This window comes from Paenibacillus aestuarii, assembly GCF_027789125.1.
Taxonomy (GTDB): domain Bacteria; phylum Bacillota; class Bacilli; order Paenibacillales; family NBRC-103111; genus Paenibacillus_E; species Paenibacillus_E aestuarii.
The window spans coordinates 167,373-225,043 of the sequence record NZ_JAQFVF010000092.1; the positions used below are offsets into that span (position 1 = coordinate 167,373).

The following is a 57,671-nucleotide window of genomic DNA, read 5'->3' on the forward strand; positions in this document are numbered from 1 at the left end:
CCTGAATTATCTTCGCCTTCACGCCACGGGTTCCACGCCCGGATGTAACGGCCTTTCAAATTAAAGCGGGCGGCGAGGAAATTAGCCGCTTTGAGCGCCCGGCGCTTCGACTCTTCATTTTGCACAAGCTTATAAGAAGCAATACTGGTCAGCGTCCACATAAAACCTAAATCGTGATCCAGTCTGTAATAGTCGTTCAGCACCTGATCCAGGCGCTCTTCACACTGCTCGGCGATTTGCCGCAGCGACTCCTGCTTGCCGTCTGCATAGATCTGCCATAACTGGCCTGGCCAGAAGCCGGCCGTCCACCAATGCGGCGGCTCCAGCACATAGCTGCCCCCTTGACTTGCATGAGGAAAATTAGCGCCAATACGCTTGCTGGTACGCAACGTTTTTTCTACCGCCTGTGTCCAGGCTTGTTCCACCCATTCCTGCTTCGCTGCCATTCGTCACACTTCTCCTTCTCTTTTATTCGTTAAAATCAAATTGAAACGCCAACCTGATCCGATCAGTCGGTTGTTTGACCGCAAAATCAACGGCGTACCAAGCCGCCGGTCTCCCATCATGATCCATAAAGGTCTTCGGAATAATGACCGGTGATACAGCTTCAGCATCGAAGCTTATCTGTAAGGTACCTCCGTCCCCAGCCTGCAAAACCATGCGATTTCCCTCCATATGCGGCTCGCACTGGGTCACAAAGCGCTCTACGATACTTTGCGGCGTCTGCGTGAAGGTATAGACATCTTCCAATACAAGGGAAGGAACGTCCGTTTTGCGCCATGTCATGGTCCGTACGAGCGCTTCCAAATGCGGCAGCTCATATGCCTTGGCGAGGTCGATTTCGAACACGTCGGTATCCGGCTGGATATCGACGCGTCGTACAGCTGCCGCCCGCCCAGCGCCAGGCTCCTGATAGCAGCCGTCGATAATCGGCACCGAGTGCCCCTGGGAGCCGTTGCAATCGTAGCTGTACCGGCCCGCGCCAAAATAGTCGGCTGTATACTCGCCGCACCCCAGATCGGCCGCATACGCCAGCCCGTTGCGCATCAGGATGAACTGGCCCAAATCGTTATGGTTATGCGGTTCATCGTTATGCCCTGCCTTGGCGGCGAAGCCGTATTCCGCCGCAGCAAGCACCTGCCTGGAGACGAGCCACTGGGCATGCGGCAAATAATAGTCCGCCGACGGCCAGCTGGCGCCTTCACGGCCCGGATCGAACCAAATTAAGTTGCGCAGCGCATGTCCCCATCGGCTGCAATGATCCTCTGTGAAAGGCGCCCGCATCGCCATGGATGGCGCGTCCACCTCAGGATACAGACCCGCCAAGTAATGGCTGAGACCGATTTGCACATTCACATGCTTGCTGGAATCGGAAAAGCTGATCGTCGCGTTGCCGTTCAAATACGACTTTTGCTGGAACAATGCGATCTGCTTCACTTTGGGAAGCTGGAACCAGTCTTCCGCTCCTCTTGTCCGCTTTTTCAATAAATCTGCATAATAAACAAAAAAGCCGAAGCCATAGTTCCAGTACCCCACGCCTTCCAGACATGCGCCATCATCGCCAAAGCCGGATAAATAGCTGTCCATGCATGCGTGGACTTTGGTGATAATCGCCGCCAACTCGCCTTCTTCCTCGCCAGCGAGCAGATGGAGCGCTGCCGAGCCAATCGAGCCTGCGCACACAGCTGCCCAATTGTGAGTGGCCGTCTCCCAATGATACGGGCCGTGCAGCAAGAACGGCTTGAACAACCTGCGCTTGATTTCTTCTGTGATCCGACTGCGCAGCAGTTCCGACAGCGTGTCGCCAAGCAGCGACAAAATCTCGCTTAGCGCGAATCCTGTCTCCGCTGCGAACAGATCAATGTGCGTCCGTTGGGCGAAGCGATTCCATTCCGGAGACGACATGTCGAGAGCGTACTGCCCGTCCGTCTCCAGCGATCCGCGCAAATGCGCCGGCAGGCACCACGAATACTCGCCGCAGACAGACCACACGATGTCGTGCAGCGCATCCTTCCACACCGTCTGCTCAGGTTCTAGCAGTGTCAGCAGCGCCATCGTATTCAGCCTTCGTCTTTTTTCAAAATACACCCGCTCATAAGGCAACCTCGTTCCATCCCGCTCAAATTGCATAAACAAGGAATAGGTCAGCTCCGGAATGGGCTGCTGCATGAGCCTTTCGCCTTCTGCGCGAATCTCGCGCACCCATGGCGCATAAGCCGCAGATTCTCTCACCTTTTTCCAGAAACTTTCATTATGGCCATCCGGGAACAACAAGCGAATATCCGCCGGCGCGAAGCGCTGCGTGCCTGTTGACTGTTCATTCCAATTCATCGAAGTATCCTCCTTGCCGTGGATGTTAAACGTTTTACCTAGCAACGCTAGTATAGCAGAATCTCGTAAGGATTCGTAGAATTTTTTTGCAGCCGCTCGCTTGAAAAATGGGTTTGAAATGATTTTTTGTTTTGACAGCGGTGTTCGACAGTATCTTTAGCAGGAATTCGGTAGCATTATAGCAATCGCTCTATGAATCTAGCAGAAAGCAAATAAAGGAGGTTGTATCGTGGAAAATGTGCTGGAATATGCCGCTGACCAACCGAATCTGCCGCCCATGCACGGATTCGAGGAAGTGCACGAGACACCGAGGAAAAAGCTGTCGCTCAAATATTTGGTCACCTTAATTGACGGGTTGCAGGAGGAGAACCGCCGGCTGCTCGGACGGGTTGCGGAATTGGAAATGCAAATAGCCTCCCTCTGCTCATCCCAGAAGGAGACTGCGACCACGGCTGTGTCCGTGGATAAGGAACAAAGGAAGCAGGATTATATGTCAGGAGCATCGATGATGCCGATGGATATGTCACTTGCGCTGGCAGCCGATCATGCGGATGAAAAATTAAGCCTTGAAAAACTCGCGCAGCTCGTTATTGAACACCACGATCCTATGCAGGAAGAAACCGCGCTCGTCGTCCAAGCCGCTCCGCTCATGCCGCGTTCCAAGCGTCATGCCGTCGTCAAAGAATCGTTCTGGCACAAACTTTTCTCTAGACCGCTGTTTGGGAGACTATAAGCCAAGATTTTTAGCGATAATCGATTTCATAATTTGATTCGTTCCGGCATAGATGGCGGCTACCGGGATATCCCGGTATCTTCGGGCAATCGGATATTCTTCCATGTAACCGTAACCGCCGTGAAGCTGCATGCATTCCGCCGCAACACGCTTCGCCATCTCCGTAATCCACCATTTGGCCATCGATACTTGCGTGGTGACTTGCTGCCCATTCATGTGTTTAATGATCAAGTCATCGACGAATGTCCGGCCAATCTCTACTTCTGTCGCCATCTCGGCTATTTTAAACTGCGTATGCTGAAATTTGCTGATGGCTTGCCCGAAGGCCTTTCGGTTCTTCGTGTAGGCCATCGTCAGCTTCAGCATCTCTTCGGCTGCAGCTTGCGCGCCGATGGCTACGACCAGCCGTTCCTGCTGCAGTTTCTCCATCATGTAGTAGAAGCCTTTGCCCTCTTCGCCCAGCAGGTTGGCCGCCGGTACGCGAGCATCTTCGAAAATGAGCTCTGCTGTGTCCTGCGCATGCAAACCGATCTTGTGCAGCTGCTTCCCTCTGCGGAAGCCGGGTGTTCCGCGCTCAATCGCCAGCAGGCTGATGCCTTTGTAGCCGGGATTCGCCTGCGGATCGGTTTTGCACGCGACAACGACCAAGTCGGCATGAATACCGTTCGTGATGAAGGTTTTTTCCCCATTCACAATATAATCGCTGCCATCCCGCACTGCCGTCGTTCGCAGATTAGCCAGATCGGAGCCTGCTCCCGGCTCGGTCATGGCGATGGCTGTAATGATGTTCCCGCTGATGCACCCAGGCAGCCAGCGTTCCTTCTGCTCGTGCGATCCATATGTCTCCAAATAAGGAACGACAATATCATTGTGCAGTGAGATTCCGATCAAGCTCGTGCCGACGCGTTCAAGTTCTTCGCTTAAAATAACGGCATAGGCAAAATCGGCATTCAACCCGCCGTAGGCTTCATCCACGGAGGGACATAAATAGCCTTCGCGACCCATTTTTTCCCAAAATGATCGTGGAATGATTCGCGCCTGTTCCCAGGCGTCATAATGCGGAACCGCTTCTTTTTCCAAAAATTTGCCCAAAGCTGTGCGAAAAATCCGATGCTCTTCTTGGATATAAGCGCTCGTCATGTCCGCTCACCTCGGCTGCATCCGAATCGCGCCGTCCAGGCGGATCGTGCTGCCATTCAGCATCGGATTCTCAATGATGCTCTGCACAAGCGCAGCATATTCATCCGGCTTGCCCAGCCGCGGCGGAAAAGGCACGATCGCGCCGAGCGCCTGCTTCGCTGGCTCGGGCAGTGAATCGAACATCGGCGTTTCGAAGACGCCGGGGGCAATGGCCATGTTGCGGATGCCGTAGCGCGCAAGCTCCCTGGCAATCGGCAGCGTCATGCCGACGATGCCGCCTTTGGATGCGCTATAGGCAGCCTGGCCGATTTGCCCTTCATAGGCGGCGATCGACGCCGTGCTGATGATCACACCCCGCTCGCCGGACGCATTCGGCATATTGCGGCTCATGTGCGCCGCCGCGAGCCGGATCACGTTGAAGGTGCCGATCAGATTCACCTGCAGCACCTTGGTGAAGGAGAGCAAGTCGTGCTCCTTGTCTTTATTCAGCACTTTTTCGGCGATGACGATGCCTGCACAGTTAATAACCGCATGAATCGCTCCGAACGATTCCACAGTCCGTTGCAAAGCAGTCCGCACATCCGCTTCACTGGTCACATCCGTCTGCATATAAATCGCCTGTTCAGCACCTAGCTCATCCGCCAGACGCTGCCCCTTCTCCCGGCTCCAGTCAAGAATCGCCGCTTTGCCGCCATGCTGAAGAATCCGTCTGACCGTGGCTTCGCCTAACCCGGACCCTCCCCCTGTCACCACCGCTACACATCCCTGAAGATTCATCCGCTTCCCTCCTTCATGCTGGCAGCCGTTCACAACGTTTCGGCCATTCATTGTCCGCTTCACCGTCTAGACGCCTATCGTTAGCCGCTTATCTAGCCAAGTGACTTTCCGATCATGCAAGCGACTATGCGTCCATGCGCTTCTTCATGCAAGGCGCCAAATTGTCCTTGCACTTCTTCATCCAGAAGCCTATCCGTCCAGCCGCTCAATGATTGTCGCATTCGCCATGCCATACCCTTCGCAAATCGCCTGCAAGCCGAACCGCCCGCCCGTTCGCTCCAGCTCATGCATCAGGGTCACCATAATACGCGCGCCGCTGGCTCCTATCGGATGGCCGAGCGCGATCGCGCCGCCGCATACGTTCAGCCTGTCGGGGTCCGCGCCGGTATCTGCCAGCCATGCCAAAGGCACTGGCGCAAATGCCTCATTCACCTCGAACAGATCCATGCGCTCGAGCGGCAAATTCGCCTTCTGCAGCACCTTATACGTAGCGGCAATCGGCCCTGTCAACATCAGCTCCGGGTCTGATCCGACCACGGATCTGGCTACAATGCGACAACGTGGCTGCAAGCCTAGCGCTAGCGCTTTCTCGCGGGACATGATCAGCAGCGCAGCTGCCCCGTCGCTGATTTGACTGGCGTTGCCGGCGTGAATGGTCCCATTCTCCATAAAAGCAGGCTTCAGCGCCGATAACTTTGCCAGCGTCGTATTCGGGCGCGGACCTTCATCGGCCTTCAGCCAGCCTGTCGCCCCGTCCGCCAGCCTCACTTCAATCGGCACGATCTCCCGGTCAAATCGGCCTTCCTGCTGGGCGCGAAGCGCTTTTTGGTGGCTCGCGAGCGCGTACTCGTCTAACTGCCGGCGGCTCAGCCCCCACTTCCAGGCCATCTTCTCCGCAGAGATGCCTTGGTGAAACGGGCCGAAGCGCGCTGTCAGCCGGTCATTCGCTTGCGCCCCCTGAAAGTTCGAGAACATCGGCACGCGCGACATGCTCTCCACGCCAGCTGCGACCACAGCATCCATGTCGCCGCTCAAAATCGCCTGCGCCGCGAAGTGCACGGCCTGCTGGCTTGATCCGCATTGGCGGTCAATCGTCGTGCCCGGCACTTCGATCGGATAGCCGGCCAGCAGCGCCGCCTGGCGCGCGATATCGCCGGCTTGCTCGCCGCTCTGCGACACGCAGCCCATGATGACGTCCTCGATCACATCCGGATGGATGCCTGCCCGGTCGACGAGCGCCCGCAGCACTTCCGCAGCCAAATCATCCGGACGCGTCCCGCTCAAGGCACCGCCCCTTCGTCCCAGAGGTGTACGGACGCCTGCCACGATTACCGCTTCACGTATCATCGCCATCTTCCTCTCTCTTTTGTATGAGTCTATTTGAACCGCTTTCTTATTATGCCTCTGCTTGCCGCTTCCTTTCTATGTGGAAAGACGCATGCTGTGGAGGTATCGGCGAGCTATTGGGTTCTAGTAGTCCAACAAGTTTCATATACTAGAAAGAAGCGTTGATAGGAGGTAACCTGATGTCATCCCGTCACTTTTCTTCAGGTCGTTTCTTGAACCCTTATGCAACTAAAACCGCTAGCAAAAAGAAGATGCATTTCCGCATCTTTGATTTGTTTCACCCGCCAAGCCTTTCTGTTAACGAACACCAAACAACCCTTTGGATTCCAGCGCCAGAGAGCTATTTCGAACGGGCCAAAATCTTCTTTGACGATGTGCGCTACATGAAAGGCAACGACTACGAAAATTTGAAAATCAATTTTCTGCTATTTTTTCTTTTTGATGGCTTGTTGGATCATGTCCGGCGGGGCGTGCATCTCACTTCCTATATCATCCGTTTGATGAACACGTACAGCCATATCCTCGATCCTTCCGATGAACCCGAGCAGACGGCAAAGCCGGAGCGGTTGTGGTCGCTTTTTTCCACTCCGCAAGCTTATGCATCCAATCGCATCTGTAAAATCAAGCTTGAACTGCCTCCGAAAGACGTTCATCGCGTTCAATTTTTTCTGGCGGAGCAAAAGCAGCGGAACAGCTACATCGAGCTCACGGTTGAAGAGCTGATTGCACTGCTTTTTATCGAGTTTATTAGCAATTTGAAAGAGAACGATTCCGCCGAAGAATATCAGCAATTTGTTGATGCGCTCGTGAATAGGCTGGAAGATTACTTATAAGGAATGTTGCATTGGGGCGGCTGGAACGGGATGAATGTGTGCGTGCTGCGTGAATAGCGCCTTTGTCCGATCTGCACCTCGTCGTCATCGTATCCTTCGATGAGCCCGCCGCCCTTCATTTTTCCGTCGTCCATCACCATGATATACTGCCCCATCAGCATCGCATTGTGGAATTCGCAATCGTGTTGAAGCGCTTTCATGAACGCCATCGTTAAACACCCTTCTCTTTGTGATGATAGTATCTATTCTAGCGCTACAAGGGGATTTCTTCCATAGGCTTAACTGATTCTTTAGCAAAATTTTAATGGGCGCAAAACAGATCCAATCAGGGGAAGTGGGGGAAAAAACAACCCTTACATGGAGCAGCCGTTGGCGCTTACAACGCAAACTTTGCGCGGCGCGGGCGGGGCAGCCATCTGGGCGCGCTGTAGTCAGGTTTTGCCCAATTGCATGAAGGGGCGGGCGCGACCGAGTTGCTGTAGCCCGTTTTTACCCAATTGCAGCGGGCTTTTCGGCTTGGGTGAACCGAAAAGCCCGCAGTAGTCCGGCAAACTCGGACTGCAGTAAGAATAACCACGCCGGCAAGCGCTGCAATTGGGTTTTTTCGGATTAGAGCGGGTTTGGGGGAGCTTGCTCTGGTGCATGCGCCAGCGGTTAAGCGCGTTTTGTGACGCTAACTCCGCACGCGCAGTCACCGCGCCTCGTTTAGCGCCGAAAAACATCGCTAAACCCGCGGCGACTGCCATCACAGTCGCATGCGCAAGCGGTTAGCGCGTTTTTCAGCGCTAACTCCGCACGTGCAGCCGCCACGCCTCGTTTAGCGCCGAAATACATCGCTAAACCCGCAAGATCAGCTAGCTCCAGCCCTGCACCCGTACCCCCACCGGTATCCCCATGCATTACAGCTCTGAGCGCGGCCCATATTCCATAGTCCAGATCGGAACCTGATCACCAGGGTTTTTCTCATCGTATACATTGCCCACCCATGGTGAACCGCAGATGTGCAGATAGGCGTATGGCGTGCCATCGAACATCACCCAAGCCCCCGCATCTCTAACAGTATTTGGAAGTCCACACTGCTTGGCGTTGAAAGGCCAAAGTATCATCCAATGCGGGCCAATCGGGATCGCCGGGCTCGTTCTATCGAACGGATCCGTGTTGCTATGCTGCGTGGCACCGCACAGCATATAGATGATGCCCGGTGCTGCATTCGTTGGCCTCGGCTTCTGGGTCAAGTTGTCCATCATCCATTGCAGGCCCATGGGGTCAGCGCACATAGGAGGATTGCCGATCTGATTCTCATCACCAGGAAAGCAGATCCAATGGTTGGTGCCTTGACGCAGAATGGTCAATCTGCCGTCTGCCCCCATTTCTGCAACTGTTGCATCTTTGGTGATGTGTCGTGGGCCAGCCAGCATCGCTCTCGCAATTTTTACGCCGAGAGCTTGTTCGTGCTTTGAAATGGGAACTGACTGCCCAGGCGGCATCATTGCGATCGCGCTGTTGCTGTAGGCGCCAGAGGCCCCTTCACTACGTTTTTCCAAACTTGAAATCTTAGCACCCTCGAGCGCTGCTTTCGCACTAACTTGATCCCGTGGCACAGCTGCCGGTGGATTTTTCCTTACTTTTGACGGAGTTGATTTTCGTTTTGCCATTTGCTTCTTCCTCCTCATTTATTCTGCGTACCGCTTGCATCCAAACGAGTTACTTTCAAGCGTGGAAAAGATCAATTGGTTTACAAATCATGATCGCTATAATGTATGCTGCAAGCCGTCAAAAAACAAACAAAGGCGCCCAAGCCGCTTGAAGCGGTCTGGACGCCTTCATCTTGTTCACCCCTGCTGGGTTTGATCTTCAAAATGTACTTTATTCGTCTCGGCAAAACGCTTCAAAGGCTCAGCGATTGCGGCAACGTCGAACAGGTTCATGCGTTTGGAGTAAACCCAGCGGGTTTTGTTATCCAGCTCAATCGAAATGACACCCGTTTTATAAACAATTTGCTTAATGTTCGCCGCCTCGAGGGTCAGCTCTCTGGAGTATCCTCGCTTAGCGAGCGTAGTTTTGCCGATTTTCAAAAACGGTCTGCGTGCAAAGAACATCAGCAGCGCCACTGCTAAATAAGCGATAATCGTGAACACGTAGGTTCCGCTTTGATCCGCCTGCGTGTATGTAGCCAGCAGAAACACGAAGATAATGATAAACAATAACGGCAGCAGCAGACTGCGGCCTTTAAACACAAGCGGCTTGTCCCCTTCCGAGATCAGGGTTTTGCCCTGCTTCGTTCTGAGCGTGTTCGCTTTTTTCGTATTTTTACTGACCATTCGTTCCCACTTGCGTGACATCTTTCTCCTCCTGATTGCCTGCACCTTGTAAAGTTGTACATAGCCTAACCTTTATTTCACTGTAAAGCTTCCTATTTGTCAAGAAGCATATGAAGAGCGGCCTAGCCAGAGCAAAAAGCAGCCAGCAAGCGGGCACATCGGCCGTTATTTTTTCAACAATAAATACATGAAATATGGCGCCCCGATCAAAGCAACCATGATGCCGGCCGCAATGCCGTCAGGATCCACCATGTTGCGGCCGATCGTGTCCGCGAGCAGCAGCAGCCATCCCCCCAGCAAAGTCGCCAACGGCAAAAAGAGCTGATTGCGCGGGCCTACCAGCGCTTTGGCTATATGCGGCGCCATCAAGCCGATGAAAGCGATGCCTCCGGTCACTGACACCGCCGAGGCGGCCAGCGCGACCGCCGTGATCAGGAACGTCCTGCGCTCTCGCTCCAGCGAAACGCCGACGCCGATTGCCGCTGAATCGCTCAGGCCGAGCAAGTTCAGGAGCCGTGCTTTATACAGCACGAATGGGATCAGCACGATCAGCCACGGCAGCATCGCATAAATAAACGGCCAGTCCGTCCCCCAGATGTTGCCGGCGAGCCATTTGGCGATGAAATCGACCTTGCTCCGTTCCGCCGAAGAGATGACAACGATCATGATGCCAGATAAAGCCATCGAAAAGCCGACGCCGATCAGCACAAGTCTCACAGGCTGCAACCCTGTTTTACGGCTGTAGGCCAGCACATAAATCAGAAAGGCGGTCACAATTGCCCCGGCGAACCCGACGAGCGGAATGACTAAGGCAAACGATGACACTTCAATCGGAACGTACAGGAAAAAAACAGCAATGGCCAGACCGGCCCCGGAATTAATTCCGATAATGCCTGGATCAGCCAAATCGTTGCGTGTTACCCCCTGCAGAATCGAGCCGGACAAAGCCAGCGCCATCCCTGCCAGCAGCGTGATCATAATGCGGGGCAGCCTCACGGTAAACAGCACAAAATGCTCCTTGAACGTGCCCTGACCGAACAACGTCGGCAGAAGGCGGTTATAGGACAGCGAAGCATAACCAAGCCCCATCCCGATAATAATTGTGATCAAAATGAGTGTAAACAGAAGCGCAAGCAGCATGCGCTGCCTGCGGATAATGGCCGGTTGAATCATGTGAATGCGCTCCTTCCCTTGCGTTCAATGAAAAGAAAGAACGGCAATCCCAGCATCGCGACAATCGCAATGACCGGCGTCTCATAAGGCGCATTGAGCGTTCGAGCCAGCAAATCTGCTAAAAGCATGAACACAGCGCCAAGAACCGCCGACATCGGCAAAATAAAGCGGTAATCGATGCCGACAACCGCACGAACGATATGCGGAATCAGCAGTCCGATGAAAGCCATGTTGCCGACTAGCGCGACGGATGCTCCTGCGAGCAGAATCGTCACGATGAACAGTACAACTTTGACGAACATCGTACGCTGGCCTAAGCTGGTTGCGACTTCCTCGCTAAGACTCAAGACGGTGAGCGGCTTGGAAAACAACAGCGCGACCACGATTGCGGCCGCAATGACGGGACCGATCGCAAGGACTTGCCCCCAGGTCGTACCGATCATCCCGCCTGCCGTCCACATGGTCACGTCTTTGGAAATTTTAAAATACAAGCCAACGCCTTCGGAGACCGCGTATAAAAAAGCCGATACAGCCGACCCGGCCAGCACGATGCGCAGCGGCGAGAAGCCGCCTTTGCGCATTGCGCCCATGCCAAACACCAGTGCGGCCCCAAGCGCAGCGCCAATGAAGCAGGCGACCATGATGCCAAAATAATTCGTCCTCGGCATGAATGCGATCGTGCAAGCAAGCGCGGCATTGGCCCCGGCGGTCAATCCGAGTAATCCGGGATCAGCTAGCGGATTTCGCGTCATCCCCTGCATGATGGCTCCGGATACGGCCAGAGCCGCCCCGACGAAAATGCCTGCAACCTCGCGCGGCATCCGGATCTCGCGGATCATCGTGATCGTATTGCCGCTTGCCGAGCGCGATGTCAACGCCATCCACACATCGTGAACCGATGTGCTTGCGGCACCCAAGATCATAGAAACGGCCACTACCCCGATGAACAGAATACAACCGGCTATGCATGTATACACGAATGGTATTTTTCTTCCCGTCTTTGATGCCTCCATGTTATTTACCCAGGAAATCTTTCTCAAATGTTTGCAACTGATAATCCAACGTCAACGGATCGTTAAAATAAAACTCTTTAGCATTGACTTCAAAGAGATGGTTATTTTTCACCGCTGGCATATTTTTGTACGTATCGCTTTGCTGGAAAGAATTGTCGGCATCCGGGTTTTTGCTGAAAATGAGGTAGTCACCGGCAAACTTCGGAAGCACCTCCAACGATAGAGCGTAATAGCCGTCCTTGAGCGCCATTTCCTTCACCTTTTCCGGCATCGGCAGTTTCATTTCCTGATACAAAATCTCCGTTCCCCGTCCCCAGTTATTGCCGTATACATAGAGCTGCTTATCAAAGCTTTCGATGACCGAAACGGTTTTATCCGCTCCGATTTTCGCTTTGATATCTTCGCCGGCTTTCTGCGCACGTTTTTTGAAGTCGTCGACCCACGCCTTGGCCTCTTTCTCTTTATTGAGCGCCTTACCGATTTCGATAAACTGCGTCAAATAATCGACTTTATTGTACGTGTAGGTAATGGTCGGAGCGATTTGCTTGAGCTTGTCGATATTTTTAAGGTCAGCAAGCCCGATGATCAGGTCCGGCTTCAGCTCGATTATTTTTTCCAAGCTTTCATCCGAAACTTCCTGCACGTTTTTCAAGGCAGACTCGAATCGCGGATTCATTTTTGACCAGGAATCGACGCCTACAAGCTTTACATTCAAGGCCATCACGCTTCCGGCGTACGCTGAAAGCACGATGACACGCTGCGGGTTGGCAGGCACTTGAATCGGCCCATTTTCAGATAGATAAGTGACCGTTCCGGATTTCGCCTCGGTTTGATCCGAACTTTCAGGCTTGGGTGAATCCGCTGTCAGCGCCGTTTGGCTGCTGCAAGCGGTAGTCGCCAGCATCAGTCCCAGCAGGATGGGTAGCCATTTTCTTTTCATAGTCGATTGCTCCTTTGCCTATGTAATTTATTGATAATGATTATCATTTGCGGTCAGTGTTAACAATAATGCAGCAAATTAACGTTTGTCAAATGATTTTTTGATTGTCAAACAGGAGAATGTTCGGTATATTTTATTAATAATGATTCTCAATCTCAGTTAAATGTAAGGGGTGAAGATCGCTTGGAACATACGGAACTGTTTGATGTGACTGTAATTGGTGGCGGACCTGCCGGCCTTTATTCGGCTTTTTATAGTGGACTTCGGGAAATGAAAACGAAAATTATTGAATATCAGCCGCAGCTAGGCGGAAAAATTCACGTCTACCCGGAAAAGATGATCTGGGACGTCGGCGGCCATACACCGATTCCCGGGGCTAAGCTGATCCCGCAGCTTGTTGAGCAAGGGCTCACGTTTAATCCTGAAGTTGTATTGAATGAAAAAGTGGAGGCGATCAGCCGCAATGAAGATGGCCTTTTTGTCCTTCGCACCGCCTCCGGCGTGCACCACTATTCCAAAACGGTAATCGTTGCCGTCGGCTCCGGCATTCTCAATCCGAAGAAGCTGCAGATTGAGGGCGCTGAGCGGTACGAAGTGTCCAATTTGAATTACACGGTCAAGTCGCTGGAGCGCTTCAAAGGAAAAACGGTCATCATCTCTGGCGGCGGCAATTCTGCCATCGACTGGGCGAATGAATTGGAGCCTGTGGCTAAGCGTGTGTACCTCACCTACCGCAAAGACCAGCTTACAGGGCATGAGGCGCAGGCGAAACAGCTGATGAATAGCTCGGTGGTTACATGTTTTAACACTTCGATTACCAAGCTCATTGCCGGGGGCGATTCCAGTTCTATCGAGCGCGTCGAGTTGACGAACCATGAGACCGGGGAAGTATCCCACCTCGCCATCGACGACGTGATCATTAACCACGGCTACGAGCAGGACACGTCGCTGCTTCATAATAGCGATCTCACCATTGAGATTGCCAAAAATTATTACATCGCCGGGAACGCGCGCAGCGAGTCCTCCGTCGAGGGCTTGTACGCCGCCGGCGACATCCTTTTTTACGAAGGCAAAGTGAACCTTATTGCCGGCGCTTTTCAGGACGCAGCCAACGCGGTGAATAAAGCGAAGCAATATATCCAGCCTACTGCGGAGGGATACGGCATGGTGTCCTCGCACAATGCCGTGTTCAAAGAGCGGAATCGCGAGCTCGTGAAGAAAATGTTTCAAGCTTAGGGGAGCGCAACGGCATAATAAGCACTCGACACAGAAGTGCAGAAGTGCTGAAGTGCTGAAGTGCAGCAGTATAACAGCAGAGCAGTAGACTGGCATAACAGCAAAGCAATGCTGTTGTACAGCAAGCCATGAAACATATGAGCGATAAAGGCCGCATTATCAACTTCTCCACTTCCGTAGCCGGATTGATGCTGCCAGCCTATAGTGTATATGCAGGCACCAAAGGCGCTGTAGAGCAGATCAGCCGGCAATTAGCCAAAGAGTTCAGCCCGCGAGGCATCACCATTAATACAATTGCACCGGGACCGGTAAATACGGAACTGTTTACCGTTGGCAAAACGCCTGAGCAGATTCAGGGTATGGCGAATATGAACGCTTTCGGGCGCTTGGGTGAGCCTGATGACATTTCCAAAGTCGTCCTGTTCTTGGCAGGCCAGGAATCGCAGTGGATCACCGGACAGACCCTCCGTGTCAACGGCGGCATGGTTTTATAGACATACCAAAAAAGAGAGCATCCTGCGTCATTGGCGCAAGGAAGGCTCTCTTTTGTTAAACATGAAGCTGGACCAGGTTGCGCCCTCCCCGCTTGGCGCGATACAGGGCCGTATCCGCATCGCGCAGCAGCGACTCCAAAGTATCTTCGATATCCCTGAATTCGGAGGCTCCGAAGCTTGCAGTAATGACAATGGAGCCATGACCGATATCCATCGGCTCAGCCTCCAGCGCCGTGCGAATCGCTTCCGCCAGCTCGCCTGCCAGCTCCAGCGTATACGCCGGCAGCGCGAGGACAAACTCCTCCCCGCCGTACCTGGCGAAGCGCACATCCGGCTCGATCAGCTTGCGGACGATCGATACGACGTGCACGATGGCGCGATCGCCCACGTCATGCCCATAAGTGTCATTGATGCGTTTGAAATAATCAATATCAAATAAAACAAAAGCAATGGCCGTCTGACCGTAACGCGCCTCTTCCAATAAAACTTTGCTGCGGTGAATGAAGGCGGTGCGGTTGAGCAGCTTGGTCATGCCGTCGTAGAACGCCAACTGGGTCAGCTGATTCTGCAGCCGCCTTGGCTCCGTCACATCGATCAGCATAAGCAAGCTGCCGACGGTTTCCGGAAAGCCGCTGCCGGTTAACTGCCGCCATGCCTCATCCAGCGTCAGTCCGATCATTCCTGCCGTTAAGCCAGGAATCATGCGTGCAACCGCATCGTTAAGATCAATCAGCCGTTCGGCGGAATCGAGGACAATCGCCCCCTCCCTCATGCTCTCGAAAATTCTTTCCTTAGCAATCGGAACAATCGTCAGCATCCGAGTCGATACCATAGCCCAGATATACATCGCAGATGTCACACACAGCACGATCGGAACCGGATCAATGCCATACGGAGTCAAGCCCATCAAATAAATGAAAGCGCCAGCCATCGGCAAAAACTGCCCAACAATAAGCGTCGTCAACTGCGGCCGGTAGTTCCTCTTCGTTTGTTCCCATTTGCGGATTAGCAGAACCATGGCGGCCAGCATGCAGCCAAACGTAAAAGACCCTTGAACGATATACCACTGCCCGATGACGATCCGGGTCAAGGGCACATCCTCGCGAAAAGTCATTGATTTATAAAATAAATGATGATAATCATTCGTTGTCAGCAAGATCATCGTGATGCACGGAATCGTAAATAAAGCGGCAATCACTTTGTGTGAAACGTTCTTTCCCAAATACTGCATAACCAAGACCAAGCCGAGGGCAGGCGCTGTCGAGATGCCCAAATATTCAATAATTGTCCAATATTTGATCTGCGCAAGCGAGCTGCTCGCCATTTCAAAAGCAACGGCAAAAATATAAACCGCCTGAGCGGCTGTATATAAAATAAACGTGCGCGCTCCGGGCACCTCGGATCTTTTCAAAAAAGCATAGACGCATAAAAAAGTAGTAAACACGCCTGAAGTGGCCATAAGCGTGATGAACATTGTGATGGATGATCCCATAATTAGCACTCCAAACGGTTAGTTAAGCACACGATGCCTATATAAAATAGGATAACATACCCAAAACACCCCGGCAAACATTATTCATAAATAAAGTGTTGCATTTTTCAACACCACTAGGTATATATTACCAGTATAATTCGGGGACTCGACTACCGATATAGAAAAGGTACTTTTTACAACAATATATAGAGGTGGAGACAAAAATGAAGCCGCAACTTCAAAAATGGCTGCGGGCTTGCCCGTTATTATTGGCACTTATGATGCTGGTCAGCGGATGCACGCCACATGCTGCAACCGAGCAAAAAAGCCAAACAAAGATTGGCATCATGCTGTCGGATGTCGGACTTGGCGACCAATCCTTCAGTGATGCCGCTTTTCATGGGCTGATAAAATCCCGAGATGAACTCGGCGTTATTTTCGATTATAAGGAGCTTGCGCAAACGAAAACGTATGACGTCGGATTTGAGCAATTGCTGCAAGAAGACTGCGATCTGATTGTCGGCTTGGGCTTTATGGTCAAGGACAGCTTGGAAAAAGCGGCGAAACAGCATCCTGACAAGCAGTTCGTCATTATCGACGAGCAATCGGATTTGCCGAATGTCGCTTCGATTACTTTTAAAGAAGAAGAAGGCAGTTTCCTGGCAGGTGTCGTTGCAGGTCTTACGACCCAAAGCAATCATCTTGGCTTTCTTGGTGGCGTCGATGCGCCGATTATCCATAAATTCCAGAACGGATTCGAACAAGGCGTTAAAGCTGCTAATCCGCAAGCGACCATCAAGGCCGTCTATGCCGGCGATTTCGGCAAAGCGGATCTGGGCACACAATTGGCCGACTCGATGATGGACCAAGATAAGGTCGACGTTATCTACGCAGCAGCCGGGTTTACCGGAGTCGGGGCGCTGCAGGAGGCGGCTAAGCACGGCAAGTATGCGATCGGCGTCGACACGGATCAATTTTTCATTGCCGAAAAGGCGGTCATTACGTCGATGATGAAAAATGTCGATGTCGCGCTCAACTCCGCAGTGAAAACTTTTGTGGATAATAAAAACCATTTTCCTCAGCAGCACATGGTGTTCGGCCTGAAGGAGCAGGGCGTCGGCATAGCCCCAGTCCGTGTCGTCTCGTTGACGCCGGAGCAGCAGAAAATTTTTGACGAACAGAAGCAGAAGCTCGCATCCGGCTCCATTACGATTGCAACCCCATAAATGCAGCCAAGGAGGAATATGTAGATGAAATTGCAAGGCAAATTAGTGCTCAACGCGATGATTTCATTGGTGGCGTGCCTGATTTTGGTCGCCTACATCATTACGCAATTATTGAGCATGAATGCGCAGAATCAAGATTTGGTCCCTGTTTTAACAAACATTCAGGAGCTTAAAGGCAGCGTGATTCAAACGAGCCAATCTTTGAATAATTATTCATTTTCCATGACGGAAAGCAATAAAGCGGAAGTGCTCACCGATCTCCAAGATATTGAGAAGCTGCTGGCTGTTTTATCAGCCGCTAATTTGACCGATGGTCAAAAGAAGCTAATCACGAGCATCGGGGACAAATACAAGGAGCTGGCGGCAGCGACGACGGAAGCTGTCAATAAACAAAACAGCCCTGAGGCCAAGCGTCAATCCATTCGTACACTTGGGATTCAGAATGATATTTACATGTTCAACCAATTGTCCAAGGAACGTTATGACGCCTATACGCAAGCGTTGAGCCAAAAGATTCGCTTCACTTGGCAGTTGGCGCTGGCCGGCGGCATTTTGCTGTTCGTTGCTGTAGGTACGTTCAATACACTGGCAGCTCGCAGTCTGGTGAAACGGATTCGCCTGTTGAGCACAGCAGCCGGACAGATTGCGGAAGGCGACTTGACCATTGAACTTGCGAGCTCGAAGGGACGCGATGAGCTGAACGAGCTGAACGGCTCATTTCAGCTGATGATCGGCAACCTGCGCAGTATCGTCCGTGACGTTAACCAGGCTGGCTGGCGTGTAGACGATATGGCCAAAGATATCGACCGGAACAATGACACGATGCAGGAGATTGTCCTCCAAGTCGCCAGAGCCACGGAAGAAATGTCGATCGGCAGCCAAAAAATTGCCGAAGACGCAAGCACGACCGTCACCTTGGTCGATACGATGTACGAAAAGTTCGAGATGAACTTGGTCAAGACCGCCCTATCGTCCGAGTATGGCGAAGAGGCCAAGAAGGCCATTGAACTTGGCGGACAAGCGATGGTCGAACAGCTGCGCGTTGTCGCCGACAACCGCAAGGCGATGTCCATCGTCGAACAGACGGTGCAGGAACTGGAAGCGAATGCGGCGCAAATTACACTAATGACAAAAATGGTGGCAGAAATCGCCAATCAGACGAATTTGTTATCCTTGAATGCCTCCATCGAGGCAGCCCGAGCAGGTGAAGCCGGCAAAGGTTTTGCCGTTGTTGCCGGTGAAGTGAAGAAGCTCGCTGAGCAATCCGTGACGGCCGTCAAGCAAATTCACACAGCGGTAGGCGGCATTACAACAGCGATGGACAAAGTGAAAGCTTCCGTAGGCCAGAGCATGCGGCTGTTTCAGGATCAGGAGACTGCGGCTGCATCGTCTGGCCAATCGTTTGAAGATATCAACTTCAAAGTCCAACAAATTGCCAGCCAACTGACCTCCCTCACGTCGGAAATGCAAGAAGCCCAAGACCTGTGCATCCATGTACAGCAGGCGATCACAAGCATTAGCGCGATTACGCAGCAATCTGCGGCCGGCAGCGAGGAGATTACGGCTTCGACGGTAGAGCAAAAACGCTCCTTCGACGACGCCAGTGACAAAGTCAAAGTGCTAAGGGAAATTGCCGAGGACATGCAGCAGAAGCTGCAGCGATTCCGAATCGAATAACGAACAAGCGGTCCGGCGAAGGTGTCACCTACCTTCGTCGGACCGCTTGTTCGTTCTACAGCTTCGTGCCGATGACAACCGTCGCGTCCAGCTCCTCAGCGCTGACCACTTGAGCGCCCAGCCCTTCGCGCATGAAGATCGCTGCGGTCTGCGCCGCCTGCCCCTCGCTGACCTCAACCAGCAGGCGCCCGCCCAGGACCAGCCACCCCGGCGCTGCCGCCGCCACTCGGCGATGGATGTCTAGGCCGTCCGCTCCGCCGTCGAGCGCCACCCGAGCCTCATGCATGCGTGCCTCCTGCGGCAGCCGGGCGATGCCGCCCGTCGGCACGTAAGGCGCGTTGGCGATGAGCACGTCGACCTGCCCTTGCAGGGACACCGGCAGCGGCTCGTACAGGTCGCCTTCATAGACGCGACCGCTTGTTGCGATATTGCGCCGGGCACAGCGCACGGCGGCTGGATCGACATCAGCGGCGTGCAGCTGAATGCCCGCTACAGCCGCAGCCATGGCAGCGCCGATCGCGCCGGACCCGCAGCAGAGGTCGAGCACGACAGGGCTTGCGGATTGGCGGGCCAGCCCAATGGCCAGGCTGGCGAGGAATTCCGTGCGGCGTCGAGGGATGAAGACGCCCCGCTCCACAACCATGCGCCGGCCGCAAAACTCCGCCCAGCCGAGCACATATTCGAGGGGCATCCCCGCCGCCCGCTCGGCCACCATGTTCGCCAGCTCAGTCGGCGAACCGGCTGCAGGGAGGAGCAGTTGTGCCTCCTCTTCGGCAAAGACGCAACCGGCAGCGCGCAGCGTGCCGGTCACCTCGGCATACAATGAATCTGCGGTACTGTTCCAAGCTTTTTCCATCCAGCGTCCCTCCCATCAACGAACATGTTCGTGTTCGCTTTTAACCTTATTATCATAAGTCCAATTGGCAAATACTTCAAATCGTGAAAGCAAAAAGCCGCCCTTTAGCGTGGACGGCTTGTTTGTGGTAGAGCGATTGCTGAAAGACTCCGCAAGTTCCATTTTATGACAGCCACTCGATTAGATGCTTCTTTATAAACGCGTCATCATGCAAATGCGGATAGTTCTGATAGATGCGATGGATCTCTTCCATTTGACCACGTGACAAGTCCTCCTCAGGGTTCAAGCACCATCGGCCTTCCAGAAGCCCTTGTCTTCGCAGCACTTCATGAATCCCTGCTATGCAGCCTGCGAAACCGTTCGCCGCATCAAAAAACGCCGCATTCGTGTCGGTAACTTCGATATTGCGGGACAGCCATTCAGCATCCACACGCTGCTCATTGCGCACAAGCTTGATTGCCTCCAAAAGCTCAACCGCTTTATGCGTCCATACCGCCCAATGCCCCAGCAAACCGCCAACGATCTTCTTCTCGACCCGTGTACCTTCAACATCGAAGCGGTACGTCGTCAGCAAATCATTGACAATGTTATCGTCATTGCCTGTATACAAGGCGATGTCATCACGCCGTGCGGAATGGCAGACAGCCCGGACGACATCGATGGTTTGATAGCGATTGAATGGTGCCATCTTGATTGCCGTCACGCCGGGAATGTCCGCAAAAGCTTTCCAGAAATCGTAGGACAATACTCGGCCGCCGACGGATGGCTGCAAATAAAACCCGAAGACAGGCATAATGTCGGCGATGCGCTCGACCCGCTGGAGCAGTTCACGCTCCGTCCAGCTCTGAAGCCCGCCCAAGCTGACCAACCCAAGATCATAGCCGAGCTCTACCGCCGTTTGCGCTTCGTAGACGGCCTGGTCCGTCGGCCCGCATATGCCGGCAACTTGCAGGAAGGGACGCGTTAGCTGCGCGTTGTTCACCTCTTCAGACGCCAGTTGCAACACTTTTTCGAATAAACGATGCTTCGGTTCTCTGATCTCAAACTGGGTCGTATGCACGCCGACTGCAATGCCGCCAGCCCCTGCCGCCATGTAGTAACGTGTTAACGCCCTTTGACGCCGCTCATCCAACTGCCGCTCCGCATTCAATGCGAGCGGATGAGCGGGAATCACCAGCCCGTCGTGCAGGGCTTGGCGTTTGGCTGAACTTAAAGGTCTGATTGCGCTCATTCGCTTAATATTTCCCCTCTCGTTCCTGAAAATGGGTCGGTTTATTCCACGTCTGCCCGTCCGCCAAGCACCATTCCGCCGTCCAATCGATCATTTGCTTTAGCGAAGTCCGAGGGTATCCAAAGAGTTGGAACGATTTGGAAGCGTTGCTGAGCAATGCATTCGTCGATTCTTCGCCTTTAAAAGTAGGCTCGACACCGAATTTCTGGGCAAATACCCCCGCTACCCAACGCAGCGAAATCGTTTCCGGCCCTGTGATATTGACCACTGTCGGCGGATTGCTGCAGACGTTCAGCGAACGTATCGCCATTTCGTTGGCGTCGCCTTGCCAAATGCAGTTAAAATTGCCCATGGTGAGGTCGACCGGACGGCCTTCTTTAACGGATTTCGCTACCTCCAGCAGCACACCGTAACGCAAGTCAATCGCATAGTTCAACCGGTATATGGTCATTGGCGTTTTATTTTTATGGGCAAAATGCTCAAAGATCCGTTCGCGTCCAAGGCAGGATTGACCGTATTCGCCAATCGGTGAAGGCGGTATTTGCTCCGTGGCGCCACCAAGCGTGACTGGTGTAAACGGATACACGTTACCTGTGGAGAAAACGACGATGTTTGAATGTTTAAACTTTTCGGCAACGCGGCCCGGCAGGTAGGCATTCATCGCCCATGTAAAATGTTCATTGCCCACCGTTCCAAATTTATTGCCCGCCATGTAAAGTACGTTCTTCACTTCCGGCAATTGTTGAAGCTGCTCGTCATTAAGCAAATCGACGGAAATGGTCTCGACGCCATCAGCCTCAAGCTCCTCCCGCAAGCCTGGCGTTGAAAAGCGCGAAGCGCCAATCACACGCTTGTTGACACCTGCTGCGCGAATTGCATGTTTGGCTAATCTGGCTAAGCTCGGTCCCATTTTGCCGCCGATGCCCAGCAGCAGAATATCCCCTTCCAAAGCAGCGATATCCTGAATTAATGCAGGTGATGGCTGAGCCAATTGTTCTTCCAAAGCTTGAGTGTTTTTCATGCCGTTCTCCTCTCCATTCCCTTGGGATACTTTCATTGTAGAGAGAAGGTTATTTAAAGACAAGTCTTTAAAGTGTCTTTAAATAGGCGGGAAGTCGTGCGGGCTGGGAAGGATGCGCGGGAGATCTCGCAAAGCAAAAAACTCGCTTTGCTAGCCCCGCTTTCGCGCCCCATCGGCGCTACCCCTCCAAAAACGGAAACCGATACCGTTGTCGTGGCCGTCCCTTTGGCATTTTTTCCATCGTACTCGCTTCGGCTAGTCCCGCATCCGACCATTCCAGCAGCAAACGATGCGTGCTGCGTACGGTAATGTTCAGCAGCGAAGCCAGCTCCTGCACGTTGAATTCGTTCCTGCCGGTTCGCGCATAGGCGACAAGCAGTTTACTCAAGTAAGACGAAGTCATATTGGCGCCCTCCGCCTGCTGAATCACGTCCGGATTGACGAGCGCCCAATCTTGCACTAGCGCATCAGTCATCTCTAAAGGCCCGATAATCCCGCCGTCTTCCCTGACAATAAAGCAGGAGTTGCCTTGTGCTTCTTTGGCCCTGCGCAGTGCCGCTCTGGCATGCGTCCCCGCTTCATTCGCGGTTCGCCCGAATCCGATACCGATGCTCAGTGTGAGCTGATACGATTTATGCAGCTCCGCAGCCAGGGGCAATCTTTTGTAACCACCCGTTTCCTGCTCGAAAATCCCTCTGGTCGTAAAAAACAAATATTCATCCCCGCCAAGATGGGTCAAATGGCCTCTGAATGCATCTACATGATCCAGCAGCATGCGGTGAATATCAAGCTTAAGCTTCTGAATGTCATGCTCTGAGCTCTGACGATCAACAATTTTCCCGAAACCGTCCACCTGGATGAGCCCCACAACAATCTGCGACTCCTTACTCTTTCGCGCATTCGTCGACAGCAAAGCCCGCTCCAGAGCAACGACGATGTCTTGATCCGTCGGCGTGATCCATTCGTTTGGGATGCCCCGCTCCTCCAGTTCGACAGATATCGAACGGATGCCTGTCAGCGCGCCCGCCGTCATCCCCTGCATGAAGCAGTCTTGATGAAAAGCCAGCAGTTGCTCTCTTGTCGGGTTGCTAGCGCCCTCATAGCACAACACTTGCAGAGCTTGATCATCCAACTCCTCCAGAAAACGCTTCACCATAACCGATGTGATCGTATCTACACTAATGGCGTTTCTATACCCATTCCCCAACTTTTTCTGAATATTGTAAAAAGCCTTATATAAACCGGTTTCGTTATAATGAACATAATGGACGGGGACCGCAGACTCCACTCGCTCCAGCACTTTACGGTATGGTACAGGACCGCACAGCAGCAAAACCTCCACTTCATGTTTAAGGGCGTCCGCCAAAGCCGGCGTTTCTGTTTCGTGTTTGGATATCCTGGTGATCGGCTCGAGCGTCGGAAATCGCTTCATGTTTTTTACAATTCTGGTGACCATTTCACCAGGACCGACAACGCCAATCTTGATGCCTGCTTCCGGATTGCTATAATTTCCCACAGAAAAATCCTCGCTTCTTTTCTCAATTTCCCAGTATTTCTTCTATATTAGCAAAACTTAAGAGACTGTAACAGAAATCTATTTGGTTCCGCACGCCCCCATTCATTACCCAGGAAATAAAAAAACAGCCGCTTGGAAGCAAGCTGCTGTTTCATACATACGACTATTTGGACATTAGGATCGCCCTTAGTAAATCTCGAATGGATGTATCTGCCTCGTACAATAATCCCCCATGTCTGCGAACGATCGAATGAAGATCCACCCCAATGGGGCTATTAAAGTTTTCAGGCTCTTTCACGGGTAGAAAGAAAAGATGACTGCCATTTGTGATAGCGTCCAGCTCCTGGTTGTTGTCGATATCCGGAAAATTAACTTCGAACTTTCTTGTTTTGCTCTCCTCCTTGGACCTGGACGAGACTTGCATCGTAATCATATTGCTCCTAGGCGAGGTGACAAGGCGAACATTGATTTCTGCTTCAGCATGTGGGTTCATACCTGCCGTCTCCTTCACACCCCAAACAATAACAACGGGATGATTTACTCCATCATCGATCAAACTGATTTTTCGCATAGTGATAGAGTCACACCTTTCTATGAAGTTGGAATTCTACCGATGTAATATTAAACTTACAACAAGAGAAGACGTTTTGCAAGCATGATCCTGGTCTTTTGATAGAAAACAAGAAGATCAGCCGGTGTGCCCGTCTGACCTCTTGAGCTTGCTAGGCTTCTACACCTAACTGCAACGACCACACTCAATCCCTCACAGCAACTTACCCTGCCAAATAGGCCTCCTTTACCCGATCATTGACTAATAAGTTCTGCGCATCATCCTCCATGGTGACCTCTCCGGTTTGCATGACATAACCGCGATCGGCAATTTGCAGCGCTTGATATGCGTTTTGTTCGACGAGCAGAATCGTCATCCCTTGGCGGTTCAACGCTTGAATGATTTCAAAGATCTGATCGACGATCACCGGCGCCAATCCCATGGACGGCTCATCGAGCAGCAAAATTCGCGGCTGCATCATCAGCGCCCGGGCGATAGCCAGCATTTGTTGCTCCCCCCCGCTCATCGTGCCCCCCGCCTGATGAAGACGCTCTTTCAAGCGAGGAAAATAAACAAAGGACTGCTCCATTCGCTCTTGAATAATTTTTTTGCTTTTTACCGAAAAAGCGCCCATTTCCAGGTTCTCCTTCACCGTTAGCTTTGGAAATATTCGCCGCCCTTCGGGAACATGGGCAACACCATCCAACGCCGTTTGATGCGGAAGCCGATTCGCAATGCTGCATCCATCCAGCAAAATCGAGCCGGTTGTTTTCACTTGACCGCAGATGGATTTCAGCGTCGTAGATTTACCGGCTCCGTTACTGCCAATCAGTGTGACGATCTCCCCATCGGCAACGTGCAGGGACACACCTTTTAATGCTTGAATGCCGCCATAATAGGCATGAACGTCTTGCATTTGCAGCATATTCATAAAGCCACCTCTTGTCTTCGTGCGCCTTTGCCCAAATAAGCTTCAATCACGCGAGGGTTGCTGCGGATCATCGCCGGCGTACCTTCAGCAATCTTCTCCCCATGGTCCAATACAAGGATATGATCGGAAATTTCCATCACCAGCTTCATATCGTGCTCAATCAAAATGATAGTCATATCCAGTTCCTGTCGGATGCGGCGAATAATCCCGGTGAGTTCAAGCGTTTCACGGGGATTCATCCCACAAGCCGGTTCATCCAGCAGAAGGATTTTCGGCTTGACCGCCAGTGCTCGGGCGATTTCCAAACGTCTTTGTGCTCCGTACGACAGATTGTTCGCATTTTCATTTAGATGAGCTTCCAGGCCCAGATCATGCAGCAGTTGGTAGGCATCTTCCATAGCTGTTTGCTCCTCGCGACGAACGCCAGCAAGCCCGAGAAGCGAGCTCAATAATCCACCTTGCAGATGAGTATGCATACCGACCATTACGTTCTCTAGTACCGTCATATTGCCGAACAGCCTAATATTTTGAAAAGTACGAGCGACGCCTTTGCCTGCAATCCTGTCCGGCTTCACATTGACGATCGATTGGTCTTCCAATTCGATTTCTCCCTCATCAGGGGTATAAATACCCGTAATCATATTGAAAAAAGTGGTCTTGCCGGCTCCGTTCGGACCGATCACAGCACTTATTTTTCCCTTTTGAAACTCATGATGAACGCCATTCACCGCCACCAAGCCACCAAACCGCTTCACCAAGTTCCTTACACGCAGAACAGCCATCGCAAATCCCCTCCAACTTTACAGTTTAACTTGCTCCCTCGCAGCCGTTGCCATACGGTTTCTTAGACTTTCTTCACTCACTTTGCGGTTCTTAACTGCAATTAAACCGTTCGGTTTAAAGACGGCAATAAGGATAAGAATGGCTCCGAAAATGAACCGCTGCATTTTTGAAGGAGATAGCGTAAGCGGAAAGTGGATAACGCCTTGTAAAGTCAACTGATTTAACCAGTTCGTAAATTCGGTAAGCACCTGAAGATTAAGGATGGTAATGAGTGCAGCGCCAAGGATGACGCCAGGCACGCTCCCCATTCCGCCTAGAACGACCATGACTAAAATCGTAATCGATTCCAGCAGTGTAAAGCTCGATGGGTCAATGAAAGTCATTTTAGCGGCGAAGACCACGCCCATAATGCCCGAGAAAGATGCCCCAACGGCAAAAGCGGTCAGCTTCGTGCGCATCAAGGGAACCCCCATCGCCTGCGCAGCAATTTCATTTTCCCGCACAGCTTTCCACGAACGACCTATCCGGGAATGTTCAAACTTTCTCACGCTATAGATAATGAGGATCAAAATGCCGATTACGATATAATAAAATTGATGCGGATGCGTAAAAGCATAGCCGAACAAATCTGGCGGCTTGATTGAAGAGATGCCCTTGGCACCGTTCGTAATGTTCACCGGTTTCTCCAGGTTGTTGAAAACGATCCGAATTACTTCACCGAAACCCAGTGTGACAATTGCCAGATAATCCCCCTTCACCCTTAGAACCGGCAGGCCCAGGAGGACGCCAAACAATGCTGCCATAAAGCCGCCTGCCAAGATAAAGAACCAGAACGCAGAACCAGAAAAAGGGATAAAATCGCCCGATAGGAAGTGCTTCGCCTGAGTCGTCGAAAATATCCCGTACGTATAAGCGCCAATTGCAAAAAAAGCGACGAACCCCAGATCCAACAAGCCTGCAAATCCAACGACAATATTAAGTCCGAGGGCCATTGCAATATAGATACCGCTTTGTGTGGCCACTTCCATGTACGATTCATAAGCAGGTCCACCGGACGAGGCTAACGGAATGATGATCAGCAAGAGAATACTGCCGAGCGTCCATTTCATTTTATTGGAAAAAGAAGTGTAATAGAGTAACAGCAAGGAGGCCAGCAACAATAAAAAGGCCGCTACCGATTTGGCCATCATATATACACTAAGCGCAGTCACCGTGACAAGCAGCAGCAGAACTAAACCCTGACTTTTCCAGCTGCCCGCCAGACTCCATTTCATTTTATCCAGCATGAGTCACCTACACTTTCTCTTTGACGGCTCTGCCAAACAGACCCTCGGGCTTAAAGATCAATACAACAATGAGAATCATAAAAGCAAACACATCTTTGTACTCGGAACCGAAGCTACCATTTGTCAACATTCCAAGATTGGAAGATGCAAACATTTCAAGCATCCCGATTAACAGTCCGCCGAACATCGCGCCCCGTATATTGCCGATGCCGCCAAGCACAGCTGCCGTGAACGCTTTCAACCCTAAAAGGTAACCGATATATGGATCGATTGTGCCGTACTGCTGCGCAAACAACACCCCAGTAGCGCCGCCTAATGCCGAACCGACAAAAAAGGTCACAATGATCACTTTATTCACATTGATGGACATTAATGAGGCCGTGTCCCGGTCCTGTGCGACCGCACGCATAGCGACTCCCCATTTTGTGCGATGAACAAAATAATCCAAGCCGATCATGAGTAGAACAGCCACGATAATAATGATGAGTGTATTCGTCTTTAAAGAGGCATCCCCCAGCCATGAACTAAGGGAGGAAGTGCTGAGCTGCATGTTTTTATCAAATAACGTCGTGCCGCTAATGATATAATTGCCCGTCTTCAATTCGGAAATAAAACGTACGAGATCTTGGAGCACGAAAGAAACGCCGATTGCGGAAATGAGTGAAATCAACTTCGGCGCTTTGCGGAGCGGTCTGTATGCGATTCGTTCAATCCCCACGCCGAGAAGTCCCGTACACAGCATGGCAATTGCTAAAATCAGCGCATACGCCAGCCATCCCGGCATTTCGCCGAGCCAGCCAGTTGATTGAAAAACAAACAGGACAGCTGTGCCGATGAACGCCCCCGTCATAAAAATTTCACCATGCGCAAAATTGATCAATTCCAGAATCCCGTATACCATCGTGTAGCCCAAAGCAACAACCGCATAAATCGCTCCTAAAGCAAGACCGTCAATAAAAACTTGCGGGAATGAGTGCAGGATGTTCAGCATCATGAAGCTGCTCCTTTCGCAGTGGATACAAGGGATAGAGGTAAGTCTTCAGCTGACCCTACCTCTTCCCTGCATAAGTAAATACGATGAAGCTTACTTCCCTACTTCAGAAATCATCGCACCCGGATATTTCGGGCCTTCAAATTTGTATATAAACACTTTCGCGTATGTATTATCCCCTTTGCCATCAAAGGACACTTTCGTAGCGACGCCTTGAAAATCTTTCGTAGCACGGACCGCATCACGAACCTGTTCGCGAGTCGGCGCCTTGCCGCCGTTAGCGCTGCTGGCCGTTTTGATGGCGTTCAGGATGATCGTCATGCAGTCATAAGCGTAAGCCGAATAGCCGTCTGGTGCCTTGCCGAACTTAGTTTTATACTGATCGGCCCATTTCTGGCCATCCGGCGTTTTAGTAATATCCGTAGAAATCGACGCATACAGGGCATCTTTCACTTTATCCCCGGCAACATCCACTAACCCTTGCGAGTCCCAACCATCCGCTCCCATAAAAGGAACTATAATCCCCTTATCGCGAGCTTGCTTAATGAGAAGTCCGCCTTCAGCGTATAAGCCGCCAAAGAATACGAAATCTGGTTTCTTGCTAAGGGCAATGTTGAGCACGCCATTGAAATCTTTCTCGCCGACAGTAATGCCTTCGTAGCCGACAATATTGGCACCCTGTTTGGCTGCAGCCTCTTTAAATGCATCGGCAAGCCCTTGGCCGTAAGCTGTTTTATCTTGGATGACAAAAATATTTTTGGCCTTCACTGTATGTACGGCATAATCAGCAGCCGCAGGACCCTGGAAGTCGTCCCTGGCCACAATGCGGTTCACGGCCTTTAGATTCCGGTCTGTTACCTCTGTAGCGGTATTGGAAGGGGAAACCATAACGATATTATTTTTCTCATAGACGACGGAAGAAGGAATTGCAACTCCGGAGTTCATATGGCCGACAATGCCAAGAATTGCAGGATCCGCACTAATAATTTCGGCGTTCGCTACGCCCTTCTTAGGATCCGCTTGGTCGTCATAGGGGACAAGCTGCAGGTCGAATCCCAGCTTTTCAAATTCCACCTTGCGGTCATCCAACGACATCTGTGCACCGAGCTTGATCGCTTCTCCTTGAACAGCACTGCCGCCTGACAGCGGGGACTGAGTGGCAATCTTGATGACAGTCTTGGCGCTTGCACTCGGCTTAGCCGACTCTGGAGCTGAACTTGCAGTTGTACTTATGCTCGTGCTTGTACTTGTACTCGTTCCGTTTCCGCAGCCCGCCAACATACTTAAGGCAAGCACAGATGCTGAGATACATAGAGCTGTCTTCTTCAAAATCATAGAACAACCTCCCCAGTTCATTTGGTACGCAAAAATACCGACTTCGCAGCATTCAGAACTTCGGTGTCAAAGCGAAATTCATGCAAAACTACTCCATCGGTATCTCAGATGACATGTACCTTACACATTTATCTTAAATAACTCAGTAAACCATGTCAATATATATAACATAATTTTTGTTTTTATTGATCGACCTTTGTTTTGAGTTATATAATATTACATAAACATAACTCAAGTTGCTGGCTGAGCACATAACTTTTGAAGTGCCAGCACGAGGTGTGCTCAGACAGCACATTTCCGCGCGCGGCACGTGCACGCAGCGAAAAAAGCCAGCTCCGCCAAGCTGGCTTTTACAATGTGTCTGACGCCTAAGCCCAGTTCCCTTTGCGGAACAGCGGCTCCACGTCACCATTGGCTAAGATGCCGTCTATGTCCATGTCAGCCGATCCCATCATAAAATCTACATGAGTCAAGCTGTCATTCAGCCCGCTAGCCTGCAATTCTTCCTGGCTCATGGCATTTCCGCCCTGCAAGCAAAAAGGAAATGCACGGCCTATGGCAAAGTGACAAGACGCATTTTCATCAAACAATGTATTGTAGAAAATTAGATTCGTATCGGAAATCGGCGAACGATGAGGCACGAGCGCAACTTCCCCAAAATAGTGCGAGCCTTCATCCATCTCAACAAGACTTTTCAGCACCTCGTACCCTTTTTCCGCCGTATAGTCGACGATTTTTCCATCTTTCAACGTAAGCTTGAAGTTCTCAATCAAGTTGCCGTTGTAGCTAAGCGGCTTCGTGCTGGTGACGGTGCCGTTCACCCCTGTTTTTAACGGGGATGTGAACACTTCCTCGGTCGGCAAATTCGCGATAAACGAGGCGCCTTGCGCATTTTGCATGCTGGCGGCAACCCACACATGTTCCGGCGGAAGCTGGACCGTAATATCCGTGCCGGCCGATCGGTAATGAAGCGCGCTGTATTTGCGCTCGTTCAAATGCTTTGCCTTCGCCTCCAGCGTGCTGGAATGCTCTTTCCAGGCCTGCACCGGATCCTCTTGTTCGACGCGTGTTGCCTGGAAGATCGCGTTCCATAAAGCTTGAACCCGCTCCGCTTCCGGCAGCGTGGGGAACACTTTATCCGCCCATGCTGGAGACGGAACAGTGACGATGGACCAGCTTACTTGATTTTTTAAGCGAGCACTGGTCAAATTCCGCAAAGCGGCGTTGTTGGTTTTGCTCGATTGCTGGATGCGGCTCGGTTCAATTCCGTTTAGCAAATCGGGGTTATTCGCCACCACATATAAAAAAGCTGCATGTTCCTTGGCCAGCTCCTCGTAACCTTTGGCCCGCCACATCGGATATTCCAGAAAGGTCTCAAACGGCGCCAGTTCAAACTTCAAGCGTGTGACTTCATCGTCGGACCACTCGACGTAAACTTCTTTCGCGCCGATTTCATAGGCCCGCTTGACCACGCAGCGCACGAATTGCGCCGCAATCAGCGGGGCAAAAATGACCAGCTTTTGCCCAGCCTGCACGTTCACGCCGATTTCTACAGCAAGTGCAGCATATCGCTTTAATTGTTCTTGAAACGTGTTCACGTTCTTCCCCCCATACATCATGATCATTGTTGCTAATCTTATCCATCATTACTATGCCCCGCCTCGTTCCGCATATGCCGCAGGGTGGATTAAATATCCGGGGCTTTTGAATGTCTTAAGCGGCGTAGCGAACGCTACGATTACACCGCTGATGACCATCAGCAAGCCGCCTGCGGCGATGAGGGCTCCGATCGAAAACAACCCTGTCAACAAGCTGATGAACATTGTCGCTACCGGCACACAGACCAAGCCAAGCGCGCTGATCACACTGAAAACGAGAGCATGCTTGTCGGCAGTAACGGAAGTTTGAATGATGACTAATTCAGGAATGTTAATAGCCGTTACACTCATACCGAATACAAAAGCGCAAATGATTAAGCTCCACACGGATGGATAACACCCTGCAAAGACCAATGCCATACCGGCAAGGATACCTGACACAATGAAAAGCGCGCCTTGGCGCACAATGGACATGCGGGCCAACAGCAGCCCGACCACAAACGCGCCTATCATGCCTGCCGCACGAACAAGTGTCAGCGTTAGCGCATTCCCGTCCGATTGCGTGTACACCAGGTACGATAGAAGACTATCCCAAGGGACGATGCCAGCATTGAGAAAAATACAAAATATCGTAATGCCGAAGATCACTCGATGTTGGCAAACGAGGCTGAATCCTTCACGGATTTGCTGCCAGTATGATTTAGCCGGACCGCCATGATCCGGAGTTTGCGGCACATCGTTGCACGGACTCCCGCCCAGCTGAGGCTGCCGAATACCGAGCACGATAACGCCGGAGCAAAGGAAGATCCCGGCGGTTACCGTGAGTGCGGCAGCCGGCGAGGCAAGTGTAAGGATCGCTCCGGATAGCGTGAGTGCGGCCAGCCGCATTATTTGCCCGGAGGACTCCAGCAAGGCGTTGCCTTTTTGCAGATGCGCTTTCGCCACAATGCTGGGCAGTAAAGCTGTCGCAGCGGGATTGTAGACGGAACCGCAAGCAGATTGGACGAAGGCCGCACCGTAAAACACCCAGAGCGGAATCGTTCCCATGTACAAACTCAGCGCGGGTATAACAAGTACGACAAGCGCCCTGACCCCGTCGGAGGCGAACATCCAGTACTTCAAGTTACCGCCTTTTATGAGCGGGCTGACGAGAAAGCCGAGAAAAACAACCGGAATCAAATTCGCTGCATACAATAGCAAACTATTCGATGCGTCTCCCCCGAGCTTGAACATGAGCCATGGCATCGCCATGCTGGCGAAATTATCGCCGAATAGCTTCACTGCTTTGGATATGAATAGAAGAACATAATTCCGCTCCCAGATGCTTTCCTCTTTTGCACACAAGCTGCTTCGCGTCTCCATTCCTCTTTGGTTACCCTTGCGAAGCCGTTAACGGACGAACCATATGCACTTGTTCCACCCATGTGGTAAAGCCCAATTGTTCGAGAATCGCGATTAAAGGTGCATTCGATTTGCGCAAATTCATCGTCATTCGTTTACATGGCGCTTCCAGCGGGTAAAAAACTTCCAACAAAGCGGCGCGGAGAATTGCCTCTTCATCCGTCCGCCCAGGCAGGACCTCGCACTGGTAAAGGGTAATTGCGGACAACCGGCCCTCGGCATCCAGTGTTCTTTTATAAAGCGCATACCCCACGACTTCGCCTGAGCTGTACACCAGCAAGCTTTCCCCATCCCGAATGCCTGACCAATGAGTCTGCCATGCGGAGGTGTGGCGGTAAAACGGCAGCGTCTGCAAAGCGTTCGGCAGCCCTTTTTTATACGTATAAATGCCTTCAGAAGCTTGCAGATTGTCGGAGGCGAGGGGCTCCGTCTTTTGAAGAATCGCCAGTTGATCGATGATTTCGTAGCCTACGCTTTTATACAGTCTGATAGCCGGCTCATTCTGGCTTAGCGCTTCCAGCATTGCAAGCTCTACGCCCAGCTCACGGTACAGCTCCAAATTTCGCTCCATGACCAGCTTGCCCATTCCTTTTCCCCGGTACGCCGGCACGATCCCCGTCCCGCCGTTCCACGCCACTTTTTTTCCATCGATCGTGCGCAAACCGTTCGCGACAATGCCGATCGGCACCCCGTCTGCATAAGCGGCAAAAGAATCCTCCAATGAAATATGCTCATTAACGGTCCTGGTCAGGAAACTGCTTACGGTCAGCTGGTTGGTTACAAAATAATGCTCAAATCCTTGATTCCATAATGTAACACAGTCCTCAATCGAAAGCTCGCTTAATTTGCGGTATGTGAGCATCGATGTGCCTCCTTTGGCGTTATAAAATTATATAATAAAATGACTGGTCAGTTTCTTTTATTATTATGACATATCCAAATTATTCCTTCAACCCAAATTTGTAAGCGGGAGAAGAGGGCTGCGTGCCCGAGGGAACCATCTCTAGCGGGTGCTGCGCTCTCCGAGCCCGCGAAACAGCATTAGCGCGCGACTAGCACCGAGCGCGTAAGCTCAACCGGCCGATCCACTTCACGGCCAAAACAACAAATAGCGGAAGCCACCACGCTTCCGCTATCTCTCAACAAGCGCAGGCGCCCCCCTGCGCTCACACCGCCGGACCGCAGCACGCCGCCCCGGTCCTATCTCACTTATGAAGGATGTCATCCTTCAACGTAGCTACATGCGCGATAACGCTGTCGATATCCCCTTGGCCAACCCCGAAATGCGCTAGTGCAGCGCTGAGGTGCTTAGCAATCGCAGCAAAATGCACGTCCTGCAAATTCATGCCCGTATGTGCTTTGGCCATCGATAAGCCCGAATATTGATTCGGTCCCCCTAAGGCAAAGCTAATGAATTTCGTCTGGTGCTTTCGCTGTTTGTTCATGTCCGTGTTTTTGAAAAAACCGTTCACCGTCTCATCCGCCAAAACCAGTTCATAAAAATAGTCGACCACTTTGCCAATGGCTTCTTCTCCGCCAAGTTTTTGATACAAGGACTCCGTTGATTGCACCTCTTCGCCATCTCCTTCTGATTATCGAACACTTGGTTTATATTTTCCGCTACAATCGGAAACTATTCCCACCGGGGGCACTCTCTAAGCGCAAAAAAGCACCCGCCAACTTCAGTCAGCGAATGCTCTCAACTTTTCAATATTCATCTACTTTACTTGCTGCTTTACTTCTTGCCTTCCGTTCTCCGGGCAAACCAAGTTGCTAATATGGAACCCGACAAATTATGCCATACGCTAAACAATGCGCTCGGCACAGCCGCCAGCGGGCTGAAATGAGCTGCAGCGAGAGCCGCTCCCAAGCCCGAGTTCTGCATGCCGGTTTCCAGCGTAACTGCCTTGCGCTTGCTCAAATCCATGCCAAACATCTTCGCGAAGAAGTAGCCTAACAGGTAGCCAAGCACATTGTGCAAAATAACGGCAACGAAGATGAGCAGTCCGTTCGTCATAATTTTCGGCTGATTCAAGCCTACGACGATCGCTACGATCAATACGATCGCCATCGTGGATACGAGCGGAAGTGCTTTGACGCTTGCTTCGGCTTGCTTGCGGAACAAGGCTTTGACAATGATACCGAGGATGATCGGTACAATCACCACTTGCACAATGTCCATAAAAAGAGATTTTGTATTAATATCCATCCATTTGCCAGCCAATAGCGAAATTAATGCAGGCGTCGCAAACGGTGCAATGACAGTAGAGACGGAAGCAATGGATACGCCGAGGGCCACATCGCCCTTAGCGAGGAACGTCATTACATTGGAGGCGGTACCGCTGGGGCAGCAGCCGACCAGAATGACACCGACGGCAATTTCCGGCGGAAGCTTCAAAACGATAGCCAATACATATGCAATGGTTGGCATGATGAGATAATGGCCAATAACACCGATGGCCACATCTTTGGGGCGACGGAACACTTCCCGGAAGTCGGCTGTCGACAAGGTGAGCCCCATCCCGAACATCACGATCCCGAGCAGCGGGGATATCGCATTTTTATAGCTGGTGAACAAGCTTGGTGCGAAAAATCCCAGACATGCGAACAAAATGACCCAAAGTGAAAACGTTTTTCCTACAAAATTGCTGACTTTCTCAACTGCATTCATGATGTCCTCTCTCCTCTATCTATCTCTCTAAAAGATTTAGCTCATTTTACTACGAGTTTTCCCCCTTGGCAATGAAATCCTACAAAGTTGATCTGAATACCATTCAACAGGATTAGACGCAAATTACCGGAGTGCCCGCGAAATACCTACAATCCGACAACGGGTTTCGAGCAACATTTTGGATACATTCTGGTAATCTATGAAAAAAGATTCAAAGGAGGAAGACACATGACGAAAGAGATGGAATATTATATCCTCGTGTGCGTCATTATCACCATTATGTTTAGTCTTTGTGTAGATGTGCTGGCACGAAACTATCGGAAAGGTCACTCCGCTCCTCTAACTTCGAATCTGCATGAGCTTTCTCTTGATCCCTCTGATTCCGCCGATGCCGATGTTTCCGTCAAGCAATTGGCGCACGCCGCGCACGTCGAACCGATTGAGGCCGTTTACCCGATGTACATTGATTGCAGCCGCCGCACAGCTTAATACAAGCGATCCTGGGAGCCGCGTAAGCAGCGAAGGGATCGCTTTTTTCATTGTCCTGCCAAATCTGGGGATGCCGCCCGCTCCTTCTGTCGCTTTTGCAGCAGCTTCCCTGTCACGATCACGGCTGCGGCAAGCAGAAGCGGAAGTGCATAGTGGAAGACTGGATGAGCCGACTCCATTCGGAATGCGATCACATGGTCACTCATGATCATTTCTCCCGATGTATAGCCGAGCAAGGCAACGCCAAGCAGGACGATGACGGGGTAACGGTTCATCAGTGCCATCAGCAGCTTACTGCCCCAAATAATCAATGGGATGCTTATCGCCAGCCCCAAGGCAATGAGCAACAAATTCCCGCCAGCCGCACCGGCGACCGCCAGTACGTTGTCCAAGCTCATGATCAGATCAGCGAAAAGAATCGTTTTGACCGCCGCCCCCAGATGCTGGCTGGAAGGGAGATGCGCCTCCTGGTCGTCATTTATCATTAATTTCACAGCAATATACAGCAGCAGCAGCCCGCCCAGCACTTGAACGTAAGGAATCTTCAGCATCCACACCGCCACAAAAGTCAAAATAACCCGCAATAATATCGCGCCAAAGCTGCCGAAAAAAATGGCTTTTTTCTGCTGCCCGGCAGGCAGATTGCGGCAAGCAAGCGCAATGACGACGGCGTTATCGCCGCTTAGGACGATGTTGACCAGTATGATTTTTAGCAGCCCCACCAATAACATTTCCAGTTCCATACCTCTTCGTTAACCCCTTCCATTCCTCTTACCACCCATTAAATTTCTCATCTTTATCCTCGATGTATCGTGCAGAGCCTTGTCCGCTAGTGTGAGACAAACAAAACCTTTGCTGCAAAAACGACTGCAGTCACCGTCACACTGCTGAGCAATGTGGTCAGCAGCACCGCTTGAGCCGCATATTCCGGATGATTGCCGTACTCCAGAGCAAAAGCGGCGCTGTTCCTGAAGGTCGGAAAGGAGCTGGCAATAACCAGCGCCTGCGCCGTCGTGCCGTCCAGCTTAAGCAGCCAAATGAACGATAAAGCAATGACCGGTGAGACGACAAGTCTGCCCAAAATGCTGAAGATCAGCGCTGCGCTCAGCCGCTTGAACTGCAAGTATGCAGACTGCGCTCCCAGCGTAACGAGCGCGATCGCCAGGAAAGCATTCGCTACGTTTTGCAGCGGATTCCAAATAAAAGCGGGAATCGGCACGGCGAATCCATGCATGATCATGCCAAGGACGAACGCATAGATCATCGGATTTTTGACCAACTCTTTGAGCAGCTGCAGCCCCTGGCTTTGCGCCGATACCGCATTCATCAGCCCGTACGTATTCGTCAGCAAGTTTTGGTAAATCGAAACAACCACTTGTACCGACAAGCCCAGCGGGTTGCCTTGAAAGACGAGCTGGCTGACCGGCAGCCCAAAGTTGCCCGAATTGCTGAGGACCACGCTGTTGGAGAAGGTCGAAGTCAGCCCTTTATCGAATTGCGCCACCTTGGCGGTTACTTTGCTGAGCACAATCAAAACAAAGCTTTGCAGCACGAGAAAGCCGATAATCCGGATCAGCAAGCCGGCATCGAATTTGCTTTCATAGATATTCGTAAAACTTACAGCCGGCAGCAGGAAAAAAGCATTGAGCTTGGACAGCGTGTTCATCTCAAAGTGGAAAACACGATGCAGCAGCACCCCGGCGCCGATGAGCAAAAAGACAGGAACAATGACATTCAGCACAATCAACAAAAGGACATTCATGGCGGATTCCTCCATTAACGAAACCCCTGCTTAGCCTAGCAGCCTGAAGATCAGGACAACCAGGCTAACAGGGGTTGGCGTCAGCTTTTAACCTTCCTCGTTCACCAATACGTTCCTGCCTCTCAGCTTCAGAATCAACGGAATCGTGATCCATAACAGCCCGATTATAAGGAAGACGAGGGAGACCGGCTTTTGCAGAAAAATCATGAAATCGCCATTGGAAATCGTAAGCGCCCGGCGCATGTTGTTTTCCATCATAGGACCGAGAATGAGCCCCAGCACAAGCGGAGCCAGCGGATAGTCGTTCTTGGCCAAGAAGTAACCGACGATTCCGCAGCCCATGATGAGCAGCAAATCAAATGTCGAATATTGCACCGCATACACGCCAAATACGGAAAAGACGATAATGAGCGGGATTAAATATTTGGTCGGTGTTTCGATCACTTTGGCAAATACTTTGACCAGCGGCATATTCAGAATCAGCAGCATCAAGTTGCCGACGAACATACTTGCGATGACGCCCCAGGCCAATTGCGGGTGATCCTGGAACAGTAAGGGACCTGGCTGCACGTTATACATGATGAATGCACCCATCAAAATTGCCGTTGTACCCGAAGACGGAATGCCAAGTGTCAGCAGCGGAATCATCGCACCGCCGGAAGCGGCATTGTTGGCGGATTCCGGCGAAGCGACGCCTTCGATGGCGCCTTTCCCGAACTTATCCGGGTTTTTGCTGATCTTCTTTTCCACGATGTAGGCGAAAAAGGAGGCCAGAATCGCCCCGGCGCCAGGCAATAAGCCGATGAAGAAGCCGAGCACGGAACCGCGGGCAATCGGCAGCGCGCTATCTTTCAAATCTTTTCGCGTCGGCATAATCCGGTTGATTTTCGCCAATTCGCCGTCGTTGCCTTCGCGCTGCAAAATCGTTTTGAACACTTCCCCGACGGCAAAAGTACCTACGGCCACAGTTAAAAACTCCAGGCCCTGATATAATTCAGGAACGCCGAACGTAAAGCGTTCCACGCCGGATACGCTGTCGATGCCGATGGTCGCCAGCAGCAGACCGAACGCGGTCATCATGAGTGCCTTGACCATCGATTTGCCGGCCAGACCGCTGATGGCGAGCAAGCCCAGCACCATGAGCGAGAAATATTCGGCCGGACCGAATTTGATCGCTACGTCCGATAATGGGCGCGCCAGGAAGATCAAGCCGATCAGAGAGATAATGCCGGCGGCGAAGGAGCCGATGGCCGAAATCGCCAGCGCTGCGCCGGCTCGGCCTTGCTTGGCCATCTGATAGCCATCAAGCGTCGTCACGACGGACGACGATTCGCCCGGCGTATTGAGCAGAATCGACGTTGTCGAGCCGCCGTACATCGCGCCGTAATAGACCCCGGCCAACAAAATGATCGAGCTGGTAGCCGCTTCTTCCGCGCTGAGGCCGGACGTCATCGTCGCCGTGATTGGAATCAGCAGAGCAACGCCGCTCATCGGTCCGATGCCCGGCAACACGCCGACGACCGTGCCAATCAGCACGCCGATGAATACGAACACAACGTTGTGCCACTGCATCGCAGTGCCTAGTCCGTGCAATACATAGTCAACTGTACTCATGTTAAGCTCCCCCTAACCAAGCTGGGAATCCAGGAAGCGAACCATCCAGCACGTGTACATATAAGTAATAAACGCCGTAAGAGAAGCATGCGGCGATAATCAAGGACACCCATAGGCGGCCCTTCTGCATCGTTTGGAACCCGATCATAAGGAACAGGAACGTCGAAATAACGAACCCAATATCCTCCAAAAAATATGCATATAAGACAGCGGCAGCAAAAATAATGCCGAATCTTTTGTAGTCTAAATGTTCTTTGTGTTTCTCCGCCCGCTGCTGCTTGCGGAACGTTTCATAGATCAAACGTACACTCATTAACGATAAGAACGAGCCTAGAATTAATGGAAAAATATTAGCACCTACATGACTTCCGTATGCGCTGGTCGAAATCCCTAAGGAACCGAACACAAACGCAAGGCCAACGGCGAAAAACGCGATCCCTGCATACCGGTCAAACGTCGTATTCATCTTTGTACCTCCTACCCTTAAGGGCGAGGGAGAAGAGGCGCTCTTCTCCCTATTCTTCAGGTGTTATTTCTGCATGCCCAGCGCGGTCAGCATATCTTTCACTTGTGTTTCTTGCTGAGTTAAGTACGTTTTGAAATCTTCGGATTTCTTATAGTCGGTTTCCCAGCTGTTCGCTTGCATTTCTTTTTTCCATGCATCGGACTCTACCATTTTTTTCAGCGCGTCTTCCCAGTAGCTCTTCGCTTCCGGACTCATGTTCTTCGGTCCGAAAATCCCCCGCCAGATCAAGAATTCGGCATCAACGCCCTGCTCTTTCATCGTCGGCACATCTTTCAAGTTACCGCCAAGGCGGGCTGGAGCCGCAACCGCGAGGATGCGGATTTTTCCAGCCTTCACGTACTGATCCAGAGATGATGCGTCTGTGCCCAATACGTCCGCATTGCCGCCGAGCAGTGCCGTTACCGCTTCGCCGCCGCCATCATAGGAGACGTATTTCACTTTCTTCGGGTCAATGCCATATTTGAATGCCGGCAAAATGGAGACCAAGTGGTCCATCGAGCCTGGCGCCGATCCGCCGGCAACCGTCAATTTGGTCGGGTCTTTCTTCATATCTTCAAGCAAAGATTTCAAATCTTTATACTTGGAATTTGCCGCAACGGCCACAGCGCCGTAATCTTTCGTCAATTGCACCAGCGGTGTCGTGTCATTGAAGCCGTATGGCGTGTTGCCTTCTTTTTTCAAATGGTTGATCAGGATGGGCGGCGAGCTGACGAAAAGCTTGTAATTGTCCTTCACATCTTTGGTCGCGTATTCAGCCATGAACACCGTCCCGCCGCCGCCCGGTTTGTTTTCCACGGTGATCGGCTTATCGACCGCTTTGGTGTCGGAGAGCACTTTCGCGATCGTGCGTGCAGTCATATCCCAACCGCCGCCTGCGCCGGACGGAGCGATGATGCTAAGCGCCTTCTCCGGATACCCCGATTTCGCTGGCGCTGCCGGAGCTGCCGTTGCTTTGCCTTGATCCGCTGGCGCACTGGTTGCAGCCGGTTTTGCCGCGTTGCTGCCGCACGCTGCGAGACTGACGGCTAGCAGACTGATCGCGCTAACTTTCCATGAAGCTGCCAATAATTGTTTTATCAATTGAAACCCCTCCAATTGTATATGTGATGTATCCGCTTTCTTTGAAGCGTTTTCAGAATACCATCTCGCCCTATCGTCCGAGAAGTTTAACAGAATTAATTGTAAAAACTTCGTTATGCCCATTTTGTTCATATTGTTCACGGCAGGGAAAGGCCGCTAACGGTAAAATGAGAACGCTTTTATGATACAATACAATCAAAAACAGGAGGACATTCATCAATGAAGCTGCAGACCAAATTAATCCTCATTATTTGTTCGCTCCTGTTTATCGTGATTGTCAGTCTCGGCGGCATCTTCTATTACATCATGACCACAACGCTCGAAGAACAAATCGGAACCCGCGCTTTGAAAGTTGCTGAAACCGTTGCCAACATACCTGAGGTTAGTCATGCTTTTCAAACATCAGACCCTTCCGCCATCATCCAGCCAATCGCCGAACACATTCGTGATAAAATTGATGCCGAATATATCGTTGTCGGCAACCGTGACGGCATCCGCTACTCGCATCCGCTGCCGGAGCGGATCGGCAAAGAGATGGTCGGCGGCGATAACGGTCCTGTGCTCGAAGGGCAATCGATCATTTCCAAGGCCATCGGCTCGCTCGGGCCGTCTTTGCGCGGCAAAGCGCCGATCCGGGACGATCTGGGCCAGGTCATCGGGATTGTCTCCGTCGGCTTCCTGACGGAGGACATCGACACGATCACCGACGTTTATCAATCGCGGATTGAATGGATATCAATGATCGTGCTCGGCATTGGCCTGATCGGCGCGATCCTGATCGCCCGTAACGTGCGCAGCTCCATCCACGGGCTGGAGCCCAAAGAAATCGGCGCCTTATACACAGAGAAGCAGGCGATCCTGCAATCGATTCGCGAAGGCATCATCGCGGTGAACCAGGACGGCGTCATCACGATGGCGAACCGCTATGCGCTTCAGCTGCTGCAGCTGCCGGAGCGCGCGAAGATCACGGGCAAGCACATTGAAGATGTGATCCCGAATACGCGGCTTTATGAGGTTGTCCGCACAGGCGAAGCCGAATTCGACCATGAAATGCTGATCGGCGGCCACGAAGTCATCGTCAACCGTGTGCCGATCGTTAACCGCAAGCGCGGCGTCACAGGTGCCGTCTCCAGCTTTCGCAGCAAATCCGAGCTGTACCGGCTCGCAGAAGAGCTGTCGCAGGTCAAGCGGTTTGCCGAGGCGCTGCGCGCGCAGACGCACGAATTTTCCAATAAACTCTACGTCATCTCCGGGCTGATTCAGCTGGAATCGTATCAGGAAGCGGTCGAAATGATCTCCAGGGAATCGGATGTGCATCAGAATTGGGTGCAATTCATCATGCACGAAATCCCCGATCCGGTGATCGGGGGGCTGCTGATCGGCAAATTCAACCGCGCGCAGGAGCTCAAATTAACGTTCGAGCTTGATCATGAGAGCACTTTTGCCGATATCCCGGCGGAAATTGACCGCAATCTGCTCGTTACCATCATCGGCAATCTGATCGACAATGCGATGGAAGCCGTTCTGGCGGGCGGTGAACAGACAGTGCCGTATGTCAAGCTATTTTTAACCGATCTCGGTGAGGACTTGATTATTGAATGCGAAGATCGCGGCGTCGGCATCCCCGATGATGTAGGCAGCACCGTGTTTGAGAAAGGCTTCTCCACCAAAGCCGGCGAACATCGCGGCATCGGCCTCTCTTTAGTTCAGCATGCTGTTGGCAAGCTGGAAGGATATATGACGTTCCAAAAAAATCCAGCCGGAGGCACGATCTTCACGGTCGCCCTGCCTAAGCAACCGTTTTTATAGAAAGGAGTTGACTCGATGGAACTGAATCACCTGCTGCAATCAACCATTGAAGTCCTGATCATTGAGGATGATGTGAAGATTGCGGAAATCAACCGCAGGTTCATCGAAAAAGTAGACGGCTTCCATGTCGTCGGTATCGCCACCGACGATGTCCAGGCCAAGGAACAGCTGGATATCCTGCGGCCGAATCTCGTCCTGCTGGATATTTATTTTCCAAATGGCAGCGGACTGGACATGCTATCCTACATTCGTCAGCACTACCGTGACACTGACGTTATTATGATCACCGCGGCTAAAGAAGCCGAAGCCATCCGGGACGCCGTCCGCAGCGGGGCTTTCGACTATATTATGAAGCCGCTGGTATTTAATCGGCTGCAGGAAACATTGCAGCGCTACCTTGATTTTCATCGCGAATTGAATCGCCTGAACACGAGCGGCTCGATTAATCAAAGCGATGTCGACCGCTTATGGTCAGGCACAGGCAAGAAAGATGCGCGTGCTGAGAACATTTTCCTCCCCAAAGGCATCGATAAGCTAACGTTGGAAAAAATCGTGCAGGCGATCTCCGCCGCGGATGCGGGCATGACCGCCGAACAGATCGCCAAAGAAATCGGCGTCAGCCGTTCGACAGGACGCCGCTATTTGGAGCATCTGGTCAGCGCCGGCGAAGTGTACGCCGATCTGTCCTACGGCGTCGTTGGCCGGCCCGAACGGGTTTATCGGAAGAAAGGTCTGTGAGGAGGAGACCCGACGCTCAATTCCGCCTCGGTCAAGTGGGCAACGCTCCAGCTGCTTCTCGTTCAGCAATTTCGAACTACCGCGATTTCCGCACAGTAGTGTCACGTAAAATTCCCAGCGGCCTCCGCCGCCGGACGCTACAAAAAAGCCGCCCGCTCCATTGGAGGGACGGCTTTTGCTTTATTTTTTCAAGTGGTAAGGCACGGTCGTAATGATCAGGTTCCGCCGATAGAGCAAATGGGCTCGAATCAGTAGACTGGATTGGTTGTGCAGGATGTTGTGCCAGCCCTTCTTCGGGATGAATTGCGGAATAATGACGGTTACCTGGTAGTTCGATTCGCTGGCCTTGCGCTGCACAGTGTCAATGAATTTGGTCAGCGGGTTAATGATGCTGCGGTAAGGCGAATGCAGCGTCACCAAGCGCACATCAGGCTGCCACTTATTCCATTTTTCCTCGAAAACAACCTCATCTTCTCTTTCAAACGGCACGTAGACGGCGATGATTTGGTGAGGCGATAACGATTTCGCATAGTTCAGTGAGTTCTCGACGACATGCGTGATACCCGCTACAGGGAGAATGATCACGTTCCCCTCAATCGGCTTGACCGGTTCGCACGTTGCGAGCCGCAGCTGGTCCCCGACGGCATCGTAGTGTTTGCGGATGCGATGGAACAGGATGATGATTAACGGCAGGAATATCAATACCGCCCAAACCTGTGTAAACTTCGTCAAAAAGAACATCATGGTGACGATGAAACTGATCAGCGCGCCCGTCGTGTTTATGATCAGCTTGAGCAGCCAGCCAGTTGGCTTTTCGCGAATCCATTTGAGCATCATCCCCGTCTGGGAGAGAGTAAATGGAATAAATACACCAACGGCGTAAAGTGGAATTAAATGCTCTGTCTTCCCTTTAAAGGCGAAGATGAGAATGATGGACAGCAAGCCAAGAAAAATAATCCCGTTGGAATACCCTAACCGGTCGCCGCGGATGGTGAACATTCTTGGGATAAATTTGTCTTTCGCCAAGTTAACGGCCAGCAATGGAAAAGCGGAATAACCTGTGTTGGCGGCCAGCACCAGGATAAGCGCTGTCGTTCCTTGGATGAAATAATACATGAAGCTTCGTCCGAACGTTTGTTCTGCGATCTGCGAAACCACCGTCACTTCATCTTTCGGGGCAATCCCGTAATAGTACGCTAACCATACGATCCCTGAAAATAAGATGGCAAGCAGTGTACCCATCGCGATCAAGGTTTTGGTCGCATTTTTCGGGGCCGGATCCTTAAAGTTAGGAATCGCATTCGAGATCGCCTCAACCCCTGTCAGTGCCGAACTGCCCGAGGCAAATGCGCGCAGGAGCAGGAACAAGCTGATGCCCGCGACTGGCGTACCGATCGGACTATGCAGCGTCGGCGAGACTTGCCCGGTAGCGATGTGATAAAGACCTACGCCAATGAGAATAAAGAGGGCGAGAACGAATAAATAAACCGGATAGGCAAGGACGGTAGCGGACTCGGTAACCCCTCTTAAGTTCAGAATCGTGATGCAAAGGACGAAAAAGACAGCAATCCCGACCGTATGCGCATGCAAGCTGGGAAAAGCGGACGTAATGGCATCCGTCCCCGCCGACACACTCACGGCCACCGTGAGGATGTAGTCGACTAATAACGATCCGCCAGCCACCAATCCGGGGTACATGCCCAGGTTTTCTTTGGAGACAACATAAGCGCCTCCGCCATGCGGATAAGCATAGATGATCTGTCTATAGGATAAAATTAGTGCTGTCAATAAAATCAAAACGCCGACGCCAATTGGAATCGAATACCAGAAAGCTGTTGCACTGATCGTCACCAGGACAAGCAGGATCTGCTCCGGGCCGTATGCCACCGAGGACAAAGCATCGGATGACAGGATGGCTAGTGCCTTCGTTTTGTTGATCTTTTGCTCCCCTAATTCCGTCGATTTCAACGGTCTTCCGATTAAAAACCGTTTTAATTCGGATATCATCGTAGCATTCGCTCCCTTTGTTGGAGATAGCCGCTTATCCTTATGCTTATGTGGTTAGAATCCCAATTTTCAAGCCGGATTATCCATGTCCACCAAGGAGCAAGCTCGTCGCTATCCTAAATTTGGCAATAGAAAACCACAGAGGCAGGAGCCCCTGTGGTCATTGGTTACAAGATCACAGATTCATCATCCTCTCTCCATCTACGCTTACGAGGTTAGCTGCCGGATTCGGATGGTTAGAGTCACCCTACTGCAGAGAAAATCTCTGCAGATTCACCCCATGTCGATGACCGTCCTGCTGCGAATCAGCCGGATATCACCCACGTTGGTTCCCCCGTTTTTCTTCGAGAAAATTCAGCGATATTGAATATGAATCAAATATGTTATATTTTCCATTTGAATACTACGCTATATTCCTTCTTCTGTAAAATAGCAAAACAAGTCGAAAGCCATCTTTCACCGTCATTAAACTTATAAAAAAGCGCTTTCATAGTCTAGGTTCTTATATTAACTAGCGCTATCTTGCTTTTGCTTTGTTTTTGCGATCATATGTTCTATAATAAGGACGGAAACTAGGCAGAAGGAGTCAACATCGATGAAAAAATGGTTATGGAGCCTTATCGCTATCATCCTGATTACAGCGACTTCCTATTGGGCCCAATCGGACATTACCGAGAAACCGGCAAGCGTGGGACAAAAAGATGCGATCACCCTCGTTTTCCCCAAAGACCGCTATCCGGAAACAGGTGCCCACATCCAGTCAGCCATCGAGCACGGCCAGTCTGCGGTCTGTACGATCGATCGGGCTGCCGCCGAGCACCATCGCGATTTATCGCTGAAAGGCGTGCCCACGAAGAAAGGGTATGACCGTGATGAATGGCCGATGGCGATGTGTGCGGAGGGCGGATCCGGCGCAGACATTCGCTATGTCACACCTACGGACAACCGCGGCGCGGGCTCTTGGATTTCGAACCAGCTCGATAAGTACCCCGACGGAACGAAAGTACAATTTATTGTGAAATAGAAAAAGCAGCCGTTCAGGCTGCTTTTTTCATGCCGCTATTGCTTACGCGGACTTTTTCTTGTTTTTCACGTTTTGATTAAGAAAATGAATAAGTGCTTCATAAAAATCGCGTACGTTTTCCAGTTTCTGATACCCATGCCCTTCATTCTGCTTCACCATGTACGGAACGTCGATATCACGCTTGCGCATCGCGGCTACCATCTGATCTGACTCCGCCTTATTCACCCTCGGGTCATTCACGCCGTGAGCGATCATAAGCGGGGAGCGGATGTTCTCGACGTGCAGGAGCGGTGATGCTTGTTCGAGGAGTTTCTTATCTTGGACAGGATCGCCAACCTGCTGATACATCTGCTGACGTCCAAGCTCCCAGTAAGGCGGCAGCGTATGGAGAAACGTCAGAAGATTGGATGGACCGACGTAATCCACGCCGGCTGCGTATAGATCTGGCGTGAATGTCATCCCCGCCAATGTGGCATATCCGCCATAGGAAGCGCCGTAGATGGCAATCCGCTCAGGGTCTGCGGTGCCGCGCTGGATAAGCCATTTGACGCCGTCGGTGATGTCGTTCTGCATCGTTTGGCCCCACTGCTTGTCTCCGGCATGCAGGAACGCTTTACCATACCCTGTCGAACCGCGGTAATTCAGCTGCAGCACGGCATAGCCTTGAGCGGCGAGCAGTTGAACCTCCATATTATAGCCCCATGAATCACGGGCCCATGGACCTCCATGCGGATTCACGACTACGGGCAGTTTGTTCGCCGGGTCACCTTTGGGCAGTGTCAAGTAGCCGTGAATCGTCAGACCGTCCCTGCTTTGAAAAGAAATCGGCTGCATGTCCGCCATTTTCGTCTCATCGAATGCAGGCGTCGTGTCTGCTAACTTGTCAAGTTTATCCGACTTGCGGTCATAAAGATAATAACTTCCATACGATTTGTCACTGTACTTAACGACGAGCAAACTGTCCTTATCCGGCGATCCAATCAGACTCCAGTGAGGCGTCTGCAGCTTGCTTTCAATCCGTTTGGACAAATCTTCGAATTCCTTATCCAGGTAATGAACATGCATGTCATCCGTCTCATAAGATACGGCCAATATGGACTTCTTCTTATACGACACAACGATATCATTGAGATCGGCCTCGTCATTGGCGTAGACGACTTTCGTCTCCTGCTTGCTGACAGGGTCAAATTCGACTAAAGCTTCCTTATCGCGTCCGACATTCGAAACGGCATAAATCTGTGCATCATTAAACGTAAACATGACAGGAATAAACGTGTCGTTCGCGTCAAATGTGGCAAGTCGGCTGAAAGCTTTATTATCGTCCTCACGATAAAGCAGGCTGGTTTGAGCGCCGTCTACCGCTAGCGCAGCGCGAACTTTGCCCCAATTATCCGTGATCCAGCCTTCAACATTGCCCGGATTCTGCACCTGCATATTCGTATCGCCGTTGCTTAGTTTCACCCGGTATACATCGGATACTTTCGGGTCCCGTTTATTCATCGTCACCAAAAGCTCCAGGTCGCTTTCTTTCTCCGCAGGCAGCACATCAAGCAGACTCGCTTTCACATTCGAATATGGCGTTAAATCGATATCACCGGAACCGTCGGTATGAACGGCGTGAATATGCGTATTTTCCGTGCCGCCCGAATCCTGTGTATAGACGATGATATTATTCGTAATCCAATAGAGGCCGTGAATGTTTTCCACTTTGGAGCTTGTGATCCGCTTGCTCTCAGTCTCGCCAACCTTTTGGATATAAAGGTTCATGCGATTTTCCCACGGCTGCAAGTAAACCATCGTTTTGCCGTCTGGCGACAGCCGCAGCATAGCCTTCTCCGGTAGCTTCAATATATCATCTACGGAAACGGAACTTTGCGTCAATTCTTCCTTTTGCTTGATAACCCGATACAAAAATAAGACAAGCTGTGCCCGGGTCACCTGATCTTTGGGCATGAACTCCATCTGTTCGGTTACAAAATGCTGCTTCAGCTTGATCACATCGTCATGATGAGCTTGGCCAATGGCCGCCTCATCCTTGAGCCAGGCTTGGATGCCGTTATCTTGAAGCTGAAACGCTCGGACAAGCAAACTTGCCATCTGTTCACGTGTCAGGAAGGCGTCCGGCTCGTACAAGCCCTGATTTCCTTGCACAACGTTCTGCTCCTGTAATGCGTTCACTGCTTCGGCATAAGGGCTTGTCGCTGCCACATCGCTGAATGCATTCAGCGCCTTTGGCTTTTTCAGCTTCATCGCCTTGCTAAGCCACAATGCGGCATCGCCGCGTGTCACTGTGTCATCCGGATGAAAATCACCATCCGCTTCCGCCGTTACAATCCCTCGCTGCTTCAACAGCGTAATTTCTTCGCTTGCATAGTAATTCCCTGGCACATCCGGATAGATGTCAGATGTCCCATTCGCCTGAGCACCGGCAGGGAGCGATGCCATCCCAATCAAAACCGCAGCCAAGCCTGTAAAAATCCCTTTGCTCAAAAGCTTCATACTTTTCCCCCTGTAAACTAGTTGTATCCAATATTCACAACACATTCCATTATATAGAAAAGATTCACTTTTTTATAGACTAATAGAGATGTTCTTTTTGATAGAATATATGGGAAAAAGGCCGCTCCGCATCATCCGAGATGACACGAGGCAGCCTCTTAAAGCTTCGATTCGGCTATTTGGTTTGATTTTGCTTCATCACATTGTTGACCAAATTTTGTGTTGCGTCTTCCGTATACTCCGCTGAATTCTCGATGGCATGCTGCACATAATTCGTAGCGGATTGAACTCCGTTATGGAACATATTCGACTTATTCGCTTCCACGTTTTGCAAAATTCGTGAGCGTTCAGACACGTTGATCCCCTCCAAAGGTCAGCTTCCAGCTTAGTTTAATCGTCCGGGATCTTTGTTCACTTCAAAATTCGTTGTGTCACTATAACTCTCACCCATCGCTTGATAATTGGACGGAATTTCGGTATCTGTTTGCTCCGTTTCAGTCGTATTTGCCAAAGCCCAACTCTCAGGTCGACCGAGTTTCTGGTGCAATTCCTTCTGATTCATATGGATTCTCCCTCTCTTCGCAGCCCATTGTACTTGTCAGAAGTTATGATGCGCATTTTGCCTGAAAACATCCCAAGTAACTACGATTGAGGGCAGCGCAGCTTCCAATATGTTCTCTATTAAATTGCTTGTTAAGAGGGGATTTTAAGTGTTGTATCACTATTTCTAGTGAGGAGGGGTTCTTTCCAGTATGAAAAAAACCGTCGTATTAGCGATTGCTTTAACGGCTGCATCTTTAAGTGCCGGTGCCGTAGACGTTCAGGCTAGCAGAGCTGTCCCAGAGAATGCATCTTCTGGCGTTAACGCGATGTCCGCGACGCCAATGACGAATGCGACTACGTATGGGAATACGAATGTGAGTACGAATACGTATGGGAATACCAGTGAGTACGGGAGCACTACGTATGGCAATGCAGGTGTGAACAGGAATTACCAGCGCACCGCTTATGGCAGCAGTACTGTGTACGGTGTGCCTGGCACGTATAAGAATACGGATTCGTATGCAAATGCAAATAACAACACGAGCAGCGGACGGTATAACGCCTATACAGCACCTGGCAGCGTGGTCCGTGACGTAGACGGCATTTACAGCACCAATTCTTACCGGCCTTATTCGACGACTACGACAAATACGAGCTCATCGAACTGGGGCTGGCTTGGTTTGCTCGGGCTGCTGGGCTTTGCCGGGATGCGAAGCAGAAACCGTGACAGAGACAGGGAGTATAGCGAGTAAAATAACTAGATCACACGATTTAACGTGTGATCTTTTTTATTGCCGCGGCAATCGCTAGAGACGCAGCAAGGGCGGCGCGGTTCTTGCCAGTGGCGGTTGGAGATTCGCCTTTAGAGCCGCTCCCGCACAACACAAAAAAGCCGCCTCCCGTCATCCCCGATGACATTAGAGGCAGCCTCTTTTACTTATTTTTACGCTTGCTTGGATGCTTCAATTTCAATAGACACTTTCACTTCGTCCCCGATCAGAACACCGCCAGTTTCGAGTGCGGCATTGTATGTCAGGCCGAAATCACTGCGCTTAATGCTGCCTTGCGCGCTGAATCCTACTTTTTCATTGCCCCAAGGATCTTTGCCTGCGCCTTCAAAAACAACGCTGAACGTTTCCGGACGCGTAACGCCGCGAATTGTCAGGTTACCGGTCAAATCGTACTCGCCTTCGCCGGTTTTTACAAATTCGGTCGATTGGAAGGTCATCTTCGGATGGCTCTCGATACTGAAGAAATCGGCTGTACGCAAGTGGTTGTCGCGGTCACTGTTGCGGGTATCGATGCTGCTTAGATCGACGCTGAAGTGAACATTCGCTGTCGTTAAATCAGCAGGATCGGCTTCAATATTCCCTTCAAAAGTATGAAAGGTCCCTTTCACTTTCGCAATCATCATATGCCGAATCGAGAAATCCACACTGCTGTGAGAAGCATCTAATGTCCACTTTGCATTTGCCATGATTACTTCCTCTCATAAACTAATAATAAATAAGTTACTAAATGAATTTTATTCCATATATAGCCATTTGTCAATTGAAATATTTTTAAAGAAACTCATTTTCAACTTCCCTTTTAGAAGGATAATTTTATATGTCAAGGAATACTGTAGAGACAGCACATGTGTGAAAGGAGTTGTAGTTATGGAAGCAGATGAGTTGGAAGTAGTGGCAAATGACACGATCGTTGCGAACGGTTTGGACATTGAGGAGGATGAGGAGGAGTACGATCATCACGAATCTTTTAAGCGGGGAATCCGCAAAGCAGAGCGATAACTTAACGGGGTTAATTAATGAAAATTTCAATTAAAGAATTCTTTTTTTTTGAAAATTTATTTTAATCCTTCGACAAATAGTAACAATATCCTGACGTTCCATGATTTATAATAGCTATTGTCTTCTAATGAATGCGAACGGAGATAAGGTGAAAATGGAACAATTTTTGTTAGACAAAATCGAATGTGTGCGCATCAAGATGGTTGAAGAAGCTACTGTGCAGCGCAGTTTGACCCACTATAAAGTTGTTGCACTCAGCCATGAGCTAGACCGCTATATTGTACTGTATCAAAAGCTAAAGAAAAGAAAACACGGCGTCATTCAACAACGCAATGATTTAGTGATCGCCTATTAATCGCCAATTTGCTTGCCGCGGCCCTATAACAAACACAACCTGCCAAAGCGGACAAGCTATAGCGCTGAAATTCCACTGCGACCCGTGCCTGCCAAGCTCTGCATCGTGCAAACGTGAACAGGCACACGTGATTGAATAAAGCAGATCTGCCATACCCCGGGCCCCCGCTCGGGGTTACTTCTTTGTAACACAAAAACTTTCATGACCCTCCATCAGGTCACAGGATTTTGGTGAAAATTCCACAGCCTTGGGCAGTAAGTCGGCAAAATCGGACTGGAACGCAGGTGGCTAATCTTTATCTTCTGTAAGAGGGCTTAACCGCTATACAGCACATTGCACCAATCGGTGGCGATGCTTTCACAAAAAAAGAGACCCGCAGCAACGGGCTGCAGGTCTAAAGTGTATATTTTAAAGGGGGTCATATTTGTATTATAACCGTTAAATGTTAATACAAGATGAATGAAACATTTCATTTGTGTTACGAAATATTAGTTTCCCGACATCGCAAAAGGGGCTAATGTCACCTCCCCATCCGTGCTACATAAAATAGCTAACAGCATCGGACTTCAAGGAGGTAAATATGATTGAATATTGTCCTATTTGCAGAGGCTGGTACTATGTCGACATGAGCGCGGGAAGAGAGCAAACGATCATTGATGAATGGCAAGCTGTCTCCGTCCCTCCTGCACCTGCCCTGCAAGCCGTTGCGGTGAATCCGCAAACGACTGCTCTGCTTGTGCTCGATATGGAGACGACCATCTGCAACCAGCACCGCTGCATAGCCTCCATCCCCAAAATCAGCCATCTTGTGGGCGAAGCTCGCGCGAAGGGCATGCCAGTCGTCTACAGCCTGACAAGAGCAGGTCATCCCTCGGACATTGCCCCTGCGCTAACACCCGCTCCCGGCGAACCGATTGTGAAATCCAATGTCGATAAGTTTTATCAGACGAGGTTGGAGGAAATCCTGCGCCAGCGCGGAATCACTACGGTGATCGTGACCGGTTACGCGGCGAACGGCGCCGTCCTTCACACCGCAACGAGCGCAGCGTTCCGGGGCTTTGATGTCATAGTGCCGGTGGACGGAATGTCGGCAGGTGACCCGTATGCGGAACAGTACACAGCCTGGCATATGCTGAATAGCCCCGGCACCCGCAACCGCGCGACGCTGACGCAAATTAACATGATCCATATCGTATCAAGATAAGTTGATTTTCATGCAATAGTTGATAGTATTTTCTGTCCTCGTACATGCTATAATAAGGAAAAAAAGGAGTTGTTGCCTGTGTTAACAAGAACGCTGGGCCGATTAGGCCACCAAAGCTCCGTCGTCATGTTCGGGGCTGCCAGCTTGGGCTCCGTCACGCAAGCGGACGCCGATTCCTCGATTTCCTTTGCATTGGAGCATGGCGTCAATCACTTCGATACAGCAGCCAGCTATGGCGATGCTGAATTGCGGATGGGACCTTGGATGCCCAAGATCCGGGAGCAGATCTTCCTCGCCACGAAAACCGGCGAGCGTACGAAAGAGAAGGCGAAGGCTGAAATTTACCGTTCCTTGGAACGGCTGCAGACCGACCGCCTCGATCTTTTGCAACTGCATGCGGTAGGCGACATGGAGAACCTCGATCTGTGCACAGGCAAAGGCGGTGCGCTTGAAGCCGCTCTGGAAGCGAAGGAAGAAGGCATCGTGAAAGCGATCGGCATCACCGGCCACGGGCATCAGGCGCCAATTGTGCACCGCGAAGCTTTGTCCAGATATCCGTTTGACACCGTGCTGCTCCCTCTCAATTACTATCTGTATTCGCTTCCCGAGTACCGCGAAGCTTTCGACAAGCTGATGGAAGCCGCCGGACAATCGGGCGCGGCCGTTCGCGTCATCAAAGCGGTGGCCAAGGGACCGTGGGGCGAGCATCAGACGCGAACCCATGCCACCTGGTACGAGCCTTTTGATCAGCAGGATATCATTGATGCTTGCGTTCATTTTGTTATGTCTTTTCCGGGCATCGTCGGATTTGCCAGCGCAGGTGACATTCACCTGTTCCCCAAAATCGTCGAAGCTGCCGAGCATTATGGTCGCTTGAATGATGAGCGGGCAACAGCTATTTTACAGGCAATTAGCGGATACTCCAGCCCGTTTGGCGCCCCTACATCCATCGCGTAATTTACATATCTCGCCAAATTCAACCGTCCTTTTTTGGCTGCAACCTCTATTAGTGAACAACTCTTAAGACGACTGAATGAATATAATTCTTTTATGACCCTCTACCGGGTCACAGGCTATGATGAAATTTTCATAGCCTTTTTTTGTGTTTAAGCCCGTCATTGCGGGCTACAGGATAGGCACGCAGGGATGGTAAGATGGCAATGACCGTAAACACGCCAATACCCGTCCACTTACAGCAAAAGAGCTCGCTGCAATAAAGATCATTCAGGCAAGGAAATCGACTGTTTCCAGAACAGTAACTTACGCTGTTATCGCCAAAGAAAAAGACCGTTCGCAGCCTGTCGATTGGCTTAAACGGTCTTTTTCTTCAAGACTTCCCTCATGACTCGCGCTGCGTGCTCTGCCTGACGATCAGCCGTGGTGCCAGCACCGTCAGCTGCTGCGCCTTCTCCTTCTGAATCAATCGGGACAAAATCGCCAAAGCCGTCCTGCCCAGTTCATCGCTGTTTTGCGAGACGGTCGTTAGCTCCGGATTCATCGCCGAGGACAGCTGCGTATCGTCAAAGCCTGCGATCGCCAGTTCCTCAGGCACCCGGACGCCTCGGGTCAGCGCCGCCTTGATCGCGCCGATCGCCACATAATCGTTGATGCACACGACAGCCGTCGGGCGGCTCTGCATCGCGAGGATCTGCTCCATGCGCTGGTAGCCGCAAGCGATCGAGAAATCCCCGAGCCGGATCCAATCCTGGCGGTAAGGCAGCTGGTTTGCATGAAGCGTCTCTTTGAACGCTTGCAGCTTCTCCAGCGTCGTTGTCGTCGCCAGACTGCCGCCCAAGAAGCCGATCCGCTCATGCCCGAGCTCGATGAAGTGCCGCACCAACAGTTGGGTCCCCATAAACTCATCCGTCTTCACACGATGACAGGGATGCCCAGGCAGTGTACCGTTGATAAGCACGATCGGCGTTTTTTTCTGAATGTCGATCACTTCCTGCACCAGCGCATCCTGACACTGGCGCGCATTAATCCGACCGCCCATAAAGATGAGGCCATCCACTTGCCTCTCGCACAGCAAATGCAAGTACTCCGACTCTTTGTGCGGATCGCTGAACGTGTTGCATAAAAAGAGCGTGTATCCCAGCTTAAGCGCCGCCCGCTCCGCCCCGCCGAACACCTCGGAGAAGAACATATTGCTGCTATCCGGAAATAAGACGCCGATCATCCCCGTTCTTTTATTCACGAGACTGCGGGCCAGCGCGTTCGGCTGGAATTTGTGCTTTTCGATGATAGCCATAATTTTCTGCCGGGTAGACGCACGCACAGGAGCAGTGCCATTAAGAACACGGGAAACTGTGGCGACGGATACGTTCGCTTCCCTGGCAATATCATAGACGGTTATCGCTTCCAGAGGGACGCACTCTCCGTTACTTCTTTATTTACTGCTTTCGACCATCGTTTTAAAAGCGTCCAGCTGCTTCTGGACTTCCGCTTGCAGCTTATCGTAACCGGCGGCTTTGAGCTTCGCGCGGAAATCGTTCACGGCTTTCACCGGATCGCCGGCTTTGCCATACAAAATGGCTGGTCCCATTTGGCCAACGACTTGGGTAACGGCCGTCAATTCATTCGTAACAGGGGCTTTATCGAAAACAAAGCGGCCATATGGATACGGCTTCTTGATTTTGTCGTAAGCGGCGTACATATCGGCTTTGCCGGCATATTCGTTGCCGTCTGGAATTTCGTTCTTATCGATGCGTCCACCCCAGAAGTCGGAGTAGAAATCGTCGCGCTGCACGTCATAACCTTCCGGACGGTAGCGCTTGCCGTCTTTGACCACGTATTGCACGCCTTCAAGGCCGTAGTTCATCAGATGATAAATTTCAGGATCCTGACGGATCAAATCGTAGACCATCAGCGCGCGCTCCGGATGCTTGCTTTTTGCCCCGACGGAAGTCCCGCCGTGTGTGATCGACAGTGAGACCAAATTATTGCGGGTCGATGAGAACGGGTAAAATTGCAGATCAGAGCCAGGCTGCAGTTTATCCATTTTGACGCGCTCGCCGAGGAACGTTTGCGTGTGATGCTGATCGACAGCCGATTTGCCCGCTTCCAGCTCGGCACGGTTATCGCCTTTGTAGTTCAGCACGTCTTCGCGCCAGAACCCCTTGTCGCCCCATTCCTTCATTTGCTTGGCGAAATTGACAAAAGTATCGTCGAAGATCGGGCTATAGGCTGTATATTTCTCGTCATAGGACTTGCCATAAATGATGCCGAACATGCCCGTACTAACCGGAAGCTCGATCGCATCGGTATGCGAGTTGATGTAGCCGCCGGCAATATCTCCGCTGGTCCCGTTCGGGTCCCATGGCATAACGCCCGGCTTCTTATCCTTCACCCCTTGGAAGTATTTGCCGAGGGTCTCCCAATCTTTGATCGGCGTCGTAATTCCGAATTCTTTGGCCCAGTCCCCACGATACAAGAACCCGTGGTTGACCCACTGCGTATAGTGATCTTCTGGAATGAGCATGATCTGGTTCTTATACTTCGTCTCCGCCCAGTCCGTCGGCGGTACTTCCGTCCACGTTAACGGTGCATAGGTAGGAAGCAGCTTATCCAGCGGCATGAAAGCGCCCTTTTGGGCATTTTGCCACGTATCCAGCCAATCGGTAGCTACCGTAATCAGGTCGACCGGCTCCCCGGAAGCGAGCAGCAAGTTATATTTCGTTTGCCAATCCGCCCATTCCACCCATTTGATTTCCAGCTTGGCATTCGCCTTTTGCTTTAAGAGTGCATTGACCTTTTCCATCACTTTTTCAAATTGGCCATTCTTCGGCTTATCCCCGAGCATCACGTAACTAATCGTTTGGAACTCGGAAGTGTCAATCTTCCCTCCCGTTGCAGCCCCTGTCGCAGCAGCCGTGGCAGCGGTCGTTGCCGCCGGTTTGCTAGTGGCGCCGTTGGTGTCATTGTTCGAGCTGCTCGGTGTTGAGCAAGCGGTCAAACTTGCAGCCAGAGCCCCGGCCAGGGCGACGCTCAGCACATTTTTCTTTTTTCTCCACATACAAAAATGCCTCCCCATGATCATGATTGGTGTATACGAATAACCTTGTATACTTGCATGTCAGCCTTTTACAGCGCCAACGGTGATGCCTTTGATGAAGTACTTCTGCACCATCGGGTAGAACAAAATGACCGGACCTGTGGCGACGACCGCCGTCGCCATCTTCATCGATTCCAGCGGCATATCCCGGGGCTGGACGTTGGACGCGACCGAGGAGTTTTTAATAAAATCAGCGCTCGTGACAACGTTATAAAGAAATAACTGCAGCGGTCGGTATTTCATATCCGGTGAAAGGAACAGCATGGCATTGTACCATTCATTCCAATAGCCTAACGCAAGGAACAATCCAATCGTCGCCAGCGCCGGCGTGGTCATGGGTAGGATCAGCTTGATGAAGATGTGAAAATCCCCTGCCCCGTCCATTTTGGCCGACTCGGTAATCGCATGCGGGATCGAGGTGACGAAGCTTTTCATCATGATAATGAGAAATGGGCTCATAAGTCCTGGCAGCAGCACGGCAAGATAGTTATCTTTGAGATGCAGCCACTGCGTCATGATCAGGTAAAAGGGTACGACTCCGCCTTGGAACAGCGTTGTAAAGTAGATGAAGAAGGAGATGCGGTTCCGATATGGGAAATCCGGTCGCTGCAATGAATAACCCGTCATGGCGACGATGAACAGCCCGACAGCGGTTCCCACCACCGTAATCCCCAACGTAACTGCGTAAGAACCGACGATGATGCCGGGGTTATCGAACACAATTTTATATGCGAATGTACTGAACTCCCGGGGCCACAAATTATAGCCATGCAGTGTAATGGACTTCTCCGCCGTAAATGAGGTGCCGAGAACAAGCAAAAACGGCAGTAAACAGCATAGTGCGAATAGGCCGATAAAGACGTAGCCAAATGCCCGGACAGTCACCGAAGAGAAATCAGTTCCCCTCTGACGTGCGATAACTTGCTCCACTTTGGGTCCCCCCTTAGCTAAAAATAAATATTGACGCTAGCATGCGTTAGAACAGCGTATTCTCCGGAGACACCTTCTTCACCAGCCAGTTCGCCGTGATGACGATAAAGAAGCCAAACACGGACTGGTACAGACTGACGGCGCTGCCCAGCGAGAAGTTAAAATTGTTCATCAGCGAGCGGAACACGAACGTCTCAATAATGTCCGTAGCGTCGAACAAAGCGGTATTATTGGCGCCGACCAGGTTATAGAACAGCCCGAAATTCCCGCGCAGCACGCCTCCCAGGGAGAAAAGCAAGAGAATGACGAAGGTCGGCTTTAGCCACGGCAGCACAATATAGCGAATCCGCTGCACAGCGTTG

55 protein-coding genes, 1 pseudogene and 1 riboswitch (2 of these 57 cut by a window edge) are annotated in these 57,671 nt (G+C 51.3%); of the genes and pseudogenes, 15 read left to right on the top strand and 41 right to left on the bottom strand.

All coding sequences use genetic code 11. From position 1 onward, the window contains the following. Positions 1-446 carry the start of a glycoside hydrolase family 88 protein gene (locus O9139_RS32685; RefSeq protein ID WP_270885927.1) on the bottom strand. It extends 685 nt beyond the left edge of the window, so only the first 446 of its 1,131 coding nucleotides appear in the window; the start codon lies at positions 444-446; its stop codon lies off the left edge, out of view. A 22-nt stretch (positions 447-468) separates the two neighbouring features. Further along, positions 469-2,331, bottom strand: coding sequence for a heparinase II/III family protein (locus O9139_RS32690; RefSeq protein WP_270885928.1), 1,863 nt, complete (start codon positions 2,329-2,331; stop codon positions 469-471). Positions 2,332-2,560: 229 nt separating this feature from the next. On the opposite strand from O9139_RS32690, the gene O9139_RS32695 reads away from it, so the two are divergent. Beyond that, entirely contained in the window at positions 2,561-3,064 is a 504-nt protein-coding gene (locus O9139_RS32695; RefSeq protein WP_270885929.1) for a hypothetical protein, read from the top strand. Here the strand turns inward: O9139_RS32695 and O9139_RS32700 are convergent. The 3 genes from O9139_RS32700 to O9139_RS32710 all read right to left on the bottom strand — a co-directional run bounded on the left by O9139_RS32700 (position 3,059) and on the right by O9139_RS32710 (position 6,325). After that, on the bottom strand, positions 3,059-4,204 hold the full coding sequence (locus tag O9139_RS32700; protein WP_270885930.1) for an acyl-CoA dehydrogenase family protein: 1,146 nt from the start codon (positions 4,202-4,204) through the stop codon (positions 3,059-3,061). The two genes, O9139_RS32695 and O9139_RS32700, sit on opposite strands and share 6 nt — an antisense overlap. A 6-nt stretch (positions 4,205-4,210) precedes the next feature. Next, positions 4,211-4,981, bottom strand: a complete 771-nt coding sequence (locus tag O9139_RS32705; protein ID WP_270885931.1) for a 3-hydroxyacyl-CoA dehydrogenase — start codon at positions 4,979-4,981, stop codon at positions 4,211-4,213. Between the two features lie 189 nt (positions 4,982-5,170). Beyond that, complete coding sequence (locus tag O9139_RS32710) at positions 5,171-6,325, bottom strand: thiolase family protein (RefSeq protein ID WP_270886024.1); 1,155 nt, start codon at positions 6,323-6,325, stop codon at positions 5,171-5,173. 182 nt (positions 6,326-6,507) lie between these two features. On the opposite strand from O9139_RS32710, the gene O9139_RS32715 reads away from it, so the two are divergent. Then, positions 6,508-7,161 carry a hypothetical protein gene (locus O9139_RS32715; protein ID WP_270885932.1) on the top strand — a complete coding sequence of 218 codons (654 nt, stop codon included), beginning with the start codon at positions 6,508-6,510 and terminating at the stop codon, positions 7,159-7,161. On the opposite strand, the gene O9139_RS32720 is transcribed toward O9139_RS32715, so the two are convergent. The 6 genes from O9139_RS32720 to O9139_RS32745 form a co-directional block, all read right to left on the bottom strand. Further along, entirely contained in the window at positions 7,152-7,370 is a 219-nt protein-coding gene (locus O9139_RS32720; RefSeq protein ID WP_270885933.1) for a hypothetical protein, read from the bottom strand. The genes O9139_RS32715 and O9139_RS32720 overlap by 10 nt on opposite strands. Positions 7,371-8,060: 690 nt before the next feature. After that, complete coding sequence (locus O9139_RS32725; RefSeq protein ID WP_270885934.1) at positions 8,061-8,816, bottom strand: hypothetical protein; 756 nt, start codon at positions 8,814-8,816, stop codon at positions 8,061-8,063. 177 nt (positions 8,817-8,993) lie between these two features. Then, positions 8,994-9,503 (bottom strand): hypothetical protein, encoded by a 510-nt coding sequence (locus O9139_RS32730; protein ID WP_270885935.1) that lies wholly within the window; start codon positions 9,501-9,503, stop codon positions 8,994-8,996. 144 nt (positions 9,504-9,647) lie between these two features. Continuing rightward, positions 9,648-10,655: a FecCD family ABC transporter permease gene (locus O9139_RS32735; RefSeq protein WP_270885936.1), complete on the bottom strand. Its 1,008-nt coding sequence runs from the start codon at positions 10,653-10,655 to the stop codon at positions 9,648-9,650. Then, positions 10,652-11,668, bottom strand: coding sequence for a FecCD family ABC transporter permease (locus O9139_RS32740; protein ID WP_270885937.1), 1,017 nt, complete (start codon positions 11,666-11,668; stop codon positions 10,652-10,654). The genes O9139_RS32735 and O9139_RS32740 overlap by 4 nt, the downstream gene beginning before the upstream one ends. Position 11,669: 1 nt before the next feature. Continuing rightward, positions 11,670-12,608 carry an iron-hydroxamate ABC transporter substrate-binding protein gene (locus O9139_RS32745; RefSeq protein ID WP_270885938.1) on the bottom strand — a complete coding sequence of 313 codons (939 nt, stop codon included), beginning with the start codon at positions 12,606-12,608 and terminating at the stop codon, positions 11,670-11,672. Positions 12,609-12,791: 183 nt separating this feature from the next. On the opposite strand from O9139_RS32745, the gene O9139_RS32750 reads away from it, so the two are divergent. Both O9139_RS32750 and O9139_RS32755 read left to right on the top strand, forming a co-directional pair. Then, complete coding sequence (locus O9139_RS32750; protein ID WP_270885939.1) at positions 12,792-13,844, top strand: NAD(P)/FAD-dependent oxidoreductase; 1,053 nt, start codon at positions 12,792-12,794, stop codon at positions 13,842-13,844. Between the two features lie 119 nt (positions 13,845-13,963). After that, positions 13,964-14,338: pseudogene (locus O9139_RS32755) on the top strand (SDR family oxidoreductase); the annotation flags it as partial. Between the two features lie 55 nt (positions 14,339-14,393). Here the strand turns inward: O9139_RS32755 and O9139_RS32760 are convergent. After that, positions 14,394-15,830, bottom strand: coding sequence for a histidine kinase N-terminal 7TM domain-containing diguanylate cyclase (locus O9139_RS32760; protein ID WP_270885940.1), 1,437 nt, complete (start codon positions 15,828-15,830; stop codon positions 14,394-14,396). A 206-nt stretch (positions 15,831-16,036) separates the two neighbouring features. Between O9139_RS32760 and O9139_RS32765 the strand changes: the two genes are divergently transcribed. Continuing rightward, the gene (locus O9139_RS32765) at positions 16,037-17,038 is read left to right on the top strand and encodes a BMP family lipoprotein (protein WP_377523851.1); all 1,002 of its coding nucleotides are present in this window, start codon (positions 16,037-16,039) and stop codon (positions 17,036-17,038) included. Between the two features lie 24 nt (positions 17,039-17,062). Continuing rightward, positions 17,063-18,715 (top strand): methyl-accepting chemotaxis protein, encoded by a 1,653-nt coding sequence (locus O9139_RS32770; RefSeq protein WP_270885941.1) that lies wholly within the window; start codon positions 17,063-17,065, stop codon positions 18,713-18,715. Between the two features lie 55 nt (positions 18,716-18,770). Here O9139_RS32770 and O9139_RS32775 read toward each other — a convergent pair whose 3' ends face one another. The 15 genes from O9139_RS32775 to O9139_RS32845 all read right to left on the bottom strand — a co-directional run bounded on the left by O9139_RS32775 (position 18,771) and on the right by O9139_RS32845 (position 34,885). After that, positions 18,771-19,571 (bottom strand): putative protein N(5)-glutamine methyltransferase, encoded by an 801-nt coding sequence (locus O9139_RS32775; RefSeq protein ID WP_270885942.1) that lies wholly within the window; start codon positions 19,569-19,571, stop codon positions 18,771-18,773. 163 nt (positions 19,572-19,734) lie between these two features. Next, positions 19,735-20,802 (bottom strand): dihydrodipicolinate synthase family protein, encoded by a 1,068-nt coding sequence (locus O9139_RS32780; protein WP_270885943.1) that lies wholly within the window; start codon positions 20,800-20,802, stop codon positions 19,735-19,737. A gap of 4 nt (positions 20,803-20,806) precedes the next feature. Continuing rightward, positions 20,807-21,823, bottom strand: a complete 1,017-nt coding sequence (locus O9139_RS32785) for an NAD-dependent epimerase/dehydratase family protein (RefSeq protein ID WP_270885944.1) — start codon at positions 21,821-21,823, stop codon at positions 20,807-20,809. A gap of 178 nt (positions 21,824-22,001) precedes the next feature. Further along, positions 22,002-23,339 (bottom strand): GTP cyclohydrolase IIa, encoded by a 1,338-nt coding sequence (locus O9139_RS32790; RefSeq protein WP_270885945.1) that lies wholly within the window; start codon positions 23,337-23,339, stop codon positions 22,002-22,004. 163 nt (positions 23,340-23,502) lie between these two features. Further along, positions 23,503-23,910, bottom strand: coding sequence for a hypothetical protein (locus O9139_RS32795; RefSeq protein WP_270885946.1), 408 nt, complete (start codon positions 23,908-23,910; stop codon positions 23,503-23,505). 202 nt (positions 23,911-24,112) lie between these two features. Further along, positions 24,113-24,820, bottom strand: a complete 708-nt coding sequence (locus O9139_RS32800) for an ABC transporter ATP-binding protein (RefSeq protein WP_270885947.1) — start codon at positions 24,818-24,820, stop codon at positions 24,113-24,115. Continuing rightward, positions 24,817-25,602 carry an ABC transporter ATP-binding protein gene (locus O9139_RS32805; protein ID WP_270885948.1) on the bottom strand — a complete coding sequence of 262 codons (786 nt, stop codon included), beginning with the start codon at positions 25,600-25,602 and terminating at the stop codon, positions 24,817-24,819. Before O9139_RS32805 ends, O9139_RS32800 begins: the two co-directional genes overlap by 4 nt. 18 nt (positions 25,603-25,620) lie before the next feature. After that, on the bottom strand, positions 25,621-26,877 hold the full coding sequence (locus O9139_RS32810; protein ID WP_377524283.1) for a branched-chain amino acid ABC transporter permease: 1,257 nt from the start codon (positions 26,875-26,877) through the stop codon (positions 25,621-25,623). A 19-nt stretch (positions 26,878-26,896) separates the two neighbouring features. Continuing rightward, positions 26,897-27,883, bottom strand: coding sequence for a branched-chain amino acid ABC transporter permease (locus O9139_RS32815; protein ID WP_270885950.1), 987 nt, complete (start codon positions 27,881-27,883; stop codon positions 26,897-26,899). 90 nt (positions 27,884-27,973) lie between these two features. Next, positions 27,974-29,215 carry a branched-chain amino acid ABC transporter substrate-binding protein gene (locus O9139_RS32820; protein ID WP_270885951.1) on the bottom strand — a complete coding sequence of 414 codons (1,242 nt, stop codon included), beginning with the start codon at positions 29,213-29,215 and terminating at the stop codon, positions 27,974-27,976. Positions 29,216-29,583: 368 nt separating this feature from the next. Then, entirely contained in the window at positions 29,584-30,813 is a 1,230-nt protein-coding gene (locus tag O9139_RS32825) for an aminopeptidase (RefSeq protein WP_270885952.1), read from the bottom strand. 51 nt (positions 30,814-30,864) lie between these two features. Then, positions 30,865-32,157, bottom strand: a complete 1,293-nt coding sequence (locus O9139_RS32830) for an MFS transporter (protein WP_270885953.1) — start codon at positions 32,155-32,157, stop codon at positions 30,865-30,867. A gap of 28 nt (positions 32,158-32,185) precedes the next feature. After that, positions 32,186-33,076: a GNAT family N-acetyltransferase gene (locus O9139_RS32835; RefSeq protein ID WP_270885954.1), complete on the bottom strand. Its 891-nt coding sequence runs from the start codon at positions 33,074-33,076 to the stop codon at positions 32,186-32,188. 343 nt (positions 33,077-33,419) lie between these two features. Then, complete coding sequence (locus tag O9139_RS32840) at positions 33,420-33,785, bottom strand: group I truncated hemoglobin (RefSeq protein WP_270885955.1); 366 nt, start codon at positions 33,783-33,785, stop codon at positions 33,420-33,422. Between the two features lie 164 nt (positions 33,786-33,949). Next, complete coding sequence (locus tag O9139_RS32845; protein ID WP_270885956.1) at positions 33,950-34,885, bottom strand: bile acid:sodium symporter family protein; 936 nt, start codon at positions 34,883-34,885, stop codon at positions 33,950-33,952. 228 nt (positions 34,886-35,113) lie between these two features. Here O9139_RS32845 and O9139_RS32850 point away from each other — a divergent pair, with 228 nt between their 5' ends. Next, positions 35,114-35,374, top strand: a complete 261-nt coding sequence (locus O9139_RS32850) for a hypothetical protein (RefSeq protein WP_270885957.1) — start codon at positions 35,114-35,116, stop codon at positions 35,372-35,374. Positions 35,375-35,421: 47 nt separating this feature from the next. On the opposite strand, the gene O9139_RS32855 is transcribed toward O9139_RS32850, so the two are convergent. The 5 genes from O9139_RS32855 to O9139_RS32875 all read right to left on the bottom strand — a co-directional run bounded on the left by O9139_RS32855 (position 35,422) and on the right by O9139_RS32875 (position 40,356). Continuing rightward, positions 35,422-36,117, bottom strand: a complete 696-nt coding sequence (locus tag O9139_RS32855) for a TerC family protein (protein ID WP_270885958.1) — start codon at positions 36,115-36,117, stop codon at positions 35,422-35,424. Between the two features lie 86 nt (positions 36,118-36,203). Then, positions 36,204-37,136, bottom strand: coding sequence for an AEC family transporter (locus O9139_RS32860; protein ID WP_270885959.1), 933 nt, complete (start codon positions 37,134-37,136; stop codon positions 36,204-36,206). An 87-nt stretch (positions 37,137-37,223) separates the two neighbouring features. Then, positions 37,224-38,750 carry a tripartite tricarboxylate transporter permease gene (locus O9139_RS32865; RefSeq protein ID WP_270885960.1) on the bottom strand — a complete coding sequence of 509 codons (1,527 nt, stop codon included), beginning with the start codon at positions 38,748-38,750 and terminating at the stop codon, positions 37,224-37,226. A gap of 1 nt (position 38,751) precedes the next feature. Further along, complete coding sequence (locus O9139_RS32870) at positions 38,752-39,216, bottom strand: tripartite tricarboxylate transporter TctB family protein (protein WP_270885961.1); 465 nt, start codon at positions 39,214-39,216, stop codon at positions 38,752-38,754. Positions 39,217-39,279: 63 nt separating this feature from the next. After that, entirely contained in the window at positions 39,280-40,356 is a 1,077-nt protein-coding gene (locus tag O9139_RS32875) for a tripartite tricarboxylate transporter substrate binding protein (RefSeq protein ID WP_270885962.1), read from the bottom strand. 219 nt (positions 40,357-40,575) lie between these two features. Between O9139_RS32875 and O9139_RS32880 the strand changes: the two genes are divergently transcribed. Further along, a complete protein-coding gene (locus O9139_RS32880; RefSeq protein WP_270885963.1) occupies positions 40,576-42,165 on the top strand; it encodes an ATP-binding protein in 1,590 nt (529 codons plus the stop codon). A 21-nt stretch (positions 42,166-42,186) separates the two neighbouring features. Next, positions 42,187-42,903 carry a response regulator gene (locus O9139_RS32885; RefSeq protein WP_377524281.1) on the top strand — a complete coding sequence of 239 codons (717 nt, stop codon included), beginning with the start codon at positions 42,187-42,189 and terminating at the stop codon, positions 42,901-42,903. A gap of 180 nt (positions 42,904-43,083) precedes the next feature. Here O9139_RS32885 and O9139_RS32890 read toward each other — a convergent pair whose 3' ends face one another. Beyond that, positions 43,084-44,910 carry an APC family permease gene (locus O9139_RS32890; RefSeq protein WP_270885965.1) on the bottom strand — a complete coding sequence of 609 codons (1,827 nt, stop codon included), beginning with the start codon at positions 44,908-44,910 and terminating at the stop codon, positions 43,084-43,086. 189 nt (positions 44,911-45,099) lie between these two features. Further along, a riboswitch (cyclic di-AMP (ydaO/yuaA leader) is annotated at positions 45,100-45,280 on the bottom strand. A 225-nt stretch (positions 45,281-45,505) separates the two neighbouring features. Between O9139_RS32890 and O9139_RS32895 the strand changes: the two genes are divergently transcribed. Continuing rightward, positions 45,506-45,934, top strand: coding sequence for a NucA/NucB deoxyribonuclease domain-containing protein (locus tag O9139_RS32895; RefSeq protein WP_270885966.1), 429 nt, complete (start codon positions 45,506-45,508; stop codon positions 45,932-45,934). A 42-nt stretch (positions 45,935-45,976) separates the two neighbouring features. On the opposite strand, the gene O9139_RS32900 is transcribed toward O9139_RS32895, so the two are convergent. From O9139_RS32900 to O9139_RS32910, 3 genes are all read right to left on the bottom strand, one after another. Then, a complete protein-coding gene (locus tag O9139_RS32900) occupies positions 45,977-48,433 on the bottom strand; it encodes a S9 family peptidase (RefSeq protein ID WP_270885967.1) in 2,457 nt (818 codons plus the stop codon). A gap of 175 nt (positions 48,434-48,608) precedes the next feature. After that, a complete protein-coding gene (locus tag O9139_RS32905; protein WP_270885968.1) occupies positions 48,609-48,788 on the bottom strand; it encodes a hypothetical protein in 180 nt (59 codons plus the stop codon). A 30-nt stretch (positions 48,789-48,818) separates the two neighbouring features. Then, positions 48,819-48,995 carry a hypothetical protein gene (locus O9139_RS32910; protein WP_270885969.1) on the bottom strand — a complete coding sequence of 59 codons (177 nt, stop codon included), beginning with the start codon at positions 48,993-48,995 and terminating at the stop codon, positions 48,819-48,821. A 190-nt stretch (positions 48,996-49,185) separates the two neighbouring features. On the opposite strand from O9139_RS32910, the gene O9139_RS32915 reads away from it, so the two are divergent. Next, entirely contained in the window at positions 49,186-49,728 is a 543-nt protein-coding gene (locus tag O9139_RS32915; protein WP_270885970.1) for a WGxxGxxG-CTERM domain-containing protein, read from the top strand. 191 nt (positions 49,729-49,919) lie between these two features. Here O9139_RS32915 and O9139_RS32920 read toward each other — a convergent pair whose 3' ends face one another. Further along, entirely contained in the window at positions 49,920-50,453 is a 534-nt protein-coding gene (locus O9139_RS32920) for a YceI family protein (protein ID WP_270885971.1), read from the bottom strand. Between the two features lie 181 nt (positions 50,454-50,634). Here O9139_RS32920 and O9139_RS32925 point away from each other — a divergent pair, with 181 nt between their 5' ends. From O9139_RS32925 to O9139_RS32940, 4 genes are all read left to right on the top strand, one after another. Then, positions 50,635-50,766 carry a hypothetical protein gene (locus O9139_RS32925; RefSeq protein ID WP_270885972.1) on the top strand — a complete coding sequence of 44 codons (132 nt, stop codon included), beginning with the start codon at positions 50,635-50,637 and terminating at the stop codon, positions 50,764-50,766. 154 nt (positions 50,767-50,920) lie between these two features. Further along, positions 50,921-51,121 (top strand): aspartyl-phosphate phosphatase Spo0E family protein, encoded by a 201-nt coding sequence (locus O9139_RS32930; RefSeq protein ID WP_270885973.1) that lies wholly within the window; start codon positions 50,921-50,923, stop codon positions 51,119-51,121. Positions 51,122-51,701: 580 nt separating this feature from the next. Next, complete coding sequence (locus O9139_RS32935) at positions 51,702-52,325, top strand: cysteine hydrolase (RefSeq protein WP_270885974.1); 624 nt, start codon at positions 51,702-51,704, stop codon at positions 52,323-52,325. A 78-nt stretch (positions 52,326-52,403) separates the two neighbouring features. Further along, the gene (locus tag O9139_RS32940; protein ID WP_270885975.1) at positions 52,404-53,282 is read left to right on the top strand and encodes an aldo/keto reductase; all 879 of its coding nucleotides are present in this window, start codon (positions 52,404-52,406) and stop codon (positions 53,280-53,282) included. A gap of 382 nt (positions 53,283-53,664) precedes the next feature. Here the strand turns inward: O9139_RS32940 and O9139_RS32945 are convergent, their stop codons facing one another. The 4 genes in view from O9139_RS32945 to O9139_RS32960 are tightly spaced (at most 60 nt apart) and all read right to left on the bottom strand, a layout consistent with a single transcriptional unit that may run on beyond the window. Continuing rightward, positions 53,665-54,690, bottom strand: coding sequence for a LacI family DNA-binding transcriptional regulator (locus O9139_RS32945; protein ID WP_270886026.1), 1,026 nt, complete (start codon positions 54,688-54,690; stop codon positions 53,665-53,667). A gap of 24 nt (positions 54,691-54,714) precedes the next feature. Then, entirely contained in the window at positions 54,715-56,340 is a 1,626-nt protein-coding gene (locus O9139_RS32950) for an ABC transporter substrate-binding protein (RefSeq protein ID WP_270885976.1), read from the bottom strand. A gap of 60 nt (positions 56,341-56,400) precedes the next feature. After that, positions 56,401-57,309, bottom strand: coding sequence for a carbohydrate ABC transporter permease (locus tag O9139_RS32955; RefSeq protein WP_270885977.1), 909 nt, complete (start codon positions 57,307-57,309; stop codon positions 56,401-56,403). A 46-nt stretch (positions 57,310-57,355) separates the two neighbouring features. Further along, positions 57,356-57,671 carry the 3' portion of an ABC transporter permease gene (locus O9139_RS32960; RefSeq protein ID WP_377523835.1) on the bottom strand. 656 nt of this gene lie beyond the right edge of the window, so the window shows 316 of its 972 coding nt (coding positions 657-972); its start codon lies beyond the right edge, outside the window; its stop codon occupies positions 57,356-57,358.

What these genes read in the sequence shown, in the direction of transcription:
- O9139_RS32690 (WP_270885928.1), bottom strand. Translation starts at nt 2,331, where the DNA reads ATGAATTGGAATGAACAGTCAACAGGCACGCAGCGCTTCGCGCCGGCG.
- O9139_RS32700 (WP_270885930.1), bottom strand. Translation starts at nt 4,204, where the DNA reads ATGACGAGCGCTTATATCCAAGAAGAGCATCGGATTTTTCGCACAGCT.
- O9139_RS32705 (WP_270885931.1), bottom strand. Translation starts at nt 4,981, where the DNA reads ATGAATCTTCAGGGATGTGTAGCGGTGGTGACAGGGGGAGGGTCCGGG.
- O9139_RS32715 (WP_270885932.1), top strand. Translation starts at nt 6,508, where the DNA reads ATGTCATCCCGTCACTTTTCTTCAGGTCGTTTCTTGAACCCTTATGCA.
- O9139_RS32720 (WP_270885933.1), bottom strand. Translation starts at nt 7,370, where the DNA reads ATGGCGTTCATGAAAGCGCTTCAACACGATTGCGAATTCCACAATGCG.
- O9139_RS32725 (WP_270885934.1), bottom strand. Translation starts at nt 8,816, where the DNA reads ATGGCAAAACGAAAATCAACTCCGTCAAAAGTAAGGAAAAATCCACCG.
- O9139_RS32730 (WP_270885935.1), bottom strand. Translation starts at nt 9,503, where the DNA reads ATGTCACGCAAGTGGGAACGAATGGTCAGTAAAAATACGAAAAAAGCG.
- O9139_RS32735 (WP_270885936.1), bottom strand. Translation starts at nt 10,655, where the DNA reads ATGATTCAACCGGCCATTATCCGCAGGCAGCGCATGCTGCTTGCGCTT.
- O9139_RS32740 (WP_270885937.1), bottom strand. Translation starts at nt 11,668, where the DNA reads ATGGAGGCATCAAAGACGGGAAGAAAAATACCATTCGTGTATACATGC.
- O9139_RS32745 (WP_270885938.1), bottom strand. Translation starts at nt 12,608, where the DNA reads ATGAAAAGAAAATGGCTACCCATCCTGCTGGGACTGATGCTGGCGACT.
- O9139_RS32760 (WP_270885940.1), bottom strand. Translation starts at nt 15,830, where the DNA reads ATGGGATCATCCATCACAATGTTCATCACGCTTATGGCCACTTCAGGC.
- O9139_RS32765 (WP_377523851.1), top strand. Translation starts at nt 16,037, where the DNA reads ATGAAGCCGCAACTTCAAAAATGGCTGCGGGCTTGCCCGTTATTATTG.
- O9139_RS32770 (WP_270885941.1), top strand. Translation starts at nt 17,063, where the DNA reads ATGAAATTGCAAGGCAAATTAGTGCTCAACGCGATGATTTCATTGGTG.
- O9139_RS32775 (WP_270885942.1), bottom strand. Translation starts at nt 19,571, where the DNA reads ATGGAAAAAGCTTGGAACAGTACCGCAGATTCATTGTATGCCGAGGTG.
- O9139_RS32780 (WP_270885943.1), bottom strand. Translation starts at nt 20,802, where the DNA reads ATGAGCGCAATCAGACCTTTAAGTTCAGCCAAACGCCAAGCCCTGCAC.
- O9139_RS32785 (WP_270885944.1), bottom strand. Translation starts at nt 21,823, where the DNA reads ATGAAAAACACTCAAGCTTTGGAAGAACAATTGGCTCAGCCATCACCT.
- O9139_RS32795 (WP_270885946.1), bottom strand. Translation starts at nt 23,910, where the DNA reads ATGCGAAAAATCAGTTTGATCGATGATGGAGTAAATCATCCCGTTGTT.
- O9139_RS32800 (WP_270885947.1), bottom strand. Translation starts at nt 24,820, where the DNA reads ATGAATATGCTGCAAATGCAAGACGTTCATGCCTATTATGGCGGCATT.
- O9139_RS32805 (WP_270885948.1), bottom strand. Translation starts at nt 25,602, where the DNA reads ATGGCTGTTCTGCGTGTAAGGAACTTGGTGAAGCGGTTTGGTGGCTTG.
- O9139_RS32810 (WP_377524283.1), bottom strand. Translation starts at nt 26,877, where the DNA reads ATGAAATGGAGTCTGGCGGGCAGCTGGAAAAGTCAGGGTTTAGTTCTG.
- O9139_RS32815 (WP_270885950.1), bottom strand. Translation starts at nt 27,883, where the DNA reads ATGATGCTGAACATCCTGCACTCATTCCCGCAAGTTTTTATTGACGGT.
- O9139_RS32820 (WP_270885951.1), bottom strand. Translation starts at nt 29,215, where the DNA reads ATGATTTTGAAGAAGACAGCTCTATGTATCTCAGCATCTGTGCTTGCC.
- O9139_RS32835 (WP_270885954.1), bottom strand. Translation starts at nt 33,076, where the DNA reads ATGCTCACATACCGCAAATTAAGCGAGCTTTCGATTGAGGACTGTGTT.
- O9139_RS32845 (WP_270885956.1), bottom strand. Translation starts at nt 34,885, where the DNA reads ATGAATGCAGTTGAGAAAGTCAGCAATTTTGTAGGAAAAACGTTTTCA.
- O9139_RS32850 (WP_270885957.1), top strand. Translation starts at nt 35,114, where the DNA reads ATGACGAAAGAGATGGAATATTATATCCTCGTGTGCGTCATTATCACC.
- O9139_RS32855 (WP_270885958.1), bottom strand. Translation starts at nt 36,117, where the DNA reads ATGGAACTGGAAATGTTATTGGTGGGGCTGCTAAAAATCATACTGGTC.
- O9139_RS32860 (WP_270885959.1), bottom strand. Translation starts at nt 37,136, where the DNA reads ATGAATGTCCTTTTGTTGATTGTGCTGAATGTCATTGTTCCTGTCTTT.
- O9139_RS32865 (WP_270885960.1), bottom strand. Translation starts at nt 38,750, where the DNA reads ATGAGTACAGTTGACTATGTATTGCACGGACTAGGCACTGCGATGCAG.
- O9139_RS32870 (WP_270885961.1), bottom strand. Translation starts at nt 39,216, where the DNA reads ATGAATACGACGTTTGACCGGTATGCAGGGATCGCGTTTTTCGCCGTT.
- O9139_RS32880 (WP_270885963.1), top strand. Translation starts at nt 40,576, where the DNA reads ATGAAGCTGCAGACCAAATTAATCCTCATTATTTGTTCGCTCCTGTTT.
- O9139_RS32890 (WP_270885965.1), bottom strand. Translation starts at nt 44,910, where the DNA reads ATGATATCCGAATTAAAACGGTTTTTAATCGGAAGACCGTTGAAATCG.
- O9139_RS32895 (WP_270885966.1), top strand. Translation starts at nt 45,506, where the DNA reads ATGAAAAAATGGTTATGGAGCCTTATCGCTATCATCCTGATTACAGCG.
- O9139_RS32900 (WP_270885967.1), bottom strand. Translation starts at nt 48,433, where the DNA reads ATGAAGCTTTTGAGCAAAGGGATTTTTACAGGCTTGGCTGCGGTTTTG.
- O9139_RS32910 (WP_270885969.1), bottom strand. Translation starts at nt 48,995, where the DNA reads ATGAATCAGAAGGAATTGCACCAGAAACTCGGTCGACCTGAGAGTTGG.
- O9139_RS32915 (WP_270885970.1), top strand. Translation starts at nt 49,186, where the DNA reads ATGAAAAAAACCGTCGTATTAGCGATTGCTTTAACGGCTGCATCTTTA.
- O9139_RS32920 (WP_270885971.1), bottom strand. Translation starts at nt 50,453, where the DNA reads ATGGCAAATGCAAAGTGGACATTAGATGCTTCTCACAGCAGTGTGGAT.
- O9139_RS32925 (WP_270885972.1), top strand. Translation starts at nt 50,635, where the DNA reads ATGGAAGCAGATGAGTTGGAAGTAGTGGCAAATGACACGATCGTTGCG.
- O9139_RS32930 (WP_270885973.1), top strand. Translation starts at nt 50,921, where the DNA reads ATGGAACAATTTTTGTTAGACAAAATCGAATGTGTGCGCATCAAGATG.
- O9139_RS32935 (WP_270885974.1), top strand. Translation starts at nt 51,702, where the DNA reads ATGATTGAATATTGTCCTATTTGCAGAGGCTGGTACTATGTCGACATG.
- O9139_RS32950 (WP_270885976.1), bottom strand. Translation starts at nt 56,340, where the DNA reads ATGTGGAGAAAAAAGAAAAATGTGCTGAGCGTCGCCCTGGCCGGGGCT.